Origin of the sequence: Shimia fortis, assembly GCF_040225985.1 — a bacterium.
Classification (GTDB): domain Bacteria; phylum Pseudomonadota; class Alphaproteobacteria; order Rhodobacterales; family Rhodobacteraceae; genus Shimia.
The window spans coordinates 230,687-287,538 of sequence record NZ_JBBPEU010000001.1; the positions used below are offsets into that span (position 1 = coordinate 230,687).

At 54.0% G+C, this 56,852-nt stretch carries 57 protein-coding genes (2 of these 57 running past the window's edge); 35 read left to right on the forward strand and 22 right to left on the reverse strand.

The genetic code is table 11. The features are described 5' to 3' along the window. The 4 genes in view from flhA to WNE31_RS01015 are tightly spaced (at most 17 nt apart) and all read left to right on the forward strand, a layout consistent with a single transcriptional unit that may run on beyond the window. Positions 1-331: the 3' end of a flagellar biosynthesis protein FlhA gene (gene flhA / locus WNE31_RS01000; RefSeq protein ID WP_349977718.1), read on the forward strand. 1,739 nt of this gene lie to the left of the window's left edge; the window shows 331 of its 2,070 coding nt (coding positions 1,740-2,070); its start codon lies beyond the left edge, outside the window; the stop codon is at positions 329-331. Next, positions 328-1,095 (forward strand): flagellar biosynthetic protein FliR, encoded by a 768-nt coding sequence (locus WNE31_RS01005; protein ID WP_349977719.1) that lies wholly within the window; start codon positions 328-330, stop codon positions 1,093-1,095. Before flhA ends, WNE31_RS01005 begins: the two co-directional genes overlap by 4 nt. Then, positions 1,092-2,168 carry an EscU/YscU/HrcU family type III secretion system export apparatus switch protein gene (locus WNE31_RS01010; RefSeq protein ID WP_349977720.1) on the forward strand — a complete coding sequence of 359 codons (1,077 nt, stop codon included), beginning with the start codon at positions 1,092-1,094 and terminating at the stop codon, positions 2,166-2,168. The genes WNE31_RS01005 and WNE31_RS01010 overlap by 4 nt, the downstream gene beginning before the upstream one ends. Positions 2,169-2,185: 17 nt before the next feature. Beyond that, positions 2,186-2,590 carry a hypothetical protein gene (locus WNE31_RS01015; protein ID WP_349977721.1) on the forward strand — a complete coding sequence of 135 codons (405 nt, stop codon included), beginning with the start codon at positions 2,186-2,188 and terminating at the stop codon, positions 2,588-2,590. Between the two features lie 135 nt (positions 2,591-2,725). Here the strand turns inward: WNE31_RS01015 and WNE31_RS01020 are convergent, their stop codons facing one another. Genes WNE31_RS01020 through WNE31_RS01030 form a run of 3 tightly spaced genes read right to left on the reverse strand, consistent with a single transcriptional unit; the run spans position 2,726 to position 6,365 of the window. After that, complete coding sequence (locus tag WNE31_RS01020; protein WP_349977722.1) at positions 2,726-4,252, reverse strand: heme biosynthesis protein HemY; 1,527 nt, start codon at positions 4,250-4,252, stop codon at positions 2,726-2,728. A 10-nt stretch (positions 4,253-4,262) separates the two neighbouring features. Continuing rightward, positions 4,263-5,591, reverse strand: a complete 1,329-nt coding sequence (locus tag WNE31_RS01025; protein WP_349977723.1) for a COG4223 family protein — start codon at positions 5,589-5,591, stop codon at positions 4,263-4,265. 51 nt (positions 5,592-5,642) lie between these two features. After that, positions 5,643-6,365 (reverse strand): uroporphyrinogen-III synthase, encoded by a 723-nt coding sequence (locus WNE31_RS01030; RefSeq protein ID WP_349977724.1) that lies wholly within the window; start codon positions 6,363-6,365, stop codon positions 5,643-5,645. Positions 6,366-6,437: 72 nt separating this feature from the next. Here WNE31_RS01030 and tsaD point away from each other — a divergent pair, with 72 nt between their 5' ends. Genes tsaD through WNE31_RS01050 form a run of 4 tightly spaced genes read left to right on the forward strand, consistent with a single transcriptional unit; the run spans position 6,438 to position 9,178 of the window. Beyond that, entirely contained in the window at positions 6,438-7,535 is a 1,098-nt protein-coding gene (tsaD, locus tag WNE31_RS01035; protein ID WP_349977725.1) for a tRNA (adenosine(37)-N6)-threonylcarbamoyltransferase complex transferase subunit TsaD, read from the forward strand. Then, positions 7,532-8,494, forward strand: coding sequence for an NAD(P)H-dependent glycerol-3-phosphate dehydrogenase (locus WNE31_RS01040; RefSeq protein ID WP_349977726.1), 963 nt, complete (start codon positions 7,532-7,534; stop codon positions 8,492-8,494). Before tsaD ends, WNE31_RS01040 begins: the two co-directional genes overlap by 4 nt. Position 8,495: 1 nt before the next feature. Next, positions 8,496-8,765 (forward strand): YciI family protein, encoded by a 270-nt coding sequence (locus WNE31_RS01045; RefSeq protein ID WP_349977727.1) that lies wholly within the window; start codon positions 8,496-8,498, stop codon positions 8,763-8,765. After that, entirely contained in the window at positions 8,765-9,178 is a 414-nt protein-coding gene (locus WNE31_RS01050) for an EVE domain-containing protein (protein ID WP_349977728.1), read from the forward strand. Before WNE31_RS01045 ends, WNE31_RS01050 begins: the two co-directional genes overlap by 1 nt. 236 nt (positions 9,179-9,414) lie before the next feature. Here the strand turns inward: WNE31_RS01050 and WNE31_RS01055 are convergent, their stop codons facing one another. The 3 genes from WNE31_RS01055 to ahcY all read right to left on the reverse strand — a co-directional run bounded on the left by WNE31_RS01055 (position 9,415) and on the right by ahcY (position 12,194). Then, positions 9,415-9,756, reverse strand: coding sequence for a DUF2853 family protein (locus tag WNE31_RS01055; RefSeq protein WP_349977729.1), 342 nt, complete (start codon positions 9,754-9,756; stop codon positions 9,415-9,417). 119 nt (positions 9,757-9,875) lie between these two features. Then, on the reverse strand, positions 9,876-10,655 hold the full coding sequence (locus WNE31_RS01060) for a transporter (protein ID WP_349977730.1): 780 nt from the start codon (positions 10,653-10,655) through the stop codon (positions 9,876-9,878). Positions 10,656-10,799: 144 nt separating this feature from the next. Continuing rightward, positions 10,800-12,194, reverse strand: coding sequence for an adenosylhomocysteinase (gene ahcY, locus WNE31_RS01065; RefSeq protein ID WP_349977731.1), 1,395 nt, complete (start codon positions 12,192-12,194; stop codon positions 10,800-10,802). A gap of 251 nt (positions 12,195-12,445) precedes the next feature. On the opposite strand from ahcY, the gene WNE31_RS01070 reads away from it, so the two are divergent. Then, a complete protein-coding gene (locus WNE31_RS01070; protein WP_349977732.1) occupies positions 12,446-13,009 on the forward strand; it encodes an HD family hydrolase in 564 nt (187 codons plus the stop codon). Continuing rightward, the gene (locus tag WNE31_RS01075; protein ID WP_349977733.1) at positions 13,010-13,507 is read left to right on the forward strand and encodes a GNAT family N-acetyltransferase; all 498 of its coding nucleotides are present in this window, start codon (positions 13,010-13,012) and stop codon (positions 13,505-13,507) included. Between the two features lie 4 nt (positions 13,508-13,511). Here WNE31_RS01075 and WNE31_RS01080 read toward each other — a convergent pair whose 3' ends face one another. Beyond that, a complete protein-coding gene (locus tag WNE31_RS01080) occupies positions 13,512-14,066 on the reverse strand; it encodes an ActR/PrrA/RegA family redox response regulator transcription factor (RefSeq protein ID WP_349977734.1) in 555 nt (184 codons plus the stop codon). A 73-nt stretch (positions 14,067-14,139) separates the two neighbouring features. Beyond that, positions 14,140-14,763, reverse strand: a complete 624-nt coding sequence (locus tag WNE31_RS01085; RefSeq protein ID WP_349977735.1) for an SCO family protein — start codon at positions 14,761-14,763, stop codon at positions 14,140-14,142. 88 nt (positions 14,764-14,851) lie between these two features. Here WNE31_RS01085 and regB point away from each other — a divergent pair, with 88 nt between their 5' ends. From regB to trxA, 8 genes are all read left to right on the forward strand, one after another. Then, positions 14,852-16,249 carry a sensor histidine kinase RegB gene (regB, locus tag WNE31_RS01090; protein WP_349977736.1) on the forward strand — a complete coding sequence of 466 codons (1,398 nt, stop codon included), beginning with the start codon at positions 14,852-14,854 and terminating at the stop codon, positions 16,247-16,249. A gap of 67 nt (positions 16,250-16,316) precedes the next feature. Beyond that, positions 16,317-17,837: a PAS-domain containing protein gene (locus WNE31_RS01095; RefSeq protein WP_349977737.1), complete on the forward strand. Its 1,521-nt coding sequence runs from the start codon at positions 16,317-16,319 to the stop codon at positions 17,835-17,837. Between the two features lie 45 nt (positions 17,838-17,882). Then, positions 17,883-18,365 carry a tRNA (adenosine(37)-N6)-threonylcarbamoyltransferase complex ATPase subunit type 1 TsaE gene (tsaE, locus tag WNE31_RS01100; RefSeq protein WP_349977738.1) on the forward strand — a complete coding sequence of 161 codons (483 nt, stop codon included), beginning with the start codon at positions 17,883-17,885 and terminating at the stop codon, positions 18,363-18,365. Beyond that, a complete protein-coding gene (locus WNE31_RS01105) occupies positions 18,352-19,371 on the forward strand; it encodes an aminoglycoside phosphotransferase family protein (protein WP_349977739.1) in 1,020 nt (339 codons plus the stop codon). Before tsaE ends, WNE31_RS01105 begins: the two co-directional genes overlap by 14 nt. Then, complete coding sequence (locus WNE31_RS01110) at positions 19,347-20,027, forward strand: nucleotidyltransferase family protein (protein ID WP_349977740.1); 681 nt, start codon at positions 19,347-19,349, stop codon at positions 20,025-20,027. The genes WNE31_RS01105 and WNE31_RS01110 overlap by 25 nt, the downstream gene beginning before the upstream one ends. Before the next feature lie 4 nt (positions 20,028-20,031). Next, positions 20,032-22,965 carry a double-strand break repair protein AddB gene (gene addB / locus WNE31_RS01115; protein ID WP_349977741.1) on the forward strand — a complete coding sequence of 978 codons (2,934 nt, stop codon included), beginning with the start codon at positions 20,032-20,034 and terminating at the stop codon, positions 22,963-22,965. Then, the gene (addA, locus tag WNE31_RS01120; RefSeq protein ID WP_349977742.1) at positions 22,962-26,333 is read left to right on the forward strand and encodes a double-strand break repair helicase AddA; all 3,372 of its coding nucleotides are present in this window, start codon (positions 22,962-22,964) and stop codon (positions 26,331-26,333) included. Before addB ends, addA begins: the two co-directional genes overlap by 4 nt. Positions 26,334-26,395: 62 nt before the next feature. Next, positions 26,396-26,716, forward strand: a complete 321-nt coding sequence (gene trxA, locus WNE31_RS01125) for a thioredoxin (protein WP_349977743.1) — start codon at positions 26,396-26,398, stop codon at positions 26,714-26,716. A 60-nt stretch (positions 26,717-26,776) separates the two neighbouring features. Here trxA and WNE31_RS01130 read toward each other — a convergent pair whose 3' ends face one another. Next, on the reverse strand, positions 26,777-27,682 hold the full coding sequence (locus tag WNE31_RS01130) for a hypothetical protein (protein WP_349977744.1): 906 nt from the start codon (positions 27,680-27,682) through the stop codon (positions 26,777-26,779). Positions 27,683-27,779: 97 nt separating this feature from the next. On the opposite strand from WNE31_RS01130, the gene hslV reads away from it, so the two are divergent. The 3 genes from hslV (at position 27,780) to WNE31_RS01145 (ending at position 30,912) form a co-directional block, all read left to right on the forward strand. Continuing rightward, complete coding sequence (gene hslV, locus WNE31_RS01135; protein WP_349977745.1) at positions 27,780-28,337, forward strand: ATP-dependent protease subunit HslV; 558 nt, start codon at positions 27,780-27,782, stop codon at positions 28,335-28,337. An 81-nt stretch (positions 28,338-28,418) separates the two neighbouring features. Next, positions 28,419-29,729, forward strand: coding sequence for an ATP-dependent protease ATPase subunit HslU (gene hslU / locus WNE31_RS01140; protein WP_349977746.1), 1,311 nt, complete (start codon positions 28,419-28,421; stop codon positions 29,727-29,729). 85 nt (positions 29,730-29,814) lie between these two features. Then, positions 29,815-30,912, forward strand: a complete 1,098-nt coding sequence (locus WNE31_RS01145) for an alpha/beta hydrolase (RefSeq protein ID WP_349978241.1) — start codon at positions 29,815-29,817, stop codon at positions 30,910-30,912. A 9-nt stretch (positions 30,913-30,921) separates the two neighbouring features. Here WNE31_RS01145 and WNE31_RS01150 read toward each other — a convergent pair whose 3' ends face one another. The 3 genes from WNE31_RS01150 to WNE31_RS01160 are packed head-to-tail and all read right to left on the reverse strand — an operon-like array spanning position 30,922 to position 33,184. Continuing rightward, positions 30,922-31,497, reverse strand: a complete 576-nt coding sequence (locus tag WNE31_RS01150) for a Smr/MutS family protein (protein ID WP_349977747.1) — start codon at positions 31,495-31,497, stop codon at positions 30,922-30,924. Then, complete coding sequence (mltA, locus tag WNE31_RS01155) at positions 31,494-32,531, reverse strand: murein transglycosylase A (protein ID WP_349977748.1); 1,038 nt, start codon at positions 32,529-32,531, stop codon at positions 31,494-31,496. Before mltA ends, WNE31_RS01150 begins: the two co-directional genes overlap by 4 nt. After that, the gene (locus WNE31_RS01160; protein WP_349977749.1) at positions 32,528-33,184 is read right to left on the reverse strand and encodes a Tim44/TimA family putative adaptor protein; all 657 of its coding nucleotides are present in this window, start codon (positions 33,182-33,184) and stop codon (positions 32,528-32,530) included. Before WNE31_RS01160 ends, mltA begins: the two co-directional genes overlap by 4 nt. A 104-nt stretch (positions 33,185-33,288) precedes the next feature. On the opposite strand from WNE31_RS01160, the gene WNE31_RS01165 reads away from it, so the two are divergent. Together WNE31_RS01165 and secB are read left to right on the forward strand one after the other, a co-directional pair. Next, on the forward strand, positions 33,289-33,774 hold the full coding sequence (locus WNE31_RS01165) for an FxsA family protein (RefSeq protein WP_349977750.1): 486 nt from the start codon (positions 33,289-33,291) through the stop codon (positions 33,772-33,774). Positions 33,775-33,830: 56 nt separating this feature from the next. Next, positions 33,831-34,331: a protein-export chaperone SecB gene (secB, locus tag WNE31_RS01170; RefSeq protein WP_349977751.1), complete on the forward strand. Its 501-nt coding sequence runs from the start codon at positions 33,831-33,833 to the stop codon at positions 34,329-34,331. Between the two features lie 54 nt (positions 34,332-34,385). Here secB and dnaQ read toward each other — a convergent pair whose 3' ends face one another. Genes dnaQ through WNE31_RS01190 form a run of 4 tightly spaced genes read right to left on the reverse strand, consistent with a single transcriptional unit; the run spans position 34,386 to position 37,129 of the window. Further along, positions 34,386-35,117 carry a DNA polymerase III subunit epsilon gene (gene dnaQ / locus WNE31_RS01175; RefSeq protein ID WP_349977752.1) on the reverse strand — a complete coding sequence of 244 codons (732 nt, stop codon included), beginning with the start codon at positions 35,115-35,117 and terminating at the stop codon, positions 34,386-34,388. Further along, positions 35,110-35,703, reverse strand: coding sequence for a dephospho-CoA kinase (gene coaE / locus WNE31_RS01180; protein ID WP_349977753.1), 594 nt, complete (start codon positions 35,701-35,703; stop codon positions 35,110-35,112). The genes dnaQ and coaE overlap by 8 nt, the downstream gene beginning before the upstream one ends. Further along, on the reverse strand, positions 35,700-36,533 hold the full coding sequence (locus WNE31_RS01185; RefSeq protein ID WP_349977754.1) for a shikimate dehydrogenase: 834 nt from the start codon (positions 36,531-36,533) through the stop codon (positions 35,700-35,702). Before WNE31_RS01185 ends, coaE begins: the two co-directional genes overlap by 4 nt. After that, entirely contained in the window at positions 36,530-37,129 is a 600-nt protein-coding gene (locus WNE31_RS01190) for a Maf family protein (RefSeq protein WP_349977755.1), read from the reverse strand. The genes WNE31_RS01185 and WNE31_RS01190 overlap by 4 nt, the downstream gene beginning before the upstream one ends. Positions 37,130-37,537: 408 nt before the next feature. Between WNE31_RS01190 and WNE31_RS01195 the strand changes: the two genes are divergently transcribed. The 7 genes from WNE31_RS01195 to WNE31_RS01225 all read left to right on the forward strand — a co-directional run bounded on the left by WNE31_RS01195 (position 37,538) and on the right by WNE31_RS01225 (position 44,934). Continuing rightward, the gene (locus WNE31_RS01195) at positions 37,538-37,987 is read left to right on the forward strand and encodes a CopD family protein (RefSeq protein ID WP_349977756.1); all 450 of its coding nucleotides are present in this window, start codon (positions 37,538-37,540) and stop codon (positions 37,985-37,987) included. A 155-nt stretch (positions 37,988-38,142) separates the two neighbouring features. Further along, entirely contained in the window at positions 38,143-39,414 is a 1,272-nt protein-coding gene (gene rho, locus WNE31_RS01200; RefSeq protein WP_349977757.1) for a transcription termination factor Rho, read from the forward strand. Positions 39,415-39,424: 10 nt separating this feature from the next. After that, on the forward strand, positions 39,425-40,723 hold the full coding sequence (gene mnmE, locus WNE31_RS01205) for a tRNA uridine-5-carboxymethylaminomethyl(34) synthesis GTPase MnmE (protein WP_349977758.1): 1,299 nt from the start codon (positions 39,425-39,427) through the stop codon (positions 40,721-40,723). A gap of 12 nt (positions 40,724-40,735) precedes the next feature. Continuing rightward, positions 40,736-42,598 (forward strand): tRNA uridine-5-carboxymethylaminomethyl(34) synthesis enzyme MnmG, encoded by a 1,863-nt coding sequence (gene mnmG / locus WNE31_RS01210; RefSeq protein ID WP_349977759.1) that lies wholly within the window; start codon positions 40,736-40,738, stop codon positions 42,596-42,598. Continuing rightward, complete coding sequence (gene rsmG / locus WNE31_RS01215; RefSeq protein WP_349977760.1) at positions 42,595-43,218, forward strand: 16S rRNA (guanine(527)-N(7))-methyltransferase RsmG; 624 nt, start codon at positions 42,595-42,597, stop codon at positions 43,216-43,218. Before mnmG ends, rsmG begins: the two co-directional genes overlap by 4 nt. Further along, positions 43,205-44,023, forward strand: a complete 819-nt coding sequence (locus WNE31_RS01220) for a ParA family protein (protein WP_349977761.1) — start codon at positions 43,205-43,207, stop codon at positions 44,021-44,023. The genes rsmG and WNE31_RS01220 overlap by 14 nt, the downstream gene beginning before the upstream one ends. Before the next feature lie 11 nt (positions 44,024-44,034). Then, positions 44,035-44,934 (forward strand): ParB/RepB/Spo0J family partition protein, encoded by a 900-nt coding sequence (locus WNE31_RS01225; RefSeq protein ID WP_349977762.1) that lies wholly within the window; start codon positions 44,035-44,037, stop codon positions 44,932-44,934. Here the strand turns inward: WNE31_RS01225 and WNE31_RS01230 are convergent. The 4 genes from WNE31_RS01230 to rph are packed head-to-tail and all read right to left on the reverse strand — an operon-like array spanning position 44,924 to position 47,752. Further along, entirely contained in the window at positions 44,924-45,277 is a 354-nt protein-coding gene (locus tag WNE31_RS01230; protein ID WP_349977763.1) for a YbaN family protein, read from the reverse strand. The genes WNE31_RS01225 and WNE31_RS01230 overlap by 11 nt on opposite strands. A 3-nt stretch (positions 45,278-45,280) precedes the next feature. After that, positions 45,281-46,438, reverse strand: coding sequence for a radical SAM family heme chaperone HemW (gene hemW / locus WNE31_RS01235; RefSeq protein WP_349977764.1), 1,158 nt, complete (start codon positions 46,436-46,438; stop codon positions 45,281-45,283). After that, on the reverse strand, positions 46,431-47,042 hold the full coding sequence (rdgB, locus tag WNE31_RS01240) for an RdgB/HAM1 family non-canonical purine NTP pyrophosphatase (protein WP_349977765.1): 612 nt from the start codon (positions 47,040-47,042) through the stop codon (positions 46,431-46,433). Before rdgB ends, hemW begins: the two co-directional genes overlap by 8 nt. Further along, positions 47,039-47,752 carry a ribonuclease PH gene (gene rph, locus WNE31_RS01245; protein WP_349977766.1) on the reverse strand — a complete coding sequence of 238 codons (714 nt, stop codon included), beginning with the start codon at positions 47,750-47,752 and terminating at the stop codon, positions 47,039-47,041. The genes rdgB and rph overlap by 4 nt, the downstream gene beginning before the upstream one ends. Before the next feature lie 115 nt (positions 47,753-47,867). On the opposite strand from rph, the gene hrcA reads away from it, so the two are divergent. Both hrcA and WNE31_RS01255 read left to right on the forward strand, forming a co-directional pair. Beyond that, on the forward strand, positions 47,868-48,932 hold the full coding sequence (hrcA, locus tag WNE31_RS01250; RefSeq protein ID WP_349977767.1) for a heat-inducible transcriptional repressor HrcA: 1,065 nt from the start codon (positions 47,868-47,870) through the stop codon (positions 48,930-48,932). Between the two features lie 10 nt (positions 48,933-48,942). Further along, on the forward strand, positions 48,943-49,503 hold the full coding sequence (locus tag WNE31_RS01255; RefSeq protein ID WP_349977768.1) for a nucleotide exchange factor GrpE: 561 nt from the start codon (positions 48,943-48,945) through the stop codon (positions 49,501-49,503). Positions 49,504-49,558: 55 nt separating this feature from the next. Here WNE31_RS01255 and mutS read toward each other — a convergent pair whose 3' ends face one another. After that, entirely contained in the window at positions 49,559-52,177 is a 2,619-nt protein-coding gene (mutS, locus tag WNE31_RS01260; RefSeq protein WP_349978242.1) for a DNA mismatch repair protein MutS, read from the reverse strand. Positions 52,178-52,342: 165 nt separating this feature from the next. On the opposite strand from mutS, the gene WNE31_RS01265 reads away from it, so the two are divergent. Then, complete coding sequence (locus WNE31_RS01265) at positions 52,343-54,598, forward strand: NADP-dependent malic enzyme (RefSeq protein ID WP_349977769.1); 2,256 nt, start codon at positions 52,343-52,345, stop codon at positions 54,596-54,598. A 72-nt stretch (positions 54,599-54,670) separates the two neighbouring features. Continuing rightward, a complete protein-coding gene (locus tag WNE31_RS01270; RefSeq protein ID WP_349977770.1) occupies positions 54,671-55,543 on the forward strand; it encodes a ribokinase in 873 nt (290 codons plus the stop codon). Between the two features lie 32 nt (positions 55,544-55,575). Here WNE31_RS01270 and msrA read toward each other — a convergent pair whose 3' ends face one another. Continuing rightward, entirely contained in the window at positions 55,576-56,232 is a 657-nt protein-coding gene (gene msrA / locus WNE31_RS01275; protein ID WP_349977771.1) for a peptide-methionine (S)-S-oxide reductase MsrA, read from the reverse strand. Positions 56,233-56,385: 153 nt separating this feature from the next. On the opposite strand from msrA, the gene WNE31_RS01280 reads away from it, so the two are divergent. Further along, positions 56,386-56,852: the 5' portion of a D-amino acid aminotransferase gene (locus WNE31_RS01280; protein WP_349977772.1), read on the forward strand. 445 nt of this gene lie beyond the right edge of the window; the window shows 467 of its 912 coding nt (coding positions 1-467); the start codon lies at positions 56,386-56,388; its stop codon lies off the right edge, out of view.

The following is a 56,852-nucleotide window of genomic DNA, read 5'->3' on the forward strand; positions in this document are numbered from 1 at the left end:
ATCAGAATTGCGGCGCGAGGACGGGACCATACCGTTACTTCAACTGGATCCTGGCTGGGAAGATACATTTCAATCTTACCAGCTGGGACCGGATCCCGGTTCAAACATCGGCCTGCCTCCGGAAATATTTGGCAACTTAGCAGATGCGATCGCACAGAAACTTGCCTCGGCCGGAGAAAACGGAGTCTTTGCCGCTCTTGCAACTACATCGCGACGGCGGCGATTCCTGCGTGCCGTCATGAATGCAAAAGGCCTTTCAAATCCAGTTTTGTCATTCGAGGAAATCGGGACAGGCGCGAAACCTTCTGTGATCGGTGTTGTCCCAGTATGACCAATGACCTGCTCCAATGGGCCGAAAACAGTATGTTGCTAGCGTATTTTGTTTTCGTACGTGTCGGTGCAATCGTCGCACTTAGCCCGGGTTTTGGAGAGCAGGCCATTCCGGTCCGCGTCAAATTGACCATATCGGTGTTGCTGACACTTGTCGTGACTCCGATGGTTGAGCCACTACAGTCCGCGAATTTGGATCCTGTGCGCTTTACGATTTTCACCCTCTCTGAGGCTACAGTCGGACTGATCCTTGGGGTCTTCTTACGTGTCCTTGTTTTTGCATTGCAAATCGCAGGTTCCATAGCCGCACAAGCAACCTCACTATCGCAGTTATTGGGCGGAGGAGGGGTGGAACCCAACTCGGCAATGGGGCAAATTTTGATGCTTGGCGGGATCACGCTCGCGATGATCATGGGATTGCCCGAGTATTTGGTGATCTATATTTCAAACTCCTACTCTGCTTTTCCAATCGGAGCGTTTCCTGACCCAAGCGGCGTTGCTGAACTGGGCGTTGAAAGGATGGCCGCAGGGTTTTCATTGGCTTTTCAACTCGCGGCGCCCTTCTTGGCGATATCCATCCTCTATAACTTGACCTTGGGCGCCATTAACCGCGCCATGCCACAATTGATGGTCGTCTTTGTAGGAGCGCCCGCGATCTTGCTTGGCACATTGGTCGTGCTGTCCTTAATAGCATCACTGATACTTTGGGTCTGGTGGCAAAATTTTGAACGCTTCCTTTCCTTTCCTCCATGGGGGTATCTATGAGTTCTGAAGAGGCCTCGGAAAAACCGTTTGAGCCAACCCCTAAAAAACTGGAGGACGCCCGTAAGAAGGGGGAAATTGCCAAATCAATGGATGTTCAAGTTGCGTGCGGGTATGCAGGCTTCTGGGGGTGTCTAATCACTGTCGGCCTTGCCCTCATTTCAGACTCCGCCGAAGTTTTGCGGCATCCATTCGACGATGCAGAGCGATTTGCACAACAGATTTTTCAGAACGACACTCCCGCTGCGCTCGGTGCATGGGTGCTAGAAGCCCTGCTCGCCTTTACGCCGTTGTTTGTTTTTCCCGCCGCTTTGGTCCTTCTGGGCTTACTGGCCCAAAGGGCAATCGTGTTTACGCCGACAAAACTGCAACCCAAGTTGAGTCGTGTCGACCCGTTTAAAAATGCTAAGTCCAAGTTTGGTCGTTCTGGTTTTTTCGAGTTTGGAAAGAGCTTTTTCAAACTTCTGATCTATACGCTCTGCCTTGGCGTCTTTCTTCAGAAAAACTTCAATCAAACTGTCGGGCTTCTTTATACTAAGCCAAATCAGGCCTTGGTCGGTCTCGGGCATCTTGTGCTTTCGTTCATGTTCATTGCCGTGATTATTGCAACCGCCATTGCCGCAGTTGATTTCTCCTGGCAGCGGCACGAACACCTAAGGAAGCACCGGATGACCCAAAAAGAGGTCAAGGATGAAACAAAAGAATCCGAAGGGGATGCTCATTTCAAACAAGAAAGACGACAGCGCGCCCAGCATATCGCCCTAAACCAGATGCTAGGGGCCGTGCCAAATGCTGACGTGATTATCGTAAATCCAACACATTTTGCAGTTGCACTTGAATGGAGCCGAAAGAAACATGAAGCACCAAAATGCGTTGCTAAAGGCGTTGATGAAATTGCGCTAAAATTGCGGGAAGTCGCACAGGAAGCAGGTGTACCAATTCACAGCGATCCCCCAGCCGCACGCCTGCTATATGCCTCTGTCGAAATCGGCAACGAAATACAGCCTGAACACTACCTCGCCGTCGCAGCAGCGATCCGGTTCTCGGACGATATGAGAAAGAGAGCGCGGCTATGAGAATGAGCCGGAAACAAATGAACGATCTGGCGAAGATCCTACACAGTCAAGCGCAGGCTTTAGGCGCCAAACTGGCCAAACTCAATCATCAAGAACAAGAGATACGGTGCTTTCAGGAGCAACTCGAAGCCAATACTCACTGTCATCGCATCGCCGGACCACATGGGGTGACTGTCGAGTTCAGAGACAACGAAGAAAAGTGGCTGCGTTGGGTGTCGGCAAAGCGCAAAGACTGCAATATGCAGCTAGCGAGGTTGAACGCCCAGAAAGAAGTTGTCCTGCACGACTTCCGAAAAGCTTTTGCGAAAGCTAAGGCATTTGAAAACCTCAAGACACAAGCCCATAACGATCATCGGAAGCAGATGGCGGTAAAAGAGCACTCAGATCAATTGCAATGCAGCTTGATGTTGAGAACGAAGTGAATGGCGGTCGCGCCAAGCGCGCGCCACGCAAAGCCAAGACGATTCAAGCACTTGTGCAATAAAGAACGACCCCTAGCGCAGCATACACTCACGATTTTTGAGTGCGCGCTGCGCCTTTTGCTGGTTTCACCCGTTCTACTTGTTGATGAAACCAGGCTGCACCTCGGGGGATTCGTCAGGGGATGGAGCGACGTCATCGCCTGTCGGTTCATCTGATGTTTCCACTGGCTGATCAATAACCTCGGCGTCTTCGGTCATTTCGATATCCTCAGCCGTGTTGTCTTCGATCGTCCCCACGATCAAAGGCAACATCGACACGCCCGTCGGGCTGTCTACTCTAGTCGAGGGGGGTGATGTCCAAGACAAAGTGTCGAAACTATCGCAGTTTCCGCAGGTCGGCGCCCATTCCGTTTGCACGTTGTGGCAGTTTTGGCAAACCCATTGCGGTCCGCGCGGAGCGGTCAGTGCTTTGGCCAGCCATCCTTTAACTACAGCGTCCGAAGCCCCTTCCCCACGTTCGATCGCGGCCATGATCGTCAGTGACCTTGTCGTCGGATCGGTTTCGAAAAGATCTCCAAGTGCGCGACGCGCCTCGGGAAAGTCTTCGGCCGCAATATACAGTTCAGCCATCAACATACGGGCCTCGGCATTGCTGGGATTGTTCTTCACAAGCGTTTTGAAACGGGAAATCCGGGCCTGTGGTGTTTCATTCGGCTCAATAGCGGCATAGGCAGCGGCGATATCCGGATGCGGCTGCGCATCCCACGCCTTTTTAAGCACACGTGTGGCATAGCGCGGCTTGCCTTTTTCAAGGTAACCTTCTGACGCCATGATGGCTGCCGGGATGAGATCCGGCGACTTGCGGTTCGCCTCAATGGCCTCTTCCCGCGCCTCAACGGAGTTACCTTCTGCCAACACTTCCTTTGCCTCGGACAGGGCAAGAACGGCATCACGGCGGCGATGCACATCACGAGGCACGGTGCCATATTTGAGTTTGGCCGACAGGGTAGAACGGGCCCCCTTCCAATCTCCTGTATCCGCCTGAAGCTTGAGAAGCATGTCTTGCGTTTCGACGTGGCGCGGCTTGAGCGCGAACGCCGTTTCGGCAAGTTTCAACGCGGTATCCGTCTGGCCCTCGTTAAGTTTTTGCTTCATCAACCCGCGCACGCCGACAAACCGTGTCGTACTATCTGCAAGAAGCTTTTTGTAGGTTTCCGAGGCTTTCTTGGAATCGCCCTGAAGCTCTGCAGCCTGGGCCACCAGAAGATTGGTCAACTCGGGCTTGGCGAGGTACTTTTGTGCCTTGCGAGCTTTTTCCATGGCATCGTAGCCATCCCCAGATGCCAACGCCACCATGCCATCAGACAAGGCCTGATACCCTTTCCGCTCGCGGTTGCGGTCAAAGTAGCGGCTGATTGCGGTTTCGTCACCATTGAGGAATTTGAACGTCGCGATCAGCAATCCAACAAGCTTGAATGCCAACCATGTCAGAAAGACAAGAGTCACAAGCGCGATCACAGATTGAAGAGGGCCGAGAGAGTATTCCACGCCCGCGACGGTGATCATGACACCACCTTCGCTTTCCATCAGGTATGCCGCGCCATAGGTCACACCTGCAATGGCAGCAACGAAAAGGATAATCTTGATAAGAGACCAGAGCATGAAATGACCTTTAGTTTTGCATGAGGCTGTTGGACAGTTCTTCAACAGCGTCCTGAGCAGCGATACGGGTTTCTGCCATCTGGCGCCATTCTGACATCAGGGCTTGTGAAGAGGCCGGCAAAGATTCCAGCTCTGTGAGAGCCGCCGATAGACGCCCCTCACGAACGGCCGCCTCTGCGCGCGAAAGGATGGCATCTGCATCATCCCCTTCTTTCGGTGTCACGGACCGCGCCCCGAGCTGTTTCTTGAGAAAACCTGTCAAAGACCCGCCACCATCTTGGGTTTCTTGGGAGCGAGCATCGGCCAGCGCCTCACGCGCATAGTCAGGGTACGCTTCGGCCAAAATCAAAAGTGTCGGCACACCTGTATCTGCATTGGCTTCAAGCGCCGGTGGTACGGCAACGCCAGACACATTGCCCAGATCAACCAACGCCGAACGATAGGGAACACCGCTATCCAGCCCTGACACGATCCGCGCCAACGCTGCACGTGCCAGCGTTTGCTGTGCGTTGACTTCTGACCGTTCTTTGAGTTGTTCGGCCTCGGCAAGTTGGTCGGCCACCATTTCGCGCAGTTGGGCAACCTCAGCCTCGTATGCCGCAATAGCTGCGGCTGATGCACCCTCAGTCATGGGGCGTTTTTCCGCAGTGACCACACGGTCTTCGAGCTGAACAATCAAAAGGTTCAACGACTCGACCTGCGCGGTGATTTCCGCGAGCTTTGCACTAGCCTCTGCACCCATGGCCGCCTGCTCAAGCGCAGTATCCACAGTGCCAGAGATTGCACCCTGAGACTCTGACAAATCGGCCAGACGGGCCTCTTGTTTCGCCAATTCCGCCTGCAATGCCTCTATGGCGGCGCTAGACCCACCACCGGGCAGCATACCTTGCGAGTTCATGTAGGTTGCGACACCAAATCCAAGCGCGGCTGCCACAACACCTCCCAATGCCACACGGAAAAAGCCGACTTTCTGCACCTCTTGCGGCGCGTCGGATGACACAGAGACATGCGCTGTCTCGGTCTCCACGGTCACCGTTGGCGGCTCTTCCGCCTCAGGAACCTGATCCGTTGCCTTCACCTCCTCGGGTTCAGATTCAGATGCGCCTTGATCTTTGACGTCATCCAATTCAGCTGTAGTCGGTTCTTTCAGGTCAACGGCGTCCGGGGCCTCATCAGGCGCAACATCGTCTTTTTGTTCATCTGCAGTTGCTTCATCTGTTGGCATCGGGTCGCTCTCGTTTGCGACTTCCTCAACAATTTCAGCATCCACGATGTCTTCGACGCGCTTGGCGTCTTTCTCTGCCTTTTCCGGCTTACCGGTCTTGTCTGACTTGGCCACCCGTTGTCACCCTTTCGAATCCGGTTACGTTCTGCAAATCGCTTTACCAACTTATGCAGTGTTTTGATCATCCTCAACAAAGCTGATGCCGTTCACCACATGATTTATCGCCGCAACCATCGCATTTGCGTTGGGTGCCCGCGAAATCAACACCCCTCGACTTGCCAGCCCACGCGCTGAGTCTGCTGTTGCCGCGCTTATTGCGACAACATGCATTGGCGCGCGGAACGGCCCCTGCTCACACAGCGTTGCGGCAGACCGAGGCGAAAACAATGGCAAAATGATCGGGTCATTCCCCATCAGAAGAGTTTTTACTTGGTCGGTTAAAGGCACTGCATCTTGTCGATAAACCACGATATCGGTTGATTTGATGCCACGCGCAACAAGCCTTCTGGCAAGGTCGCCTTTCGCGTGAAGGCCCCGAAAATGCACAACAGAACCTTTCGGAGCACTTTGCATCACCAAAGCGAACAGATCATCAACATCTCCGTCCGCAGACACCGCGCGCCAGCCTTTAGCGCGTGCGACCTCGGCGGTTCTTTCACCGACACACCATGCAGGAAGGTCTCGACCGGGCACGGCGCCGACCCCGTTCACGGACGTGAAGATCGCGCCAGAAAACTGTTCGGGAACTGAATGGGGCACTTTGATGATCTCGACAACTGGTGAAATCACCACGGGATTCGAAAGACCAGCTTCCTTCAGAAGTTTGGCAAACCTCTCTGACGCGTCGTGCGGTCGCGTCAGAACAATCGTGGGCAGTTGCGCGGTCATGGCATCGCCAGCATTGTTCCCTATACACAACGGTGTTACCTGCCTAGTAGATTTGGTGCAACGGCGATGAGTATGGAAAAGACCCTGACAATTCTTGGACTGGAGAGCAGTTGCGACGATACCGCCGCCGCGATTTTGCGCTTCAATAGCCGCGAAGCGCCGGAAATCCTTGCTTCGGTTGTTCATGGGCAAACCGACCTCCACGCGGCCTTTGGTGGCGTTGTGCCGGAAATTGCCGCGCGGGCTCATGCCGAAAAGCTTGATATCTGTGTGGAAGAGGCGCTTCAGACCTCGGGATGTGATTTGCGGGATCTGGATGCTGTCGCGGTGACCGCTGGGCCGGGTTTGATCGGCGGCGTTCTGTCTGGTGTCATGTGCGCAAAAGGTCTGTCTGCCGGTCTGGGTATTCCATTGATCGGGGTCAATCACCTTGCGGGCCATGCTCTAACACCCCGCTTGACCGACAGCACCCCATTTCCGTACTTGATGCTGTTGGTATCTGGTGGGCACTGCCAATTCTTGATTGCGCGGGGCGGTCAAGAGTTTTCGCGGCTGGGAGGTACAATCGACGACGCCCCCGGCGAAGCGTTCGACAAAACCGCCCGATTGCTGGGCCTACCACAACCCGGTGGACCATCGGTGCAAGCGACTGCTCGGGACGGCGACTCAAAGCGTTTCCGTTTTCCAAGACCGCTTCTGGATAGACCGGGTTGTGACATGTCGTTTTCAGGTTTGAAAACGGCACTTCTAAGGACGCGCGATGCCGTCATTTCCGAAAGTGGAGGGCTACGTGAGCAGGATCGGGCCGACCTTTGCGCAGGGTTTCAAGAAGCCGTGGTCGAAGTTCTTGCAGAAAAAACACGCCGCGCGCTTGAAATTTACCTGCAAGAATCGCCGTCCGAACCGGTTCTCGCGGTCGCCGGGGGAGTTGCCGCAAATTCGGCAATTCGTGCCGAGTTAGAGTCGATTTGTGCCATCCAAGGCATCACGTTTCTGGCACCCCCTCTGGCATTGTGCACCGACAATGCCGCAATGATTGCCTATGCTGGATACGAGCGATTAAAGATGGGGCAAAAAGACGATATGACCCTCGTGGCGCGGCCCCGTTGGCCATTAGATAGGACTGCGCCGGCCCTCTTGGGAAGTGGCAAAAAGGGAGCGAAAGCATGAGCATTTTTGTTCTTGGTGCCGGAGCATTTGGGACAGCCCTCGCCATTTCTTTGGCCCGCTCCAACGCGCAATTAAAGCTTTGGGCGCGCGATGCCGAGCATGTCGATTCCATGCAGGCAGAAAGAATGAATTCGGCACGCCTTCCAAATGTGTCTTTGCCAGAGAATATTCAGATCACCTCTGACCTGGCTCCCACGTCGCATGACACAATCCTGCTAGCTGTTCCAATGCAAAAATTGCGTGGCCTTCTCGAAAACAAGCGTGACGTACTGGAGGGAAAGACACTTGTGGCATGTTGCAAAGGTGTCGAGCTGGGGTCTCAACTCGGCCCGATCGCCCTGATCCGTGAATGTGTATCCCAATCAATGCCCGCCATATTGACCGGACCAAGTTTTGCAAAAGACATCGCCAAAGGGCTGCCCACGGCTTTGACGCTGGCCGTTGAAAACGACAAAGTTGGGGTTGAGCTGCAAAAGTCTCTAACAACCCCCAATTTACGAATTTATCGCACAACAGACACTGTTGGTGCCGAACTTGGTGGAGCCTTAAAAAACGTGATGGCCATTGCCTGTGGCGCTGCGATCGGAGCGGGTCTTGGAGAAAGTGCGCGTGCCGCGCTAATGACCAGAGGCTATGCCGAGATACAACGCATGGCGCAGGCATTAGGGGCACGCCCCGAAACCCTTGCGGGACTTTCCGGGTTTGGGGATCTCACACTGACCTGCACTTCGGAACAATCCCGAAACTACAGGTTTGGGCTTGCGTTGGGGCAAGGGGCAGCCTTTGACCCGTCCATCACCGTCGAAGGCGCTGCAACGGCGCGGGCCGTACAAGAACGAGCTGACCAGATGAATATCGAAATGCCGATAACAGACGCTGTTGTCGCGCTTCTAGACCGGAAAATGGAAATTGCCGACGTGATTGAAATGCTTCTGTCACGTCCCCCCAAGGAGGAATGAGATGAAAATCGCTTTGATCGCAAAAGACAAACCCGGCGCCCTTGAAATCCGCAAAGCAAACCGCGAGGCACATGTCGCCTATCTCAAATCGACGGACGCGGTAGAGATGGCCGGGCCGTTTCTTGACGACGACGGTAACATGTGTGGCTCTTTGATCATCCTCAATATGGATTTGGCCGAGGCCACCGCGTGGGCCGCAAATGATCCTTACAAGAAAGCAAACCTGTTCGAGAGCGTGGAACTGATCGCTTGGAACAAGGTGCTGGGGTGATGGCTTACTGGCTGTTCAAATCCGAGCCAAACACTTGGAGTTGGCAAAATCAGGTCGACAAAGGTGATGCCGGCGAAGAATGGGATGGCGTGCGAAACTACCAGGCCCGGAACTTCATGCGTGACATGAAGGTCGGTGATCGCGGGTTCTTCTATCATTCCCTAAAGGAAAAATCCGTCGTGGGTATTGTGGAGGTAATCGCAGAAGCGCACCCTGACAGCACAACCGACGACGAACGTTGGGAGTGCGTGGATATCAAGGCGATTGAAAGCGTTCCGAACCCGGTATCCCTCGACATGATCAAATCGGATCCCCGTCTTGCCGATATGGTGCTGGTCAAGAACGCAAGGTTATCGGTGCAGCCCGTGACCGAGTCCGAATGGAAAATCGTTTGCGAGATGGGCGGCCTCTAGCCCTTCCTGCCCGATAGTGTGATGGAGGCCTGTCCGACCATGGCCAGAACCTCCATCTCCCCACGTGCTCCCTACTCACCACACGTGTGTTCATTTTGGGTTCCGGCCATACTGGCCTGTCACTATGTTTCTACCGCAGAATCCAGATGTCAGGCAAACAGCAAGTGTTTCGAATACATCTAAAAAGAAAAACGCCCGTTTGAACAAACGGGCGTTTCCGAATTTGCGTGGGTTGCTCAGATATAGACCGACTCTTTGCCGAAATGCTTGGTCAGCATATAGTATACAACCGCGCGATACTTGTTACGTTCGGATTTGCCATAGGTTTCCACAACCGCGTTGATTGCTTCCATAAGCTCAGGGCCATCGGCCAAACCAAGTTTCTTGATCAGGAAGTTATTCTTGACAGTTTCCAGTTCGGCCTCTTGCGAGGAGGCAACCGTCGAGGCGTCGTCATTATATATGGCTGGACCGCACCCGATTGTGACCTTGGTCAGCAGATCCATATCCGGTTCCATCCCGCACTTGTTCTTAAGATCATCCGCATATTTCGCGATCAGATCATCCCGTTTGCCCATAAGTATTCTCCCTTTCAACCACAAAGCCCAATCGTTCCAAAAACGATGTCGATTACAAGCACGTTAGACAAACCGCAGCGTTATACAAAGGGGGAAACGCACAAGTATTTCCCCGAACATCACTTGGGAAAAAGATAGGTCACAACAAGTCGCCCCCCCCAGCCAGAAGGACCTCCGGGCGCCGTGTCAATGTACCTGCGGATCCCGGCACCGATACTGACAGGGCGATCGCCTATCCGTATCAATTTGCTTACGACAAAATTGATCGGCACCGATGCCTCATCGGTGCTCCAGTCATAGGTCGACTCGGAGTTGATCGTATATGTCCAGTTATTATTGCCTGCATATGCAAGGAACGGTTGGAGGAAAGTGGTATTGATTTGCGCAGGTCCACTGATATCCCAAATATGATTGGCCAGCGCACCATAGGTCCAGCGCCCAGTCTGTTTCAGAACCACACCCGTGACGCCAGCCCCAAATGTATCTGCGCCCAGCGCATTGTCGGTGGCCGTTGGCAGCAAAAAGACCGGCCCTGCCCCCCAGATCAAACCATTGGCCGAGGGACGCGCCGGCGAAAAGAAAAAACTCTGCACGATATCGCCGATGCCTGACTGATTTGTGCCTGCAATCACCTCATCCTGCGAAATAACGGGCACAATAGTCCGAGAGATCATGTTCCAATCAGAGGAAAGTGAAATCGGTATAACGGGCTGTATGTTGAACGTCAGGCGGTTACCATTTCCAGCACCGATATTGTCATCAAAGTTCAGTTGAAAAGGCAAGCTGACCAAATCAGCTACGGGATTTGACAGTTGCTGCCCTAGATCAACTGCATCGTCAGCCAGGGTTGCACTGCTGGCTGCACAAATGACCAATGCGAATGTTAGGGCCCATTTCATATGCACTCTCCTCGCTCCTTGCCGGTGGATCGGCAGACTATAAAGCAGAGTTCCAATTTTTCCGATCACATCTTGTGGAGACAAGAAAAAACCCGACCAGAAACTCTGGCCGGGTTTTCGTGCTGCCAGGGCTTTGCACAAAAATCAGTAGCGGTAATGCTCGGGTTTGAACGGCCCATCGACCGAAACGCCGATGTAATCCGCCTGACCTTGCTGCAGCTTGGTCAGCTTGGCACCGATCTTGTCCAGATGCAGGCGCGCAACTTTCTCATCCAGATGCTTGGGCAGGATATAAACCTCGTTCTTGTACTGATCGCCCTTGGTGAACAGCTCGATCTGCGCCAGCACCTGATTGGTGAAGGACGCCGACATCACAAAGGATGGGTGGCCGGTGGCGTTCCCAAGGTTCAAAAGACGACCCTCGGACAAGAGGATCATGCGGTTGCCCGAAGGCATCTCGATCATGTCCACCTGATCCTTGATGTTGGTCCACTTGTGGTTCTTGAGGTTCGCGACCTGAATCTCGTTGTCGAAATGGCCGATATTGCCGACGATCGCCATGTCCTTCATCTCGCGCATATGCTCAATGCGGATCACGTCCTTGTTGCCGGTGGTGGTGATGAAGATGTCTGCGCTGGCGACTTCGTCTTCCAGCGTGGTCACTTCGAAACCGTCCATCGCCGCCTGTAGCGCACAGATCGGGTCAACCTCGGTCACTTTCACACGCGCACCCGCACCGCGCAAGGATGCTGCCGAGCCTTTGCCCACATCGCCATACCCACAGACAACGGCAACCTTGCCAGCCATCATGGTATCGGTGGCGCGGCGGATACCGTCCACAAGGCTCTCTTTACAGCCATACTTGTTGTCGAACTTCGACTTGGTCACGCTGTCATTCACGTTGATCGCCGGGAAAGGCAGATGGCCCTTTTCCATCATCTGATAAAGGCGATGCACGCCAGTGGTGGTTTCTTCGGTCACGCCCTGGATCATGTGGCGTTGTTTCACGAACCAGCCGGGGCTTTCCTTGAGGCGCTTCTTGATCTGCGCGAACAGCGCAACCTCTTCCTCGGATTGCGGGTTCTCGATGATATCGGCCTCACCCTCTTCGACGCGCGCGCCCAACAGGATATAGAGCGTCGCGTCGCCGCCATCGTCGAGGATCATGTTGCAGCCGCCTTCTTCGAACATGAAGATGCGATCCGCATAGTCCCAGTATTCTTCCAGCGTCTCGCCTTTGATTGCGAACACCGGCACACCCGAGGCCGCAATTGCCGCCGCCGCGTGATCTTGCGTCGAAAAGATGTTGCACGAGGCCCAGCGCACATCGGCCCCCAGCGCCACCAGCGTTTCAATCAGAACCGCGGTCTGGATGGTCATATGCAGCGACCCGGCAATGCGAGCGCCTTTCAAAGGCTTGCTTTCACCGTATTCCTCGCGCAGCGCCATCAGGCCTGGCATCTCGGTTTCGGCAATATCAAGTTCCTTACGACCGAACTCGGCCAGGTTGATGTCTTTTATGATATAGTCGGTCGCCATCGCGCCCTGCTCCTTGGAATAGAGAGATTTGAGGGTCAAATAGCATCGACACACGCTTTCGACAATGGCGCCTGTCCATGCAGCATACAGGCTGGTCTGTCCCGCAAGTAAAGGCGCTAGAAAATGACTGTTAAATAGATGTCCGAGCTTGGCGCCTTCTCAACGCAGGTTGCCAAAGACACGCACCATCGGCTACCCCGAGGCAACGCAGGCAAAAAGGGATCCAACAATTGGCACGCGCGTGGCAAAGAATGCTCTCCGGACGACGGCTTGATCTGCTGGACCCCACCCCGGTGGATATCGAGATAGAGGATATCGCACATGGGTTAGCCTTCGTGGCACGCTGGAACGGCCAGACTAAAGGAGAATTTGCCTATTCCGTCGCAGAACACTCGCTTCTGGTGGAAGAGATTTTCGGGCGGATGAACCCTAAGGCACCTGCCAAGTGGCGTCTGGCTGCATTGCTGCATGATGCACCGGAATATGTGATCGGCGATATGATTTCACCCGTGAAGGCAGCCGTCGGTCCCGACTATGAGGATTTGGACAAGCGTCTGACAGCGGCCATCCATATTCGGTTTGGGCTGCCCGCAGTAACGCCGGTCCAGATCAAACGCCAGATCAAGAAGGCCGACACGCTCAGTGCCTGGATGGAAGCCACCGAAATTGCCGGATTTAACGAGGCCGAAGCCAACAAGATTTTCGGCAAACCTGATCTGAGCCTTATGAAGGGTCTAGAAATCCGACTGCGCCCCCCTGTCGAGGCAAGGAACGATTATACAATCCGTCACAATGCGTTGTTGAGCCAAATCTAGATGACACAAGTCTCCATACAACGCGGATCGAAGGGCGACCTTCGGCAAACCGCCGTCCTTTTAAATGAAATCATCAAGATCGGAGGCACAACCGCGCTCACATCCCCTCTGACAGCCAGAGCATTGGGGGAATGGCTGTTCAACCATCCCGACCGTGCAACCTGGCATGTTGCCATTGATCAGGATGGCGAACTTCTTGGGTTTCAGTGGATTGGTGTGTGGCCCGAACTGCCGGACACGGCGTGTGACATCGGCAACTTTGTGAAATCCGGCCAAACCGGACTTGGTATTGGATCAGCCCTTTTCGAAGCCACCAAGGCAGCTGCCATCGAAATGGGATATGAATGGATCAATGCCAATATCCGCGCGGACAACGCGGGGGGCCTTGCCTATTACCAAAGCCGCGGGTTTCGCGATTGGGGGCGCCTTGAGAGTGTAAATCTGAACGATGGCACACAGGTCGACAAGATACTCAAGCGGTACGACCTGAAAGACTAGGGCCTTATCTTGGCGATCGTTTTGCGAGGATGCGCTGCAACGTGCGGCGATGCATGTTAAGACGGCGCGCAGTTTCCGAAACATTACGGTCGCACTGCTCATAGACCCGCTGAATGTGCTCCCAGCGCACGCGATCCGCCGACATCGGGTTTTCAGGCGGCGGAGGCAGTTCGCCTTCCGGGGCAAGAAGCGCATTCATGACGTCTTGTGCGTCTGCAGGCTTGGCCAGATAATCGGTGGCTCCGCTCTTGACGGCGGCAACCGCAGTCGCAATCGCGCCATATCCGGTCAGGATGACAACCCGCGCCTCTTCGCGTTTTTCGCGCAAGACCTCTACAACCTCGAGACCGTTTCCATCCTCAAGACGCAGGTCGACAACCGCATAGGCCGGGGGGCGTGCAGTAGCGATGGCTTTTCCGGCAGCTACGGATCCGGCCGTTTCCACCTCGAACCCGCGCTTTTCCATAGCTTTGGCAAGTCTCCGCAGAAACGGTTCATCGTCATCCACCAGCAACAGGGACTTGTCCGGACCGATTTCCCGCAGGTTGCTCTCCGCCATGCGCTGTTCTCCTCATTGACGTTTCGACAAGTATTAGCTTGTGAATAGAGGCGGGTCAAACAGTGCGACAAAATTACATATTCTGGACAAAACATCCAATGGTGTCGGCCATTTGCTCGGGGGTCACGTCGCGCTTGAAGTATTCGACAAAACCATGTTCGGGTAGCACCAAGTAACTGAAGGTCGAATGGTCAACGAGATAGTATTCGGGATCACCGTCTTCTTGTTTCTTGTAATAGGTGCGATAGGCTTGGCTGGCGGCTTTGACCTGCCGCTCCGTGCCAGTCAGACCCAACATACGCGGGTGCATCACATCCGTGAATTCCGCCATGACCTCGGGGGTGTCCCGTGCTGGGTCAATCGAAATGAACACGGGTTGTACCATAACGCCACGATCCTCAAGCATGGTGACCGCCTGGGCGTTTCGATCATTGTCGAGCGGGCAGACATCCGGGCAGAATGTGTAGCCAAAATACAACAGAGAGGGCTCTGTGATCACATCCTGATCGGTAACGGTTTCGCCGGTTTCGCTGACAAGGGTGAAAGGGCCGCCGATTGAAGAGGGACCACCGGCAATAGCACCGGTGCGGCACTGGGCAAACTGATCATTGGCACCTGAGTCACGCGATACGAACCAGAGCCCCCCGAGAAGGGCAATCATGACAACAGTAGCGAGTATGGCAACGGTACGGATCATGGCGAAACTCCATAGGTGAGTGAGTTGATCAGAGCACAGAAGAGACCTATCAATTGAAAGGCGACAGGCAAGAGGCAAGCAATCAATTATGTCCGATTTTTCCGCCGAACTACTCTCGGGCGAGCGCCGCAGCAACTGGATTCGGCTGCGTACTATCATAAAAGTCCGCTGGTTCGCGATTGCCGGACAGATCGTCGCATTGCTCGTGGCTCAGTGGTTTTTCGGACTCGAGCAGGAATACGGGCTTTGCTATCTCGCGGTTGGGATCTCGGCGATTGGTAACCTGATCGCAATGTTCGTCTTTCCGGAAAACAAACTGCTTTCCGAGACAGAAAACACCTTCATGATCCTTTTTGATCTTTTGCAACTGTGCTTTCTGTTGTTCCTGACCGGCGGGCTGCACAACCCGTTTTCCATGCTCGTCGTCGGGCCAATCACGATCTCAGCCTCTGTTCTGTCCGTGCGGTCGACAGTGGCGCTTGCAACATTGGCTATTGTGCTTGTGACGGTCCTTCTCGAGTTCCATTTGCCTTTGCGCACGGAACAATGGTTCATTCTCAGAATGCCGGATGTTTTTCTCTACGGAAGCTGGGCCGCCATCGTGATCGCGATATTGTTCTCGGCGGTATATTCCCGCAAGGTCGTGTCCGAAATGTCGTCCATGTCTGAAGCGCTGGCCGCGACGCAAATGGCGCTGGCCCGCGAGCAGAAACTGACCGATCTGGGTGGCGTGGTTGCGGCCGCTGCGCACGAACTGGGGACGCCTCTGGCAACCATCAAGCTCACCAGTTCGGAACTGATGGATGAGCTGGAAGACAACGAAACCCTCTATGAGGACGCGGCCCTTATCCGCGAGCAGGCAGACCGGTGCAGAGACATCCTACGCGATATGGGGCGGGCCGGAAAAGACGATTTGCACCTGCGCAAAGCACCCCTAATGACAGTCGTTGAGGAAGCGGCAGAACCCCATACCGATCGGGGCAAGCAGGTACATTTCGAGGTCGCGGCATCGCAGGACATGGACGAAGCCGCACCTCTCATCTTCCGGCGGTCTGAAATCATCCACGGCCTTCGCAACCTTGTCCAAAACGCTGTCGATTTCTCGCGCGAAAATGTCTGGGTCGAGGCCGGTTGGGATTCGCAGAATATCACGTTGCGCATAATGGATGACGGCCGGGGATACCCCTCGCAATTGATCGGTCGGATCGGTGATCCATTTGTACGCCGCAGAAGAAGCGAACGCGACCGAAAGCAACGACCGGGATATGAAGGAATGGGCTTGGGTCTGTTCATCGCGAAAACCTTGCTGGAACGCAGTGGCGCGGAACTGAGTTTTGCCAACGGATCAGATTCACAGCTCTCCACCAATTCGGGCATCAAGGCGACGGGCGCCATTGTCGAGGTAGTTTGGCCACGCTCTGAGATTGATGCGGACTTCGGAAAAAGTTCTGAACCGCTTGGCCAAAATCCTCATATCTTCAGTTAACAATCTAGCGTTAAGCCGATCTTAACCATCCTGCATAATGGTTTTGCGAGGGGTCAATGAGGTCAGTATGTCGAACTTTGATACAGGCTTTTTGGTGGCTCCCAACGCTTTTCTGGTGATTGGTTTGTTCGTATCCTTTTCGGCGGGTGTAGCTTTGTCTAAACTGTTCAGCCGCAGAGCACCCTCGGCAGTAGCACGCGAACAAGCTGTTTTCATTTTTGAGGATGGCCTTCTAGCTACCACCAACAAACTGGGTTCCGAAATCCTTGCCTCACTAGAGGCCACCCGACCCGACTGGCAGGGGTTGGCCCCCATACTTTCACGGAAGTTTTCTGAAGTGCCGCCAACCCTCGGCATCGCGGACTCTCACAGCCTCAAGAAATGCCCTCCCCTTTCAGACAAATTTGCATCCCTCACCATCGAGCAGTGGGGAAATCGCGCACGGATCATTCTCGAGGCACCCAACCGGATTCAAAGCCAGCTTTCAGAAAGAATGAACCAAGAGGGGAATCAGGCCGTTTATTTCGCACCATACCCGATCTGGAACACAGGTTCTGATGGCGCATTATGTTGGGCAAATGCGGCCTATGACAACCTTGTACACACCATGGATAAGGATGATGCGCCCGCATCTCTCTTCAATAGTATAAAAACCGCTGCCCAGAGTGAAACACAGCGCGTGGCGCTCACAACCCCGGATCAAACACAGACCCTCTGGTACGATATTTCCTCACTCGAGACGGATAACGGGGTGACCTATTTTGCGATTGATGCAAACGCGGTTGTGAATGCCGAAATTGCCCAACGCAACTTTGTGCAGACCCTAACCAAAACGTTCGCTCAGCTTCCGATTGGTTTGGCGCTCTTTGACCGCAAAAGGCAATTGGCACTTTTCAATCCAGCGCTGATTGATTTGACGTCTTTACCGGCAGATTTCCTGTCGTCGCGCCCAAACTTGTTGACCTTCTTTGATCGCTTGCGCGAAAATCGCATTATGCCCGAACCAAAAAGCTATGCCTCTTGGCGGGAACATATTGCAGAGTTGGTGATTGCGGCATCCGATGACAGGTATTCCGACACCTGGACCCTGCCTTCCGGCGTGACGTACCGCGTCATAGGGCGCCCACACCCAGATGGTGCGATTGCCCTTTTATTCGAGGACATTACCTCCGAAGTTTCCCTATCACGCAGGTTCCGCGCCGAGCTTGAGCTTGGGCAATCGATTCTAGACGCGCTTGAATCGCCCGTCGCTGTTTTTTCCCAATCGGGTGAAATGACTTTTTGCAATGCGAGCTATCAGGCGCTCTGGCGCTTCAAGTCGAAACCCGGCATTAACAATGAAACACTCAATCAGGCGCTAACGCTTTGGGAGTCACAATGTAAGTCTTCGACAGTATTCACTGAAATCCACAACCGACTACGAACCCGATCAGAGCAAGGGACACTTCATTTCAGTTTACGCCTGATTTCCGGCGAAGCCCTGAAGTTGACCGTTTCAACAGTGCATGGTGGCTCTGCGCTCGTGCAATTCACGAAAGTCGAGACACATTCACCAGAGCCAGAAAAACTGCAAAAGGTTTTCGTTTGACGCGAACTGTCTTGCGGGCACACTCTGGCCGTGTAATCTCTGGCCATGTCCCAATATTCTCGCACGCTCGCCCTCAAATCACCCGAGGACACAACCCGTTTTGCCCAAGAGCTTGCCAAGCTTCTGCGGCCAGCAGATATCGTGTTACTCGAGGGTGGTATCGGCGCCGGTAAAACCCATTTCGCAAGAAGTTTGATCCAGTCGCTTCTGGATCAGCAGGAGGATGTGCCTTCGCCGACCTTCACGCTTGTCCAAACCTATGAAACGCAGGGTTTCGAGATCTGGCATGCCGATTTATACCGGTTGACCTCTCCGGACGAAGTTATCGAACTTGGGTTGATCGATGCGTTTGAATATTCAGTCTGCCTTGTAGAGTGGCCGGATCGGCTAGCTGATTTGAGGCCAACAGACGCGCTCACTCTATCGTTTGAGCTTTCACCTACCGAGGGCGAACGGGTGCTGACCCTGCGATGTGCGACTCCTCGATGGAAATCCATGATCGGAGATCTGCTCAATGACCAGTCGTGATATGAAAATCCAAGCTTTCTTGAAATGCGCAGGCTGGGCAAAGGCCCAGCGCGGAGATCTTGCAGGAGATGCCTCAAACCGCAGGTATGAGCGCCTTGTTGGTCCGATGGGGCGCGCCGTCCTCATGGATGCGCCGCGTGAAAAAGGTGAAGATGTCCAACCCTTCATCGCTGTGACAGATTTGCTGCGCGCGCAGGGCCTTTCCGCACCCAAGATACTTGCCAAAGACGCTGAGAACGGTTTGCTCTTGCTCGAAGACTTGGGGGACGATCTTTTTGCAAGAGTCGTCGCACGTGATCCTGGGCTGGAGTTGCCTCTTTACCAAGAAGCAACCGACGTGCTCGTGGCACTTCACAAAACCCCGGCACCCCGGAGTCTGACAAGATACGATGCTCCCCTCATGGCCGAAATGTCAGCTTTGGCATGGCGTTGGTATCTGCGCGGGTGTAATCTGCCTTACGAAGAAGCCGCAGATTCCTTTGAGGCCCGCTTCAGAGAAGTTTTGTCAGAAAATGTGACATCTTGCGATGTGCTGATACAGCGGGATTTCCACGCTGAGAACTTGTTGTGGTTGCCCGAACGCGAGGGTGTTCAGCGTGTCGGCTTGTTGGATTATCAGGATGCGATGGCCGGCCATCGTGCTTATGATCTCGTATCGCTCCTGCAGGATGCGCGGCGTGATGTGCCAAGTGATATCGAACAGAAGATGATCAACCGTTACCTAGATCAGTGTGAGCTGGATCGCGAGACATTCCTTGCAGCCTATGCTCTGTTGGGGGCGCAGCGAAACCTCAGAATTCTCGGGGTGTTTGCGCGCCTTTGCATGTTCTCGGGCAAACCTCATTATGTAGATTTCATACCGCGCGTCTGGGGCTATCTGGTCCGTGATCTACAGCATCCCCTTTTGCATGAAACCGGCGTTTATGTATTGCGCGACCTTCCTGAACCCACGCCCGAAATTCTTCAAAGACTAAGAGACAAATGCGCAACTATCCCGACGCTGTAATGCTGTTTGCTGCCGGCTTCGGGACGCGGATGCGTGACCTGACGGCCAACCAGCCGAAACCTTTGATCAAGATAGGCAACAAGGCGTTGATTGACCATACGATTGATCTGATTGGCGACGCTCAGATTCCAAATATCGTGGCAAACACACACTATCTGCCAGATCAAATTGTTTCACATCTGAGTGGCAGCCCCGTTAGAACCATTCTGGAAGATCCGGAAATCCTCGAAACTGGTGGCGGGTTGCGCAATGCGTTGACATTGTTGGGAAACGGGCCCGTGTTCACAGCCAATACCGATGCAATCTGGAAGGGACCAAACCCTTTCAAGACCCTGAAGTCGCGATGGGATCCAGAACGTATGGATGCCTTGTTGTTGTGTGTCCCGGCAGAAAAAGCGCTCGGGCACAGCGGCGCCGGAGACTTCATACTGGACCAAAACGGACAACTCTCGCGTGGACCGGGTGTAATCTACGGAGGGATCCAGATTATCAAAACGGAAAGGCTTGCGGAGATTTCAGAGCGTGTCTTCTCGCTCAATAAACTGTGGAACCTTTTTCACGACGCAAATACCCTTTTCGGTCTCTCATACGATGGGCAATGGTGTGATGTCGGTACGCCAGAGGGTATCCCCCTTGCAGAAACCTTATTGGACTGAGGCGATGTTTGAACCTGCTGAAAAGGCAAGGATTTTTGCCGTTCCACCCGGCGCAGACTTCCCAGCTACGCTGATTGAAGGCTTGCGAACCAGGTTCTCAAACCAGCCGCCTGAGGCGATGGCAAAGGTCGACCTGATTGTAAACACGCACCGCATGGAGCGTCGTTTACGAACCCTTTTTGATAGTGGTCCGCCATGTCTCCTCCCGCGCCTTCATACCTTGGCGGACTATGGAAACAGGATGGCCGCGACCGGGGTGCCCTCGGCAACACCTTCGTTGCGTAAACGGTTCGAACTTGTTCAGCTGATTGCGCAGTTGCTAGAGGCTCAGCCGGACTTGGCGGCCCGATCGTCGCTCTATGCCCTTGCCGACTCGCTTGCTGCGCTGATGGATGAGATGAGCGGTGAAGGAGTCAGCCCAGACACTATCGAAGATTTGGATGTATCCGATCAGTCGGGGCATTGGGAGCGAGCCAAATCTTTCTTTTCCATCGCAAGACATTTTCTGGACTCCGTAGATTCACACCCTGACGTCGAAGGTCGCAGGCGGCTGGTCATACAGGCCCTCACCGAAAAGTGGAAAGAAACGCCACCCCAGCACCCTGTCATTATTGCCGGCTCAACCGGATCGCGTGGGACAACCATGCTGTTGATGAAGGCGGTCGCGCAATTGCCCCAAGGGGCGTTGGTACTGCCCGGCTTTGATTTCGAGATGCCGCAGAACGTTTGGGATACTCTCTCGGATGGTCTGCTACACGAAGATCACCCGCAGTTTCGCTTTCAGAACCTGTTTGCATTGCTCGGGCTAAGTGCTTCGAATGTTCAACCTTGGACAACTCACGATGCCCCAAGCCGCTCCCGAAACCGGCTTGTTTCTCTCGCCTTGCGCCCGGCGCCGGTAACGGATCAATGGCTTGAAGAGGGGCCTTCGCTTACCGATCTGGATGCCGCGACAGACAAGGTCACTCTGATTGAGGCCGCTTCTGTCAGGGAAGAGGCGCTCGCCATCGCAATGCGGCTGCGTCAGTCCGCCGAGGATGGCCAAACGGCTGCACTAATTACACCTGACCGCATGTTGACCCGTCAAGTGACCGCCGCGCTGGACCGCTGGAGTATCGTACCTGATGACAGTGCGGGTATGCCTTTGCAGCTCAGCCCTCCTGGGCGATTTCTCCGACATACCGCATCTCTTCTCGAGCAAGAGTTGACTGCGGAAGCCTTGCTCACACTGCTCAAGCACCCGCTTTGCCACAGTGATGAAAACCGCAACCAGCACCTGTTAAACACGCGTGATCTCGAACTGTACATCCGCAAAAACGGCATCACATTCCCCGAGGCTGACACCCTGCGAGCCTGGGCGCAGTCGCGCAAAGTTCCACCTATGGAATGGATCGAGTGGTTGATCGCATGTTTCTGCGAAAAGGTTCTGTCCGGCTCGCTCGCGTTTGGTGAACTCCTTGAGGTACATCTGTCTCTTTCAGAGCATCTTGCCGGCGGAATCAATGGCGGCACAGGCAAGCTTTGGGAAGAAGCCGCAGGCCGACAGACACAAAGCGTCATCTGCGAGTTACGCGCAAATGCGTTCTATGCCGGCAGCATCGCAATTCGAGATTACATTGATGTGTTTGGCTCGGTGCTTTCGACGTCAGAAGTTCGTAATCAGGAAAACGGGCACCCCAACGTTTTGATCTGGGGCACTTTGGAAGCCCGCGTTCAGGGTGCGGATCTGGTCATTCTTGGCGGAATGAACGAAGGCAGTTGGCCCGAAACGCCGGCACCCGACCCTTGGTTGAACCGCAAAATGCGTCATGATGCGGGTCTGTTATTGCCGGAACGCCGAATTGGCCTTTCTGCCCACGACTTTCAACAGGCTGTAGCTGCGCCAGAAGTCTGGGTCACACGGTCAATCCGGTCCGACGAAGCCGAAACCGTGCCTTCCCGCTGGATTAACAGGCTTACCAACCTTCTGAACGGACTTCCTGAGCAAGGTGGACAGCGGGCTTTGGCCGCAATGCGCGCGCGCGGTCAGGATTGGCTCGCCTTGGTCAAATCTCTTGAAACCGCCACTCCCGTGAACCCGGAACCGCGGCCCTCTCCGCGCCCGCCGGTTTCGGCCAGACCCGACCACCTCTCCGTGACAGAGATTAAAAGACTCATTCGAGATCCCTATGCGATCTACGCGAAACACGTCCTGAAATTGCAGCCGCTGGACAGCCTTATGAAAACACCCGACGCGTTGCTCAGGGGGATCATTGTGCACGATGTACTTGAGCAATTCGTTCGGGACGTTGATCGAGACCCAGGTCTCTTGACCACAACGCACTTGGTAGATGTCTCTGAGCGTGTACTTGCGAATGGAGTGCCATGGGCCACTGCGCGCGCACTTTGGAAGGCGCGCCTTGAACGCGTTTCGGAGCATTTTGTTATGGGCGAACAGTCGCGCAGGGACAAGGCGACTCCGATTGCTTACGAAAGAAAGGCCCGTTTACCAATAAACGACCTTGGTTTCACTCTCAGCGCCAAGGCGGACAGGATCGACAGGCAAGAAGACGGCAGTCTGGTGATCTATGACTACAAGACCGGTAAACCGCCTTCTCGTGACGAGCAGACCTATTTCGACAAACAATTGCTTCTGGAAGCCGCGATGGCAGAGTTGGGTGGATTTGAAGACATTGATCCGGCGACGGTCGCAAAGGCGATCTACATTGGTCTTGGCAATCCCCCGAAAGACGAATACGCGCCGCTTGACGATATTACACCATCGCAGGTGTGGGATGAGTTCACTCAACTGATCGCGCATTATGCGATGCCACAAAACGGCTATACCGCGCGGCGCGCCATGCACAGCGACCGCGATCACAGCGACTATGATCAGCTAGCGCGTTTCGGCGAATGGGATGTCACCGATCCACCCAAAGCAGAGGATCTGGCAGAATGAAACGAAACGACGCGACAGAAAGACAGGTTCAGGCCGCGAGGCCGCTACAATCAACTTGGCTTTCGGCAAACGCCGGGTCGGGGAAAACCCGCGTTCTGACCGATCGGGTGGCACGCCTGTTGCTAAGCGGTGTATTTCCTCAACACATTTTGTGCCTGACATATACCAAGGCCGCCGCAAGTGAGATGCAGAACCGGTTGTTCAAACGTCTCGGTGCCTGGGCAATGCTGGATGATGAACGGCTGAAGAAAGAGCTGGTCGAGTTGGGGGTTGATGGCCCTTTGGACAAAGACGTGCTCAAAAACGCGAGGACACTGTTTGCCCGCGCAATTGAAACGCCGGGCGGCTTGAAAATTCAAACCATCCATTCGTTTTGTTCCTCACTCCTGCGCCGGTTTCCACTTGAGGCAGGCGTGTCGCCCATGTTCACAGAGATGGAAGACCGAGCAGCGGCACTTTTGCGGGAAGACATCGTCTCCAGAATGGCATCCGGGGAGAATCCCAATGAAATCGAAAGGCTCGCGCGGTATTTTACGGGTGAAAGTCTCGAGGATCTGACGGACGAGATTGTGCGTCAAAGACACCTGTTTCAATCAGCCCCAAGCAAAAACGAGATCTTCTTGGCACTTGGCTGGGACGAACCCGTTGAAGTCAAGGAGATTGCCGCTCAAACATTCCTTGGCGGAGAGGAAGATTTGGTGCGCGACCTCATCGCAGCTCTTAGAACTGGCGGTGTTACGGACAATCGCAATGCTGAAAAGCTATCTCAGTTATCCGAAATCGGATGGTCCACGCTTCCTGCTTTGGAAGGTATCTTCCTAACTGGGTCTGGTGCAAAATCACCATTTTCCGCTAAGGTAGGGTCTTTTCCGACCAAAGCTGTTCGAGACAACCACCCAAATCTGATGTCGCAGCTCGAACCTTTCATGCTACGCGTAGAGGCCTCTCGTGCAGCGCGGCTGGCTTCGGAAACAGTTGATCGAAGCATGGCTCTTTCAGACTTCGGTGTGTCATTCTTGAAGAAATATGAAGCACGAAAACAGATATTGGGTTGGCTCGATTTCGATGATTTGATCCTGCGTGCGCGCAATCTGTTGAATGACCCCAATGTGGCAGAGTGGGTTCTTTACCGACTGGACGGCGGGATCGACCACATTCTGGTGGACGAGGCTCAGGACACCAGCCCGGTACAATGGCAGGTAATCGAACGTCTTTCACAGGAATTCACCAGCGGATCTGGTGCCCGCAGCGATGTTGAACGAACGATCTTTGTCGTAGGGGACAAGAAGCAGTCAATTTACAGTTTTCAGGGCGCTGACCCGGCCGAGTTTGACCGGATGCGCGCGGAATTTCATGAGCGACTGGCACCAACCGGCCGACCTCTTCATTCACTAGATTTAGAGTACTCGTTCCGATCCTCGGCTGCGGTTCTAAACCTTGTGGACCATGTGTTTGCGCGACAGCAGGAATCCGGATTTCCGCAAGAAATGAAACACCGCGCCTTTCATGATGACATGCCGGGGCGGGTAGACTTGTGGCCCGTGGTCGAAGAGAGTCCGAAACCCGACAAAGGAGAATGGTACAAGCCCGTAGATCGTTTGGGTGAAACGCATCACACCGTCATTCTGGCTGAACGAGTCGCCTCTGAGATCAAGCGAATGATCGAAGAAAAAGAAACTATTCCTGCAGAAAAACTTGATTATGGGGGGTATTCGCAAAGGCCGGTACAGGCAGGAGACTTTCTTATTCTGGTCCAACGCAGAAGCAATCTGTTTCACGAGATTATCCGCGCCTGCAAAGTTCATGGCCTACCGATCGCGGGTGCGGACAGGCTGAAGGTTGGGGCGGAACTGGCCGTGCGGGACCTTGGCGCGCTGCTCTCGTTTCTTGCCACGCCGGAAGATGATCTTTCGCTGGCTGTTGCTTTGCGAAGTCCCCTGTTCGGATGGAGCGAAAAAGACCTTTTCAATCTCGCGCAAGGACGCGGCAAGAAACAGTTGTGGGCGGCGCTCCGCGAGGTGTCCGAAACCTATCCTCAAACCATGGCAATCATTCATGACCTTCAGGCACAATCAGATTTCTTGCGGCCATATGATCTGATCGAGCGTATTCTGACCCGCCACGAGGGCCGCAACCGACTGCTCGCGCGCCTCGGGACTGAGGCCGAGGATGGTATCAACGCACTGCTTTCGCAGGCTCTGGCCTATGAACGCAGCGCAGTGCCCAGTTTGACCGGCTTTCTTGTCTGGATGGAGACTGACGATCTTGAGATCAAGCGCCAGATGGACAGCGCCGGAAACAGAGTTCGTGTGATGACAGTGCATGGATCCAAAGGACTTGAAGCCCCAATCGTGATTTTGCCGGATACAGGGAAACGCAATATCCGCAATGATGCGCAAATCATTGAACGAAATGGCGTCGCACTCTGGTCGACCTCTGCCGACAAGGCGCCTCAGGAAATGCAGGCTGCCAAAGAGGCGAAAGCCGACCTTATGAAAGCCGAGCGCCAAAGGTTGCTGTATGTTGCGATGACCCGGGCCGAAAAATGGCTGATTACCGTAGCGGGGGGTGATTTAGGCAAAGATGGCCTAACATGGTATGACGCGATCGAAGGTGGTTTGCGACAAGCTGGCGCCGAGGTTTGCGAGCTTCCCGGCGGAAATGGGCTGCGCCTGAACTACGGGGACTGGAGCGGCCCGGCTGTTGAAAGCAAGACCTTGGACGAAGCCCCCCTGCCAGAGCTGCCTGCGGTGTTTTCGAACACAGTTTTGGCAGAGAAAACAGCTGAAATAACCATTTCCCCTTCGGACCTTGGAGGGGCCAAGGCCCTGCCGGGGGATGCAGGATTGGACGAAGATGCGGCAATGCAATGGGGGAGTCTCGTTCATTTGCTGCTCGAGCATTTGCCAGATCATCCCAAAGAAAACTGGCCGATTGCTGCACGAGAGATTTTGACCAACACGGAAAACATCTCGGACGGTCTATTGATAGACGGGGTGGTGTCAGAGGCGCTTGGCGTGCTGAACACACCCGAGCTGGCTTTCCTTTTTGGGACGGAAACGCTTGCAGAAATTTCTGTGTCTGCTGATCTCGGGGACAAGCGCTTGCATGGCATCATCGACCGTCTGCATGTTACGGGTGAAACTGTCACCGTGGTGGATTTCAAGACCAACCGCACTGTTCCGAAGAGCCCCGAGCAAACACCTGAGGGCATCCTGCGGCAGATGGGGGCTTATCAGCATGCGCTTGGGCAGGTGTATCCAGATCACGAAGTCAAAACAGCAATCCTTTGGACGCGATCCGCAGCGCTCATGCCGCTGCCGGCGCAGCTTGTGACAAAAGCGTTAACCGCTGCTGCGCTCTCTTGACGGCAGGTGAGGGGCTACATAGGTTCTCGGTCAACTCAAATTTCCCAGTCAGGAGAAAAACCATGGCAACCGTCGCTGTCACCGATGCCACCTTTGATGCCGAAGTCACTCAATCCGACGTTCCCGTCGTTGTGGATTTCTGGGCCGAATGGTGTGGTCCCTGCAAACAGATTGGCCCCGCATTGGAAGAGCTGTCCGATGAACTTGGCGGCAAGGTGAAGATCGCCAAGGTTGACGTCGACAGCAACCCGAACTCCGCTGCCGCACTTGGCGTGCGCGGGATTCCGGCGCTGTTTATCTTCAAAGATGGTCAGGTTATTTCGAACCGCGCGGGCGCAGCCCCGAAAGCCGCCCTGCAAAGCTGGATCGAAGACTCGATCTGATCCGAGCTTTCTTGCAATTGAAAGGCGCTTCTGGAAAGGGGCGCCTTTTTCATTTGGGACCTAGACAGGCCAGCCTAGGTCGCGGAGCCGTTGCTTGATCTTGTCTTTCGCCTCGGGCCGTCCTGCGTTGATGGATCGGTGTTGCAAAAACCACCAGACATAAGCCGCGTAATCAGGCTCCATTGTTGTAACGCTTTCAAAAGCAGCTTTTACGCCAAGATCACTGACATTCGCGCATATATGGTGAAAGTCGATACCGGCGAACAGAATGCTGGGTTTACGAAAGAAACATGCGGCAAAAGCCACGCTGGAATTCTGTGTCACGACAAATGCGCAGCGTTGAAGGAGGGGCTCCATCCCACCCATCTGCAAGGTTAGGTTCGGCGTTGCATCTGCAAGCGTCTCGAGGGCAAAAAGCTCTCTTTCGCTGTAAGTCTCGCCCGGATGCAACGTCGCAATGACTTTACGACCAGAAGAATGCGCAAGAACGTGATCTAACATTTTCATCGGGCTACAGTGTTGAAAGGACCGGTGCTGAAGCAGTTTTCCTTGTAGGGGGACGTATATGAATCCGTCATTCGCAGCGGATTGTGGGCCGTCTTTGAATAGGCGCTTCTGCCAAAAACCAAAGAACTGTGCGGCGGTGTTCGGATCAACATGTTTTCGGTCGAAAGGTGCGCGGGCGACATCCCAGTTCCAACGCTCACTTGTGCGTTCAATCTGCCAAAACGGATAATAATAGGATCGCCGTACGGTTACGCCCTTGGGTCGGTCAGGTTGTTGCATGTGAAAAAGGGCAAACTGCCCGTCGCGCGCATCTGCGATTTGGGGGTCAGCATAGGCAACTTGGAATCCCGCTTCTGTCAGAACATCCGAAACAAGCCCGAGAAAGTTGTGATTGCCCGCCTCGGCGCTCTGGCGCAGGTTTTCCTCGAGAAAGAAGATAACTTTGTTTTCACTGGTCATTGCCAGACGCTATGCCGAAGGTCATTCAGGGGCAAGGCTGCCCTTGTGTGTCGTGGTTGCGCGGCTCATATAGAGGGAGCAACGACAGGAGGCTCAAATGGCAGACGACACCTTTCCGGGTTGGCACGGCACAACCATCATCGGGGTGAAAAAGGATGGCCAAGTGGTCATTGCTGGCGACGGCCAGGTGTCTTTGGGACAGACCGTTATCAAGGGCACTGCAAGAAAAGTGCGGCGCCTGTCGCCAGGAGGTTTTGATGTCGTGGCGGGGTTTGCCGGATCAACCGCCGACGCGTTCACGCTGTTGGAGCGGCTGGAAACCAAGCTTGAGGCAACTCCGGGCCAATTGGCACGCGCTTCGGTCGAGTTAGCCAAGGATTGGCGCACAGACAAATACCTTCAGAAACTTGAGGCGATGCTCATCGTGTCTGACGGCAATGATATCTTTGTAATTACTGGGGCAGGGGACGTTCTGGAGCCAGAGCATGATGTCGCTGCCATCGGTTCGGGCGGAAACTTCGCGCTTGCGGCCGCCCGAGGCATGATGGACAGCGAAAAAAATGCCGAAGAGGTCGCCCGTACCGCCATGGCCATTGCGGCTGATATCTGCGTTTACACGAATGGCAATCTGACCGTGGAAACCATCACGGGCTAATACCCCTTACATCCAACGAAGTGGCCGAAAAATGCCTGAGTTCAGGATTGGCTAAAACAAACTCACCTTGGAGCTTTCCAGATGACCGACTTGACCCCCCGCGAAATCGTTTCCGAACTGGACCGGTTCATTATCGGCCAGAATGACGCCAAACGGGCGGTGGCGGTGGCGCTGCGCAATCGCTGGAGACGCAAACAGCTTCCCGATGACCTTCGCGAAGAGGTGTATCCGAAAAACATCCTGATGATCGGGCCAACCGGTGTAGGTAAAACCGAGATCAGCCGTCGACTGGCCAAGCTGGCACGCGCTCCATTCATCAAGGTAGAGGCGACAAAGTTTACCGAGGTTGGGTACGTTGGGCGCGATGTCGAACAGATCATCCGAGACCTTGTAGACAGCGCAATTGCGATGACACGCGAACACATGCGTGAAGACGTGAAGGCAAATGCCCATGCCGCTGCAGAAGAACGTGTGATCGAAGCAATTGCCGGCACAGACGCCCGCGACGCCACTCGCGAGATGTTTCGCAAAAAGCTGAAAGCGGGTGAACTTGACGACACCATGATCGAACTTGACGTGGCCGACACGTCAAACCCAATGGGCGGTATGTTCGATATCCCGGGCCAACCCGGTGGTCAGATGGGGATGATGAACATTGGCGATCTGTTTGGCAAAGCTTTCAGCGGTCGTACCGTGAAACGCCGAATGACCGTGGCAGAGAGCTATGATATCCTGATTTCAGAAGAAGCCGACAAGCTGCTCGATGACGAAACAGTCACGAACGCCGCCCTGGAAGCCGTGGAACAGAATGGAATCGTGTTTCTAGACGAAATCGACAAGGTTTGCGCCCGCCAAGAGGCAAGGGGTGGAGATGTTAGCCGCGAGGGTGTTCAACGGGATCTTCTTCCCCTTATCGAGGGCACGACGGTCAGCACAAAACATGGGTCGGTCAAAACCGACCACATCCTGTTCATCGCATCAGGCGCCTTCCATATTGCCAAACCATCGGATTTGCTGCCTGAATTGCAGGGGCGCCTGCCTATCCGAGTGGAGTTGCGCGCACTCACCGAAGGTGATTTCGTCCGGATCCTGACTGAAACCGACAATGCGCTGACCCGTCAATATACTGCCTTGATGGGAACCGAAGAGGTTACGGTGACATTCACCGAGGAAGGAATCGCGGCGCTTGCCAAGATCGCGGCGGATGTGAACCAGAGCGTTGAGAATATCGGGGCGCGACGGCTCTATACCGTGATGGAGCGGGTTTTTGAAGAACTCAGCTTTACCGCACCGGACCGCTCGGGCGATAGTATCACGGTTGATGCCGCATTCGTAGAGCAAAACCTTGGCGAACTCAGCCGGTCCATCGACGTCAGCCGCTATGTGCTGTGATTTGGTGCTGGGCAGATCATCCTGACAAATGCATAGTGGACACCACTAGCAATTTGCCCAGCGCGGAGTTGGCGTATTGAAGGCCGTGTTTTCCTTATTGGCCATTGTTTTTCTGGCTGCCTGCACCGACAGAACACCTGCGCCGCTTGTCCCAGAAGCTGCGCAAACCGGCACGATCGTGCCGGTATATGTCGCAACGAACCGCGCACGAAATGAGGTCGGCTATTTCAGCGACAAACGATCAAGCGTCACCCGATTTCTTATTTCGGACGTCTCCATGCCCCCCAACAGGGTATTGGGTGACGCCCCGCTCTACAGCGCAAAACCTAACCCAAACCGACATTTTGCTCTGGTCGATCAAACTGAGTTTTCAAATGAGGCCGCATTTTCCAATAGTATCCGCCGCAAACTAGGCGCTCTTCCTAGAGAAAACCGAGAAGTCGTTCTGTACGTGCATGGGTACTACAATGGCTATGCAGATTCTGTTTTTCGTAGCGCGCAGATGAAATCTGATTTCACTATGCCCGGAATCCCGATGGTTTTTTCCTGGCCAAGCGCAGGTCATCCTGCCGGATATACCTACGATCGGGAAAGCGCGCTGTTTGCGCGGGATGCTTTGGAAGAAACGCTTTACCTTTTGCACCGTACAGGGGCAAAAATCCAGATCGTCGGCCACTCAATGGGCGGGCTTCTGGTCATGGAAACCCTGCGCCAAATAGAGATTCGGTTTCCGGGATGGGCCGCCGCCAATATCGACGGCATCGCCATGATTTCACCCGATATCGCGGTCGACGTCTTCTTGGAACAGGCAAACCGTATCCGCCGCCTGCCGGATCCATTTCTTGTGGTCACCTCGGAGTATGATCGCGCCCTGAAACTTTCGTCGCGCGTTAACAATGAAGGGCGCCTCGGTCAGGGGCTGAGCGTTGACGACAGGCTTGCCGAGCTTCCTATCATCTTTCTGGATGTATCTGAGTTCAACGAGGACGCGGGAAACTCTCACTTCGTCTTACTCGAGTCGCCCGCCCTTATCGCAATGCTCGAGGGGGCTGCGCTCAACTCTGAATTCACAAGAGACCGATCCAGAAGTATGATGGACATGATTTCCAGTACAAGGCTGCGGGCCAATCGGGCAGTTGTCTACGAGTTATCACCAAGCCCTCAGGTTGCAGCACGTCGGTAAAAGGGCGGCTTAGTGTCTGCGAAGATAGACGTAGTAGGCGCCCGTCCCACCATGTTTGAGATGCGCTTCGGAGATTTGCAGAACAACCCCTGCCAGTGGCGGCATAGACAGCCATTGGGGAACGTTGTGTTTCAGAATACCGCGGCGAGTAGGAATAGGACCAATATCCTGTTTTGATTTCCCCTTTCCGGTGATGACCAGAACTAATCGTTTCCCCTCGGCATGGGAGCGCAGAATGAAGTTCGTCAAGGCTGGGTGGGCCTGATCCAGAGTCATGCCATGAAGGTCGATTTTCCCTTCTGGCAGCATCTTTCCGCGCTTCAGTTTGCTAAAAGCCTTTTTGTCCATTTTGACAGGCTGGCGCGCAATACGATCCGAAATTCCGGGCAACAGGTCGTGTGGCTGCGTTTTCTGTTTCGCATTTGATCTCATTTCAAAAGCCGATAAGCGCGGGCGCGCCACTTTCGTGGGTTTGGGCTTGGGGCGATCTTCGTGGCTGTGTTTTTCGGGATGCAATCGATGCGCGGACTCGGCCACCTTGCGCCACAAATCAATCTCTTCAGCGGTCAACTTTCGACGTGTCATAGGATGGCCTCGGGCAACATGGCATAGGCACGCTGAATAGGCAGCAACACGATCATCCGACCCGGATCTTTCAGCTTTCCAGCAGCTTTGCCAGCGTCATCACCTGTTCCAAAAAACACATCTGCACGCTGGGCTCCTTTGATGGCGGCGCCTGTATCCTGTGCAATCATGAGACGACGCAAGGGGTTTTCGCCATCTTTCTCTAACCACACGGGGGCACCGAGCGGTGTGAATTTTGGATCAACCGCAACCGAACGCATGGTTGTGATGGAACGGTTCATGGCGCCCAAAGGCCCCTTGTGGGCAGGCACCTGACTAACCTCGCGAAAGAATACATAAGAATCGTTGTGTCTTAGTAGTTCGAGTCCATCAACCGGGTTTCTGCGCACCCAGTTTTTGATGACCTGAGCACTGACCTGATGAGAGTTGTAAATCCCACGCCTGACAAGCTCGACCCCGATCGACCGATAGGGTTGACCGTTAGCCCCGCCATATCCCACCCGAACATATTTTCCGTTGGGAAGCTTAATTCGACCAGACCCCTGAATTTGCAGAAAGAACAGTTCGACCGGATCATCGACCCAGGCAATTTCGAGACCCCTGCCTTTCATGACATCTGAGGTTTCAATCTCTCTGCGCGACAACCAGACCGATTGCTGCCGCGCTTCTCGGGGCATTCGGTAAACCGGAAAACGAAATCGCGCAGACGGTGAAAGCGATCCATCAAGTTCCGGTTCAAAATAACCCGTGAACAATCCGTCCTGACCATCTTCGATCAGAACGGGTTTAAACAGAAGCTCGAAGAACATTTTGGGATCTTCGAAATCGCCAGCGGCTGCACAAAGTGATCGCCAGTCCGGGGCATCAAACGCCATGCAGGTGTTCTGAAAAACCTTGAGCGCGGCCGCGTGGTCGTCTTCTGACCACCCTTCGAGATCATCATAGTCAAGGATCGTATAGGTGGTTTCAGACAACGCGCTGGACCCGGCCAGTACCAGCCCGGCGCAAATCGCTGCCCGAAACCAACCGATCATTCGCTTGTGGCGACAAGCTGCCAGTTGGGGTCGTTCGACCCCATGACGCGCGCAAAGGTCCAAACGTCCTTTTGACGCTTCACCTGACGTTCGTCGCCTTCGACAATTTCGCCCGCGCGATCGCGCACGACATGAGTCAATTCACCTACAAAACGGACCGAAACCTCGCCTTCATTCGTTGCGGGATCAAATGTCGCATCATGCAGCGACATTTCGCGTACGCCGACAAATTCACCTTCCACGGTCAGGCCTTGTTCTTCACGTGCATCCACGACACTTGCGAAAGCATCATAGACATCCTCGGACAGGAAGGGCTTGATCTCGGAGAGTTCCCCTTTTTCAAAGCCCATGAGTATCATCTCATAGGCGCCACGTGCACCTTGCAGGAATTCGTTGACCGAAAAGCTAGCATCGACCTTTTTCATGTCCATCAACGCGTTGGCAATGGCGCTACCGTCCTCGGCATGATCCAGAATATCATTGTCTGGACCACCCTCGATCACCTCGAGTGCCGGGCCCGGCCGGGCTGTTGGGGTATTGACCTCGCGCGGAGGTTCGTACCCGTCACGGGTGCCCAAAACATTCCGCAAGCGGATGATCAGGAAGAGTGCGATGCCAGCCAATACAAGAAGCTGGAAAACAGGCGAATTCATTTGGACCTCGTCGCAGGGGCATGGAAACAGGCGTGTACTGCACTTATGTAAGTCACGGGTTGGGTCAAGTCCACTAGGCCCGTGAAACGTTGGAGAATGAAAAAATGTGGCTGTTCTTGGCCTTTGTCGGTATTCCGCTGATCGAAATTGCACTTTTTATCCAGGTTGGCGGTGCAATTGGGCTGTGGCCAACCCTTGGCGTGGTGATCATCACCGCCATGCTCGGGACGTTTCTGGTGCGCAACCAGGGTGCCCTGGCATTAGGCAATTTGCAGCGGTCATTCTCGGAACTTGACGACCCGACAGAACCATTGGCCCATGGGGCTATGATCCTTGTGGCAGGGGCGCTTCTTTTGACGCCGGGCTTTTTTACCGATGCCGTCGGGTTTTCGCTGTTGATGCCACCGGTCCGCGTTGCGGTCTTTAATTATATCCGTAAGCGCATACACGTTCAGAGTTTCTCCATGGGTGCGACGCATACCGATACACGGCGCTATGCGCAGGACGAAACCGTGATCGACGGGGAATTCGTCGAGGTAGATCCCTCAAAACGTCCCACACATCAGCCGTCAGGATGGACTAAGCATTGAGACCCTAATGCCTAGCTGATAAAGCAATATCAAAGTTTGAATTTCAGGAGAGAAAAATGGCTGAAAATGGCGCAGATCAGGCGCAAGCCGCACCTCAGGTTCGCATGAACGTGATGGCCCAGTTCATTCGGGACATGTCGTTTGAAAACATTCTGGCACAGAAGCGTGCATCGGGCGAAGTTCAACCCGACGTGCAGGTTCAGGTAAATCTTGACGCACAAAAGCGCGAGCAAGAGCACCAGTACGAAGTTGTCACGAAACTGAATATCACTTCGCAAGCCAAAGAAACTGGCGACAAGATGTTCATCCTAGAGCTGGATTACGCAGGTATCTTCCACATTGAGGGCGTACCAGAGGACCAATTGCATCCGTTCCTGCTGATCGAATGCCCGCGTCTTCTGTTCCCTTTCATCCGTCGCATTGTGTCGGACGTGACCCGCGATGGTGGTTTCCCACCGCTGAACCTCGAAAACATCGACTTCATGCAGTTGTATCGCCAGGAACTGATGCGCCGTCAGGCCGAAGCACAGGCGCAACAGCCCAAAGCTGACGCGTAAGCCTTCACGGTTTTTGAGCTTTTAGGCGCCCGGTTATTGGCCGGGCGTTTTTTGTTAGCCAAGTTTTTTCCACAGGGCATCTTCACCCAACGCCTCGACAAAGGCTTTATGCGCCGCCTGCTCATCTTGCGTCAGCCTTGCGGGAAGAGGGGACAAGCGTGGCTGTGGACGCCAATTGTCGTCTGCCACAACTGTGTTTTTCTTGGTCTCCACCGCGGAAAGAGCAAAGTCAGGCTGCCGCCCACCGATTAGCTCAAGGTAGACTTCAGCCAGAATTTCCGAGTCAAGCAAGGCGCCATGAAGGGTCCGGTTGGCGTTATCAATACCAAACCGTCGGCACAAAGCGTCAAGAGAGGCGGGCGATCCAGGAAACTTCCTACGCGCAATACCAAGCGTATCAATTGCCTGCTCCCAAGGAAGTTGGGGCAGTCCCATCCACTTCAATTCGGCGTTCAGGAATTTCATATCGAAAGACGCGTTGTGAATGACAAGCTTGGCGTCGCCCACAAAATCAAGAAATGCCTGGCCAACTTCTTTGAAGACAGGCTTGTCCTTAAGGATCACGGCCCCCTTTGCCGGTTCCTGCGGCGGTTCCAGCAGATCCGGGCCAATACCGTGCACCTGAAATGCCTCAATCGGCATGGAACGTTCAGGATTGATGTACTGGTGATAGGTGCGCCCGGTTGGCATGTGGTTGAACAGTTCGACGCCACCGATCTCGACAATTCTGTCGCCGGTGTTTGGGTCAAGGCCAGTCGTTTCCGTGTCCAGTACGATCTCACGCATTCTCGATCTGCTCCGTTATCGTTTGAACAATCGCTTCCACCTGCGCGCGTGCGTGGTCAAGCGTATCGGTCACAATCACATAATCCGATTGCGCGCATTTTTCCTTGTTTGGCATCTGCTTGGCCCGGATTTGTTCAAATTGGGCCTCTGTCATTGTACCGCGTTGAAGAACGCGTTCTTTTTGCGTTTCTGGTGAAACAGAGACACATGCCACAGCATCCATCGTATTGTCTCCACCAGTTTCAAACAACAGCGGTACATCGAAAACAAGAATATCTGCCACGGCTGTTCTTGAAAACTCGGCCCGGTCTTCTGCCACCAAAGGGTGCACAATTTTTTCAAGGGTTTTCAGAACAGAAGGGTCTTTACCAATTAGGTCCTTCAACCGATCGCGAGAGACAGCACCATCCTTAATCGCATCCGGTAAAACCTTTGAGATCGGCGCAATCGCTTTGCCGCCCTTGCCGTACATGCGGTGTACCGCGGCGTCTGCATCCCAAACGGCACACCCTGCCTCTTCGAAGAGTTTGGCCGTGGTCGACTTTCCCATCCCGATTGAACCGGTAAGCCCCAAACGAAAACTCATGAAAGCGCCGCCTTGCGTGTGTCGTCGTCAACAACCGGGCGCTGACCAAACCATCGCTCGAAACCGGGCACTGCTTGGTGCAACAACATGCCTAATCCATCAACCGTGGTACAGCCAGCCTGTTCTGCGGCTTCGAGAAGAGTGGTTTTCAATGGATTGTAGACAATGTCCGTCACGACGGCGGTCTTCTGCAAACCGTCAAGCGGCACCCGAAGTTCGGGCTTTCCCGTCATTCCCAACGAAGTCGTGTTTACGACCGTGTTGCCTTCCTCAATAACATTCCCTGCCTGCACCCAGTCCACGACCCGAAGTTTCGTGCCAAAGTCTTCACGAAGGGTTTCGGCGCGTGTGCGTGTTCTGTTCGTGATCAGGATTTCAGGAACCCCAGCATCTAACAGAGACGCGACGATCGCCCGCGCCGCACCGCCAGCCCCAAGAACAACAGCCGGACCCGCGTCGGGGCGCCAATCAGGCGCACCTTGTCGCAGGTTTTCGATAAATCCGTATCCGTCGGTATTGTCGGCATGGATCTTGCCATCTTCCCGAAAAATAAGTGTGTTCGCAGCACCAATCAGGATCGCCCGATCCGTCACCATATCGGCCAACTCCATCACCCGTTCTTTGTGGGGAATGGTCACGTTTGCCCCGACAAATCCCATTTTTGGCAGCGTCTTGAGAACTTTCTTCAAGTTGTCTGGTGCTACCTCAAGCGGCACGTAATGACCCGCAAGACTGTATTTCTTAAGCCAGTAGCCATGCAATTGCGGAGATCTGGAATGGGCTATCGGTGATCCTATAACCCCGGCCAATGGGATGGAAGGAATACTCATGCGGGCAGGTCTCCACGAACCATAAGGTAATTCAATATCTCGAGTAGCGGCAATCCAAGCACATTGAAATAGTCTCCATCAATGCGATGAAAGAGCCGCACGCCTTCTTCTTCCAGTTTGTAACCGCCAACAGACCAGCGAATACTCTCCCAGTTTCGGGACAGGTAATCGTCAAGATAGGCATCGGAGAAATCGCGCATCTGCAAACGTACCACCCCGACATGACGCCAAACAGGTCGCCCCTCGTGAAAAATGACAGCCGCCGAAAGTAATGCATGTCGATTGTTGCGCAATTTACCGAGCTGTGTGCGTGCTTCTTCGGGAGACCCCGGTTTGGAAAGCAATTCGCCATTGAAGTCCAGAACCTGATCGCACCCGATCACGAGCTTGTCAGGGTTCTTTGCGGCGACTTTGCCAGCCTTGGCCTCGGCTAAGGCATCAGCAATGTCCCTTGGTGGGGCTCCTTCAGCCAACAAGGCCAGCCTAAGCATTTCTTCATCGATTTTTGCCGTAATGACATCAATTTCAACGCCTGCATTCCGCAACAGGGTTGCCCGAATGTCCGAACCGGACGCCAGGATAATTTGGGGGCTCATGTGGATAATTCCGTGGGTTTTGGCTGCAACATTGCTGGGATACCTTTTTGGAAAAGTTCAGTCGACAATGCAACCTTGGGAAAAAGGTGCCGTTTCACGGTGTTCCACGATTTTTCTCCACCGTGGATGGGGATAACTCTGAGTTTGTGGGTTTCTCATTCATACACTGGCTTCCACAGTGTTTTCCACAAGATAACCCTAAGTCATCATACTTTTATCTTTTTAATTTCATTAGAAAATCTTGGTGTTCCTACGAGATCTGAGAATGTATCTCAAATTTCATCCCCTTGTGGAAAAAGCTCTTAAAACCAAATAATCCCAAGAAATCCATGACACATCAAAAACATCATCCTTTCTCTTTCTTATATATATTATTAGAAACAACCGGGTTTTCAGATCAGGTGTGCAATGACATATTTTCTCTCTGACATTTACGAATATGTTCTCGCTTTTCACATCATGGCTGTGATGTCTTGGATGGCTGGTCTATTTTATCTGCCACGCTTGTTCGTGTATCACACAGAGCGAGCACAGAACGGGGATCAGCTGGACGAAACCCTATGTATCATGGAGTACAAGCTTCAGAGATATATCATGGCACCAGCAAGCATCGCAACGTGGCTTGCCGGCTTAACTCTGGTCTTCACGCCCGGGGTCGTCGACTGGTCATTGATTTGGCCTTATACCAAGGCTTTCGGCGTAATCGCGATGACGGCGTTTGATCATTGGTTGCTGATCAAACGCAAACAATTTGGCCGTGGTGAAAACACGCTGACAGGGCGCCAATATCGAATGATGAACGAGGTTCCGACCTTACTTATGATCATCATCGTGCTGTCCGTGGTCGTAAAATTCTAATCTCTCTTTGGTTTACCAAGGAAATTGACTCTTACGAGGCATGAACCTATACAGCCTCTAACGGGCTCGTCCGGGCTTAGTGTCTTCCGACAACCATTATCTGACTTAAATGATGATCGCAGCGGTGATGAAAGCGCGCGATTCAGGATGTTTCAATGACTACAGAAAAACTCGCTCTTGCCGAACTTAAGGCAAAAAGCCCGAAAGATCTTTTGGCGGTGGCTGAAGAGCTCGAGATCGAAAACGCATCCACGATGCGTAAGGGCGAAATGATGTTTCAGATTCTGCGTGAACGCGCGGATGATGGTTGGGAAATTTCGGGCGATGGTGTGCTCGAGGTTCTGCAAGACGGCTTCGGCTTTCTGAGATCGCCCGAGGCGAACTATTTGCCGGGTCCCGACGATATTTATGTCAGCCCGGACATGATCCGCAAATACAGCTTGCGCACGGGTGATACAGTGAACGGGGTTATCAAGGCCCCCGAGGAAAACGAGCGCTATTTCGCACTCACCGCAGTGACGCAGATCAACTTTGAAGAACCTGAGAAAGCCAAGCACAAGGTTGCGTTTGACAACTTGACGCCGCTCTATCCTGATGAACGCCTCAAGATGGAGATCGAAGATCCGACCATCAAGGATCGCTCAGCGCGTATCATTGACCTCGTTGCGCCAATCGGTAAAGGGCAGCGGTCTTTGATCGTCGCGCCCCCGCGGACAGGTAAAACCGTTCTGTTGCAGAACATTGCCCACAGCATCGAGGCCAACCACCCCGAGTGTTACCTGATCGTGCTTCTGATCGATGAACGCCCGGAAGAGGTGACTGATATGCAGCGGTCGGTAAAAGGGGAAGTGATCTCGTCTACTTTCGACGAACCCGCCACACGCCACGTTGCCGTTTCCGAGATGGTGATCGAAAAGGCCAAGCGCCTGGTAGAACACAAACGAGATGTTGTTATTCTTCTGGATTCAATCACAAGACTTGGTAGGGCTTTTAATACGGTCGTGCCTTCCTCGGGCAAGGTTCTGACTGGTGGTGTGGACGCAAATGCACTTCAGCGTCCGAAGCGTTTCTTCGGGGCAGCTCGGAATATCGAAGAGGGTGGCTCTCTTACCATCATCTCAACCGCGCTGATCGACACTGGCTCGCGTATGGACGAAGTGATTTTTGAAGAGTTCAAAGGAACGGGTAACTCTGAAATCGTGCTTGACCGTAAGGTCGCCGACAAACGCGTCTTCCCTGCGATCGACATTCTAAAATCCGGGACTCGAAAGGAAGATCTGCTTGTCAACAAGGTTGATCTTGCCAAGACCTTCGTGCTGCGCCGTATCCTGAACCCGATGGGTACGACTGATGCCATTGAATTCCTGATTTCCAAGCTGAAACAGACCAAGACAAATTCCGAGTTCTTCGACTCCATGAATACCTAAGAGGTCGTCCATGGGCTTTGTGCCTGACACGATTTTTGCATTGGCGACGGCCCCCGGTAAAGCGGGGGTCGCTGTCGTTCGCGTATCTGGTTCACGCGCGGCTGAGGCAGGGAAAGCGTTGTTTGGAAGGTTACCCGAACCCCGTCTGGCCTCTTTGAGGGTGTTGAAGGACCAATCCGGTCGACGTCTGGATCAGGCGCTTGTTCTGTTTTTTCCGGAGAAGAACAGCTTTACGGGCGAACAAGTCGTTGAATTGCATCTGCATGGGTCTGTTGCCGTCGTAAATGCCGTACTGCGTGCTCTTTCGGACACGGATGGGCTGCGCTTGGCCGAACCAGGAGAGTTCACCAGACGGGCGCTTGAGAATGGATGTCTTGATCTTGCCCAAGTGGAAGGCCTCGCGGATCTGATCGAGTCGGAAACAGAGGCCCAGAGACAACAGGCCCTGCGTGTCTTGTCAGGAGATTTGGGGAACACGGCGGCGGGTTGGCGCGACCGGCTGATCCGGGCGGCAGCCCTGATTGAAGTCACCATCGACTTTGTCGATGAGGAAGTACCAGTCGATGTGACGCCGGAGGTGCTTGACCTGTTGCTTTCGGTTCAATCTGAGCTTGAAAAGGAAATCGAGGGTGTCGATGTCGCTGAAAGGATCCGCTCTGGTTTTGAAGTGGCGATTCTCGGCGCCCCGAACGTGGGCAAATCCACTTTGCTCAACGCGCTGGCTGGCCGAGAAGCGGCGATTACATCCGAATATGCCGGCACAACGCGGGATGTCATAGAAGTTCGAATGGACTTGAATGGCTTGCCTGTCACGCTTCTGGATACGGCCGGTATTCGGGAAACAGACGATTTCGTCGAAAATATTGGCATAGAAAGAGCTCTCGAGCGTGCCAAGGCTGCGGATCTGCGTGTTTTTCTAGTTGAATTTGGAGATACCCCAGAGTTCGATCTCTTGCCGGAAGATATTGTAAGGTTTGCGAAGGCAGACACTCTGGCGAATGTGAAAGGGGCGATTTCAGGTAAATCCGGCGAAGGCGTCGGTGATCTTATTGCTGAAATAGCTGCTAAGCTATCTGAAAAGGCCGGAGGATCGGGTATTGCCACGCGCGAGCGGCACCGTGTTGCGATGATCAAGGCGGTGAAAGCACTGACGACCGCACAAGAGATCATATCACTTGGGGTAGATCACTACGAGATAGGTGCCGAAGAGATCCGTACAGCGATTAGGTCTCTTGATATGATCGTGGGTCGTGTTGATGTCGAGAATCTGCTAGATGAAATTTTCTCGAGTTTCTGCATCGGTAAGTGAGGAGTGTTTCACGTGAAACATTTTGACGTCATTGTTGTTGGCGGCGGGCACGCCGGAGCGGATGCGGCCACTGCAGCTGCCAGAATGGGTGTACAAACCGCGTTGGTCACGCTCAAAAAATCCGGGATTGGCGTGATGTCCTGTAACCCGGCGATCGGAGGCTTGGGTAAGGGGCATCTTGTCCGCGAAATTGATGCTCTTGATGGTGTAATGGGTCGCGTCGCAGACCGGGCGGGAATTCAATTCCGTCTTCTAAATCGTAGAAAAGGCCCTGCAGTACAGGGGCCTCGGGCCCAGGCTGACCGAAAAATCTATCGCGAAACCATGTTAGCGGAAATTCTTGGAACAGAGAATCTCGAGGTCATCGAAGGTGAAGTTACAGATTTCATCCTGCAGAGAGGGGCTGTGCGCGGCGTGGTTCTGGCCGATGGAGCTGAAATACACTCCCAAGCTGTGGTTCTCACAACTGGAACATTCTTGCGAGGTGTAATCCACATAGGGGATGTGTCCCGACCCGGTGGACGTATGGGAGATGACGCTTCCGTCAAACTTGCGCAAAGAATCGATAGTTTTGATCTGTCCTTGAGTCGCTTAAAGACAGGCACCCCCCCGCGTCTGAACGGAAGAACCATTAACTGGGATATTCTCGAGAGTCAGCCAGGCGATGATGATCCGGTTGTTTTTTCCTTTATGAACAAGTCGCCTTTTGCAAGGCAAGTATCATGCGGAATTACCCACACAAACGAAAACACGCACGAGATCATCAGGAAGAACCTTGATCGTTCGGCTATGTATGGCGGTCATATTGAAGGGGTCGGACCACGATACTGTCCGTCAATAGAAGATAAAATCGTGCGGTTTGCCGACAAAACCTCTCATCAGGTGTTTTTGGAACCTGAAGGTCTCGACGATCATACGGTTTATCCAAACGGCATCTCGACCTCGTTGCCGGTTGATGTTCAGGAAGAGTACGTTCATTCTATGCGCGGTCTGGAGGGTTGCGAAATCGTCCAGCCCGGTTATGCGATTGAATACGATTATGTTGATCCCCGTGCGCTTGATTCCACTCTTGCCGCTAAAAATGTGCCTGGGCTTTTCTTGGCAGGTCAGATCAATGGCACCACAGGGTATGAAGAAGCGGCGGCTCAGGGTCTGGTCGCTGGCCTGAATGCTGCATTGTTAGCCAAAGGTGCCGAGCCAAAAAGCTTCAGTCGCGCCGATAGCTATATCGGCGTGATGATAGATGACCTCATTACACGAGGTGTTACCGAACCTTATAGAATGTTTACATCAAGGGCAGAATTCCGTCTATCTCTCCGTGCGGATAATGCAGATCAACGTTTGACGCCCGTGGGCGTTGAGTTGGGTTTGGTTGGCGAAGAGCGGCGAAAGATCTTTGATGAAAAGGCCGATCGTCTTGTTCAAGGGAAATCATTACTCGATGACGCGACGTTCACGCCAAAGCAGATCAACGCGGCTGGCATCAGAGTGAATCAAGATGGAAATCGTAGAACTGCTTTCCAAATTCTGGCGTTTCCAGAAGTCAGTTTCTTGGACATTCAGAATCTTGACGAGCGTTTTTCTCAGATCGACGATGATACTCAAACCCAACTGGAAAGGGATGCCCTTTACGCCAACTATATCGTCAGGCAAAAACAAGATGTTGAGGCGATGCAGCGAGACGAAAATCAAATTATTCCTAATGATTTTGATTTCGAGAGCGTTGAAGGTCTTTCGAATGAACTGAAATCAAAGCTATCTCGCGTGCGTCCGGAAAACCTCGGGCAGGCGGGGCGTATAGATGGTATGACCCCGGCTGCAATGACATTGATCCTTGCGAAAATTCGCCAAAGCAAGAAGGGAAAAATTGCGTGAAAGGTCAGAATGAGGTCCTAGGCCGGCTGAGTGTTTCACGTGAAACATCCGATAGGCTCATTATTCTGTCGGAGCTTCTCCAGAAATGGAATCCACGCATAAACCTTGTTTCCAAAAAGACGCTGGATGATCATTGGACACGACACATCATGGACTCGGCTCAAATTTTTGATTTGGCGCCCAAAGGCCTGAAAGACTGGGTTGATATCGGTAGTGGTGGCGGATTTCCTGGACTGGTGATTGCCATTCTTGCAGCTGAACAAGAGAAACCGCTCAACTTGACGCTTATCGAAAGTGATCAGCGGAAATGCGCTTTCCTTAGGACGGTACTGCGAGAGACAGGAGTGCCTGCGGCAGTGATTTCTGAGCGTATTGAGAAAGCGCCGAAACAAAATGCCGATATTCTCTCTGCCAGGGCGCTTGCGGATTTATCGACATTGCTTGGGTTTTGCGAGCGACATCTGAGTAAAAATGGGATCGCGCTGCTGCCTAAGGGGGCAACCTGGCAGAAAGAAGTGCAGGATGCACAGGAATCATGGTCTTTCGATTACGTCGCATCTAAAAGTGTAACTGACGAGGAAGCAGTTGTTTTGAAGGTGACACAAATTGGACGCGTCTGATCCCACCCGCCCCAAGGGCCCGAAGATTATAGCAGTAGCCAATCAAAAAGGTGGCGTCGGAAAAACGACAACAGCGATTAACCTGGCCGCAGCTCTGCAGGAAGAGGGGAATAGAGTACTCGTCGTGGACTTGGATCCTCAGGGCAACGCGTCAACTGGATTGGGAATTGAGTCCCAAGACCGACAGTTCACTACCTATGACCTTCTTGTTGAAGATGCCCCGCTTGAAGATGTGATTATCCCGACTGAACTGGCGGGAATGTCGATTATTCCTGCGACAGTCGACCTAAGCTCTGCGGATATTGAACTTATCTCGAATGAAAAACGTAGCTTCCTTTTACATGATGCTTTGCGCCAGCCCGCAATGGATGTCTTTTCGTGGGACTACATACTGATTGATTGCCCACCATCTTTGAACCTGTTGACGGTGAATGCGATGATCGCTGCGCATTCGGTTCTGATTCCCTTGCAAAGTGAGTTTTTTGCGCTCGAGGGGTTGTCGCAACTTATGCTGACTGTGCGCGAAGTGCGCCAAACTGCAAACCCAAATCTGCGGATCGAAGGCATTGTACTGACAATGTTCGATTCAAGAAACAATCTCTCGCAGCAGGTTGAGCAAGATGCTCGAGATAACCTGGGGGACCTGGTGTTCGAAACAAAAATTCCGCGTAACGTCCGGGTTTCTGAGGCACCATCTTACGCCCAACCTGTTCTACAATATGACTCCCTTTCCAAGGGGGCAGAAGCATATCGTGCTTTGGCACGAGAGCTATCAAGCAAGAACGCCCAAATTACGGCGCAATGACGGAGGCAGACATGGCGGCAAAAAAGGGAAAACCTCGCGGATTGGGCCGCGGACTCTCGGCTCTTATGGCCGATGTGACAGAAGAGCAGACCAATCAAAACGCGGATGCCCCGCGCCAGGCGGATATGTATGTCCCGATTGAGAATGTAGTTCCGAATCCGGATCAACCGCGGCGTAGTTTTACCGAAGATCAACTTGAAGAACTGGCCGCTTCAATCAAAGAGAAAGGTGTTATTCAGCCTTTGATCGTCCGTGAATTGGAAGGTGGGAAGTTCGAAATCGTTGCAGGTGAGCGGCGTTGGCGAGCGTCACAAATGGCGCAGTTGCACAAACTTCCGGTGATTGTCCGTGACTATGATGATACCGAAGTCCTTGAGATCGCAATTATTGAGAACATCCAACGCGCAGACTTAAACCCGGTCGAAGAGGCCGCCGGGTATCGCGCGTTGATGGACCGGTTTGGCCACACACAAGAAAAGCTTTCTGCCGCACTGGGAAAAAGCCGTAGCCATATTGCCAACCTGATGCGGTTGCTTCAGTTGCCTGACGATGTTCAAACCCTTCTGAAAAATGGTGATCTTTCTACCGGGCATGCCCGCGCGTTAATCACGTCGGACGATCCCTCGGGATTGGCTAAAAAAGTGGTGAAGGGCGGCCTTTCGGTGCGTCAGACTGAGGCCTTGGCAAAGTCTTTTGGATCAAAGCTGTCGACTACAAATAACCTTAAGGCGACGGAGAAGCCCAAGAAAGATGCGGACACTATTGCTCTGGAAGGGGATCTTTCGGCAAATCTGGGAATGAAAGTTGCGATTGATCACAAATCTGGTGGAGAAAGCGGTCAGGTGACAATCAAATACGCCACTTTGGACCAACTTGACGAGATCTGCCGCATTTTGTCCGCTACGAATTAGGGCGCGTCCAGATAAACAGCATGACGCAGCTGAGAGTCACGGCCTGAATTGCCAAAAGGGCAGGGCGCAGCCCCATCGCAAGAGATATTGAAAAGACAATGGCAATTGACACGGTCGCCAGCCTTTTGGCGGCTAAACTGATGGCGCCTCGAGTTTGCCAATCTTCAATCGGCGGACCGAATGTTGGGTGTGACAGCAACCAATAGTGCAGTCGCTCGGATGACCGTGCGAAGAAGAACGCGGCCAGTAAAAGAAAGGGCACCGTAGGTAGAAGCGGCAAAACGATTCCGATCGCGCCCAAGGCTAAGGAAAGCAGTCCCAAAAGCGCCCAGAGATACCGCATGCCCTAGACCGTGAGCAGTTCTGACAAGACCGAATTTAAGAGAATTCGGCCTTGGGGAAGAACAGTAAGCCTATGGTTTTCAACAGAAATCATGTTCATTTCACGCAATGCATTAACTTTTTCTTGGTTCAGAGGGCGTCCGGAGAGATTTTCGTAGCGCAAGAGATCAACTCCCTCACTCAAACGTAGTCCCATCAACAAGAATTCAACAGACTGTTCCACTTGGTTTACTACCACACGCGCACTTTCGCCGGAACCTGATAGCACCTCTTGCAGCCATCTTTCAGGATTTCGCCAGCACTCTGTCGCAAGTTTTTCACCGTTAATGGTCAGACGACCATGTGCTCCGGGACCGATACCCGCATAGTCCCCATAGCGCCAATAAATTTGGTTATGACGGGACTCAAAGCCCTTTTTGGCATAGTTAGAGACTTCGTAATTTTCAAATCCGTGGTCCTGACAGATCGCTGCCGTGGCTTCATACATCTGCGCGGCCAAATCATCATCCGGCAAGCCTCGAAGTTTTCCGCGATCGTACCTGTCACCAAAGGCTGTGTTTTCTTCGATTGTGAGTTGATACAGCGACAAATGATCGATCGCCATAGAAAGCGCCTGACGAAGTTCGTTTTCCCAAGCTTCGAGAGTCTGGTTTTGGCGGGCATAGATGAGGTCAAAACTCACACGCTCGAATGTCTGACGCGCGATATCGAATGCAGCAATCGCTTCCTCAAACGTGTGAATACGCCCAAGTTTTTGAAGATCGTAGTTATTTAGTGACTGTATTCCCATCGAAATACGATTAACGCCACCGTCCCGATACCCTTCAAACCGTTTTGCCTCAACAGAGCCAGGATTTGCTTCAAGGGTGACCTCCAGATCGTTGGCTACCGACCAAAGAGAGCGGACTTTTTCAAGAATGGTCGACACGACCATAGGGTCCATAAGACTTGGTGTCCCGCCACCGAAAAACACCGTCTTCAACGTGCGGCCTGGCACCTCGGCGGCGACGCGATCCAGTTCGACAAGATAGGCCTTCAGCCATTTTATCTGGTCAATTTCCCGCGCAACGTGGCTGTTGAAATCGCAATAAGGGCACTTTGCCTGACAAAATGGCCAGTGAATGTAGAGGCCAAAGCCCCCATTCTGCCAGTCTTCAACCAAAACAACCCGCCACGAATTTGGCAACGGCATCGCCGCGGTGGCTGATCTTGTTCTTTTCCCAACGGTCCATTTCTGCAAATGTGACGTCATAGCCTTCCGGCACGAACATAGGATCATAACCAAAGCCGTCTTTGCCTCGGATCGGCCAAACCAGATGTCCGGGGGCGACGCCTTCGAACACCTCGTCATGTCCATCAGGCCAGGCCAACACCAGAGTGCACCGGAATTGCGCAAGACGCGGATGAGGGGCGTTTTTTGCTTCCAGTTCGTTATGCGCGCGGGTCATGGCCATCATGAAATCGCGTCCGTTCGGTGTTTCGGCCCAGTCTGCGGTGTAAACTCCCGGCGCGCCATCCAATGCATCAATCGTAATGCCCGAGTCATCAGAAAGCGCGGGAAGCCCTGTCTGCTGAGCGGCGGCATGTGCCTTAATCCGTGCATTCCCGACGAAACTGTCCTCGGTTTCTTCTGGCTCTGGCAGTTTCATTTCACCTGCGCCGACCACTTTCACCCCAAAGGGTTCGAGAAGGTGCGCGACCTCCTCGAGTTTGCCTTTGTTGTGCGTGGCAACAAGAAGCGTATCGCCTTGAAACTTGCGGGTCATGCAGTGGCCGCCAATTGGGCTGCAATCAGTTCGCCAACGCCTTTTTCGGCCAGATCTAGAAGCTGATTCATCTGGTCGCGCGAATAGGTGGACCCTTCCGCGCTCATCTGGGTTTCGATCATTTGCTTATTTCCAAGCATGATGAAGTTTCCATCGACGCCCGCTTCGGAATCTTCCGGATAGTCGAGGTCAAGCACGGGTTGACCGGCATAGATCCCGCAAGAAACCGCTGCGACCGGCGAAATAAGCGGGTCGGTAATGACATCGCCGGCCTTCATCAGTTTGTTGACGGCCAGCTTCAGGGCGACCCAGCCCCCTGTGATCGACGCACAGCGCGTGCCCCCATCGGCCTGAATCACGTCGCAATCGACGGTGATCTGGCGTTCACCCAACGCGACGCGATCCACACCAGCTCGCAAGGACCGCCCTATCAGACGCTGAATCTCGACCGTTCGGCCCCCCTGTTTGCCGGCGGTCGCTTCACGGCGCATCCGCGACGAGGTCGAGCGCGGCAGCATGCCATATTCTGCCGTAACCCATCCAAGCCCAGACCCTTTGATAAAGGGCGGCACGCGGTCTTCGATCGTTGCGGTGCACAAGACATGCGTGTCACCCATCTTGATCAGACAAGAGCCTTCGGCGTGTTTAGTGACGCCGGTTTCAATCGACACAGAGCGCATTTCATTGAGTTCTCTTCCCGAAGGACGCATGACGGTATTCCTCTTTTGCTTGAGCAGTGGGATACAGGGCGATCCCCTTTGAACGCAACCCCGATTGACCTTTCGCGCGTGCGCACTTTAATGACTTATATGCCAAGGAAGACTCATGAGTGACAGCGCCCGAATTCTGGAAGAAATGAACGATCGCTCGCGCGAAGTGTTCCGCCGCGTGGTCGAAGGGTATCTGGAAACCGGTGATCCCGTTGGATCGCGGACGTTGACTAGAACGATGTCCGAAAAAGTGTCCGCGGCAACGATCCGCAACGTCATGCAGGACCTCGAATATCTCGGTCTCTTGGACAGCCCCCATGTCAGCGCAGGACGAATCCCCACCCAAAGTGGCCTGCGTATGTTCGTGGATGGTCTGTTGGAAGTCAGCGATCTGGACGCCACCGACCGCCAGAAAATTGATGCCACGCTGGGGGATAATTCAGCAGATGTCAGTGGTATTCTGGATCGGGTCGGTTCGGCCCTTTCGGGCGTGACACATGGCGCCTCTCTGGTGCTGACCCCAAAACATGAAGCGCCGATCAAACATATCGAGTTTGTCAGCCTTGGACCGGATCGCGCGCTTGTCGTGCTGGTTTTTGCGGATGGACATGTGGAAAACCGCTTGTTCACGCCACCGGTGGGCCAAACCCCAAGTTCTATGCGGGAAGCTGCCAATTTTCTGAATGCTGTGATTGAAGGGCGCACGCTGTCAGAGTTTCAGGGTGTCATTGCCAAAGAAATAGCCTTGCGCCGGCAAGAGATTGATAGCCTTGCGCGGGATCTCGTCGAAAACGGTCTGGCGCATTGGGTGGGTGAAGACGACTCGAACAACCGGCTAATTGTCCGGGGGCGCGCAAATCTTCTTGGGACGGATGAGGAAGAGGCCGATCTCGAAAGGATTCGATCCCTCTTTGATGATCTGGAACGCAAGCGCGATATAGCCCAATTCCTTGAACTTGCCGAAGACGGCGATGGTGTGCGCATTTTTATCGGCTCAGAGAACAAACTTTTTTCACTTTCGGGTTCCTCTTTGGTGGTCTCTCCATATATGAACGCGGATCGAAAGATTGTGGGTGCCGTGGGTGTGATCGGCCCAAAGCGCCTGAACTATGGACGTATTGTGCCAATTGTGGATTACACGGCACAACTGGTCGGGAAACTGATTTCCGATCGCGGTTAGAGGTAGAGAAATGGCTGAGCCGAAAGATAACGAATTTCTGGACGACCTCGCAGAAGCAGAGGCAGAAGAGTTTGCCCAATCCCTTGACGAACTTGAGGACGAGGCGGTTGAGCTTGACGAACTGCGCGCGGAGCGGGACGACTATCGCGACAAGTTCATGCGCGCGCTGGCAGATGCTGAAAATGCACGAAAACGTGGGGAAAAGGCGCGCCGCGACGCCGAGCAATATGGAGGCTCCAAGCTCGCGCGGGACATGTTGCCGGTTTATGACAACATGAAGCGTGCCGTCGAGTCGATCACGGACGACCAGAAAGAAGCGTCCGCCGCCCTGATCGAAGGAATCGAACTGACAATGCGTGAACTTCTGAACGTGTTCAAAAAGCACGGGATCGAGGTTGTATCACCGGAAGTTGGCGACAAGTTTGACCCCAAGATTCATGAGGCAATGTTTGAGGCGCCGCTGCCGGGCACCCATGCTGGGGACATCATCCAAGTGTCGGCCGAAGGTTTCATGCTGCACGATCGCCTTCTCAGACCCGCACAAGTTGGTGTGTCTTCCAACCCGGGTTAACCGGATAGCGCGGTTTGGCGCGTGATGAATTGTGAATTTGGACTGGGCGCGGGAGCTACTTCTCCCGCGCCTCTTTCAGTTCATAAAGCTTTTGCAGGGCTTCCCGTGGGCTAAGCTCGTCAGGGTGAATTCCATCAAGCAAAGCGTCAACTTCTGACGGTCCTTTTTGTGCAGCGGGCTGCGGAAGTGGGCTGGCTGCAAAAAGGGGCAGATCGTCGATCAATGCTTTTTGTGCGGGCCCTTCACGTTCGTTTTTCTCGAGCTGATTCAGAACTTCGCGCGCACGATTGACCACGGCCGGGGGCAGGCCTGCAAGCTGCGCAACTTGCACCCCGTAAGACCGGTCTGCCGCCCCTTTGCGGACCTCATGAAGGAAGATGACCTCGCCTTCCCATTCCTTGACCGCAACCGTAGCGTTGTCCACGTGGTCCAGCTTTTCGGACAAAGCGGTCATCTCGTGGTAATGCGTCGCGAATAGGGCGCGAGACTTGTTGACCTCATGCAGGTGTTCAAGCGTGGCCCAGGCAATCGACAAACCGTCATAAGTGGCCGTGCCCCGCCCGATTTCATCGAGGATCACCAGCGCGCGGTCATCCGCTTGATTAAGAATGGCGGCTGTTTCCACCATTTCGACCATAAAGGTCGAACGCCCGCGCGCAAGATCATCCGAAGCACCAACCCGACTGAAGAGTTGTGACACAAGACCGATGCGCGCCGTCGTGGCCGGAACAAAACTACCTATTTGTGCAATTAGGGCAATCAGGGCGTTCTGGCGCAAAAAGGTCGATTTACCGGCCATATTCGGTCCTGTAAGTAACCAAATGCTGCTCTTCTCACCACCAGACAAGTCACAATCGTTGGCTACAAAAGGCTGACCGCCCTGTTGTCTCAGGGCTGCCTCTACCACAGGATGCCTCCCGCCCTCGATATGGAAATCACGGCTGTCATTAACCGTGGGTCGCACCCAGTTTTCTTCGACTGCAAGGTTGGCAAGCGCGGCACTCAGATCAAACTCTGCCAATGCCTTTGACGCTGCGCCAACAGGGCCGGTTTTGGCCAGCACCGCTTGACGTAACCGTTCAAAAAGGGCTTTCTCAATTTCCAATGCACGATTGCCGGCGTTCAGGATTTTGGTTTCCATTTCGCTCAGTTCGACCGTCGTAAACCGCACCTGGTTCGCCGTGGTCTGGCGATGGATAAAGGTTTCGGACAATGGGGCAGACATCATCGCGTCTGCGTGTTTCGCCGTTGTCTCTATGAAATAGCCCAAAACATTGTTGTGCTTGATCTTGAGCGATTGAATTCCGGTTTGCGCGCTGTATTTTGCCTGCATTTCGGCGATGACACCGCGCCCCTCATCTCGCAGTGTGCGGCTTTCATCCAGATCCCCATCAAACCCGGCAGCGATAAACCCACCATCCCGCGCTAAAAGCGGCGGTTCTGCTATAAGGGCCTGATCCAGAAGATCTACAAGGTCTTCATGTCCTTCAAGACATTGTAGCGATTCCCGCAATAGCGGGGGAAGACCCTCGCGCTGTGTCTGAGTTACAATCTGTTCCGCCTGGGCAAGTCCGTTCCGGATGGCGGCAAGGTCGCGCGGGCCGCCACGATCAAGCGAGAGGCGCGACAAGGCGCGATCAAGGTCAGGAACCCGCTTCAGGGCGTCGCACAAATTTTGTGTCAGTGCCCTGTCTTCGAAAAAGTACGAAACCGCATCCAGCCGGGCCTGAATGGTGTCGAGGTTCATCGAGGGCGACGACACACGCCTCTCCAATAAACGGGCGCCACCCGCCGTCACAGTTCTGTCAATTGTAGCCAGCAGCGACCCGGTTTTCCCCCCCGACAAGGCTTGCGTCAGTTCAAGGTTTCGCCGTGTTGCGGCATCAATCTGCATTGTGCCGCCAGCAGACTCGCGTACCGGAGGCCGCAACAGGGGCAGCTTTCCCTTCTGCGTGAGCTCCAGATAATCCACAATGGCGCCAAGGGCCCCGATTTCGGGACGTGTGAACGTGCCATATGCAGCGAGTGAGTTTGTTTTGAAGAGCGCGGAAACACGCCTTTCTGCCGACGTTGAATCAAAGGATCCACGGGAAAGCGGCGTCATAGGAACGCCCATATCAGAGACTATTTCAGCCAATTCAGGCTCTGATCCTTCCGGAATCAACAATTCAGATGGGGCAAGACGTGCCAGTTCCGCCCCAAGACGCAGGGGCGTCACTGGCATCACGTGAAACCCGCCCGTGGAAATATCCGCCCAGGCAAGCGCAGCTTCGTCCCTCACTTGCACGAAGGCGGCAAGAAAGTTGTGGCGCCGGGCATCAAGCAGGGAATCCTCGGTCAAGGTTCCCGGCGTGACAAGACGCACGACCTCTCGTTTCACAACGGCCTTGTAGCCGCGCTTCTTTGCCTCGGCAGGGGTTTCCATCTGCTCGCACACGGCGACCCGAAACCCCTTGCGGATAAGGGTCAGAAAATACCCTTCGGCCGCATGATGCGGCACACCGCACATCGGAATTTCCGTGCCTTCATGCTTGCCCCGTTTGGTCAGGGCAATGTCGAGGGCCTCGGCGGCAGCGACCGCATCGTCAAAAAACATCTCATAGAAATCACCCATGCGATAGAACAGCAGGGCGTCGGGATAATCGGCTTTGATCTCGAGATATTGCGCCATCATCGGTGTGACGGCGGACTTGGCTACGCTCACGTTCGGATTTCCCCCTGATTTGGCCTCAAGACTTAACAAATGCTGACCCTGCGGCGAAAGGCGAAAGTGCTTTTGGTTGTGACATTAAACGGCCTGCGCTATGAGGCGCGTACCTATCCGGAGGAAACTCAGAAAATGGCAAAGACCAAAGTCACCCCTGAAGAGGCGCTTGCCTTCCACCTCGAGCCAACGCCAGGCAAATTCGAGATCAAGGCATCCGTTCCCATGACCACCCAGCGCGACTTGTCGCTGGCATATTCTCCGGGTGTGGCCGTGCCATGCGAAGCGATCGCAGCCGATCCTTCGACCGCCTATGACTATACCAATAAGGGCAACTTAGTTGCGGTGATTTCCAACGGGACCGCAGTTCTGGGTCTTGGCAATCTGGGCGCGCTGGGCAGTAAGCCGGTAATGGAAGGCAAGGCTGTCCTGTTCAAACGTTTCGCCGACGTGAACTCGATCGATATCGAGTTGGATACCGAAGATCCTGACGAGTTTATCAAAGCGGTCAAATTGATGGGGCCGACGTTTGGCGGCATCAACCTCGAAGATATCAAGGCGCCTGAGTGTTTCATCATCGAGCAGCAGCTCAAAGAGATGATGGATATTCCGGTTTTCCACGATGACCAGCACGGCACCGCCGTGATCTGTGCCGCTGGTCTTCTGAACGCCCTGCATATCTCAGGTAAAAAAATTGAGGACTGCAAAATTGTCCTGAATGGTGCCGGGGCCGCAGGCATCGCCTGTATCGAGCTTCTGAAATCCATGGGTGCCCGCCACGACAATTGTATCGTCTGTGACACCAAAGGCGTCATCTATCAGGGCCGTACCGAAGGTATGAACCAGTGGAAGTCTGCCCACGCAGTCGCCACAGACTTGCGCACCCTCGAAGAAGCCATGAAAGACGCGGACGTATTCCTGGGCGTGTCTGTCAAAGGTGCCGTCACCCCGGATATGGTGGCGTCGATGGCGGATGATCCGGTGATTTTCGCGATGGCGAACCCCGATCCTGAAATCACGCCGGAAGAAGCCCACGCTGTGCGTGCCGACGCAATCGTCGCGACGGGGCGCTCGGACTATCCGAACCAGGTGAATAACGTTCTCGGGTTCCCGTATCTGTTCCGCGGTGCGCTTGATATTCATGCCCGCGCGATCAACGATGAGATGAAAATTGCCTGTGCCGAGGCTTTGGCCGAGCTCGCCCGCGAAGACGTGCCGGACGAAGTTGCCATGGCATATGGCCGCAAGTTGTCCTTCGGGCGCGACTATATCATCCCGACGCCGTTCGACCCGCGTCTGATCCACCGCATCCCGCCCGCCGTGGCAAGGGCTGGCATGGACACCGGCGTAGCGCGTCGTCCAATCATTGATATGGACGGCTATGAAGAAAACTTGAAGTCGCGCATGGACCCGACCGCGTCGATCTTGCGCGGCCTCAACGCGCGCGCGCGGAATGCACAGGCACGTATGATCTTTGCAGAGGGCGATGATCCTCGGGTACTTCGAGCCGCCGTGACCTATCAACGCTCTGGCCTTGGCAAGGCGCTTGTTGTCGGGCGCGAAGAAGATGTGAAAGCCAAGCTCGAAGCAGCCGGTCTCGGGGATGCGGTGCGCGAAATCGAAGTGGTGAATGCCAAGAACACCCGCCATCTCGAAACATATACCGATTTTCTTTATAGCCGCTTGCAGCGCAAAGGTTTTGACCGTCATGACGTGTTCAAGCTTGCCGCGCGTGACCGCCACGTATTTTCCTCGCTGATGCTGCAACATGGGCACGGCGATGCGCTCGTGACCGGCGCGACCCGGAAATCAGCCCACGTCCTCGAACTGGTCAACCATGTGTTTGATGCCGATGCCGAACACGGCGCTGTGGGTGTGACGGCCCTGCTGCATAACGGCCGGATCGTGTTGGTTGCAGATACGCTGGTGCATGAATGGCCTGATGAAAACGATCTGGCCAACATCGCCGAACGTGCTGCCGGCGTGGCCCGTCATATGGGCCTTGAACCGCGTGTGGCCTTTGTCAGCTTCTCGACCTTCGGTTATCCAGTATCCGAACGCGCCGAAAAGATGCATATCGCACCGCAAGTTCTGGACAAGCGTGGCGTCGATTTCGAATACGAAGGCGAGATGACTGTCGATGTGGCCCTGAACCGTAAAGCCCAGGACAACTATCCGTTCCAACGTCTGACCGGCCCAGCCAACGTTCTTGTTGTGCCTGCACGACACTCGGCCTCGATTTCGACGAAACTTCTTCAGGAAATGGCTGGCGCGACCGTGATTGGTCCGATCCTGTCGGGGGTGGATCATTCGATCCAGATCTGCTCGACCGGGTCTACCGCAAACGACATCCTGAACATGGCTGTTCTTGCCGCATGTAAGGTCGGTTAAACCCGGCTTGTGGCTTGATGTTTTGAATAGGTCGGGCATTCTTGTCCGGCCTGTTTTCTTTGGATTGTGCCTATGTCGATCTACAACCTTGGTTCCATCAATGCCGACTATGTTTATGCGGTTCCGCATCTGCCCGAGCCTGGTGAAACCCTTGCCGCGCGCGATCTGACCAAAGGTCTGGGTGGAAAAGGGGCCAATATGTCCGTGGCGGCGGCCCGTGCCGGTGCCCATGTTTGCCATATCGGCGCTGTTGGGCCTGACGGGGGCTGGATGGTGGAACGCCTCATGGAATACGGGGTCGACACGCGCGCGATTGCCCGCCTCGAAATGCCCTCGGGGCATGCGATCATCAACGTGGACCGACATGGCGAGAACGCGATTGTTATCTATCCCGGTGCCAATCGCCATATCTCGACCCCGCAGATCGGCCTTGTCCTGTCCGAGGCCGCCGCGGGCGGCACGCTTCTTTTTCAAAACGAAACCAATGCACAGGATTATGCTGCCGAAACCGCCCGCAGTCTTGGGATGCGGGTGATTTGTTGTCCCGCCCCTTACGACACCGCTGCGCTAGAGCGGGTGTTGCCCTTTGTGGATCTGGTGATCCTCAACCAGATTGAGGCCGCTCAGCACAAGGAGGTCACAGGTCAGCCTATCGGGCATGGGTCTGCAATCAAGGTAATCACGACCTTCGGTTCAAAGGGATGTACACTGACGGATCACGCGACAGGGCATGTCAAGGAGTTCGCGGCTCCATCCGTAGTGCCGGTTGATACGACCGGGGCAGGGGACACCTTTGCCGGCTATGTCGCAGCTGGTCTGGACCGTGGCCTGCCGCTGGAACAATCCATTTCACTGGCAACGCGCGCAGCGGCCCTCATGGTGACACGCCATGGCACTGCTGATGTCATCCCTGATCTGAAAGACGTGCAGGACTCCCTGTTCTGACGGGCTCTGTTGGCCCGACAAACACTGCTTCTCTATTTAATGAAGGGTGCGTCACCGCCCCAAAGCTGTTTGACACGCGCATCCCGCCCACATGCCTTGCGATACCGCTTGTAGGCTTCGGACTGCTTTCTGGGGCCAAAGCGCGTGATCACGATCTTGGTGCCTTTGTAGTAGTCCTGGTGATAATCCTCGGCATCATAGAAACGCGCTTCGTTCAGGATTGGCGTCACGATCTGTCGGCCAAGGGCTTTCTGTGCATTGGCCTTGGCTTCTTCGGCGAGCGACCTTTCCCCTTTGTTAGAGACGAATATCGCGGTGCGATAGCTTTCACCCCGATCACAGAACTGTCCCCCGGCATCGGTGGGGTCCACAGATCGGAAATAAAGATGAAGTAATCGATCGAAGCTCACAAGATTTGAATCATATGTGATTTTCACCGCCTCATAATGTCCGGTGCCGCCACGGGTCACGTCCTTGTATGTGGGATTCTTGGTTTTCCCGCCGGTGTAGCCGGACACAACGGATTTCACGCCGGGCACACTCTCAAAATCACTTTCGACACACCAGAAGCATCCGCCCGCCACGATCAAGGTTTCAGTGGCCGCCTGCGCACGTGATCCATGCGCAACAACGCCAAGGGCGATCAGAATCGCCAGGAAAATCGGGTTCACTTTCAGAATTCGGTGCATGATGCGCCCTCCAATCCCCTGCATCTTTTCTCTACCCGGCGCGGTAGCACAACGGGATGAAAGGAAATGTCACGGCTTGGTGAGCACAATTTACCCTTGGAAAGGGAATCCTGCCTCACTAGCGTGCCCGACAAACAGCGAGAGGACCACAGGATGACTGACCACGTCACAACCCACCAAGCGCAGGAAGATGCCCGAAACGAAGATATTCTGATCTATCTTAATGGCCGCATTGTCCCAAAGGCTGAGGCGGTGGTGAGTGTTTACGATTCGGGTTTCATGCTGGGAGATGGCGTTTGGGAAGGGTTGCGGCTTTATGACGGGCATTGGGCCTTTCTTGGCGAACACATGGATCGCCTTTTCGAGGCGGCCAAGGCCATTGACCTGGACATAGGAATGGCCCCTGATCAGATGGTCGAAGCACTAGAGGCCACACGCGCGGCAAACCAGATGAACACCGATGCCCATGCCCGCCTGATGGTGACGCGTGGCGTGAAAACGCGCCCCTTTCAGCATCCGGGCCTGTCGCAACGGGGGCCGACTGTCGCGATCATCATGGAACATTCCAAACCGTCGATCCCGCGCCCGATCAACCTTGCCACGGTGCCGCATATTCGTGG

Coding starts and splice junctions, on each gene's coding strand:
- WNE31_RS01230 (WP_349977763.1), bottom strand. CDS start 45,277: ATGCGGTATCTCTGGGCGCTTTTGGGACTGCTTTCCTTAGCCTTGGGC.
- WNE31_RS01080 (WP_349977734.1), bottom strand. CDS start 14,066: ATGGCGGAGAGCAACCTGCGGGAAATCGGTCCGGACAAGTCCCTGTTG.
- WNE31_RS01075 (WP_349977733.1), top strand. CDS start 13,010: ATGACACAAGTCTCCATACAACGCGGATCGAAGGGCGACCTTCGGCAA.
- WNE31_RS01060 (WP_349977730.1), bottom strand. CDS start 10,655: ATGAAATGGGCCCTAACATTCGCATTGGTCATTTGTGCAGCCAGCAGT.
- regB (WP_349977736.1), top strand. CDS start 14,852: ATGTCCGATTTTTCCGCCGAACTACTCTCGGGCGAGCGCCGCAGCAAC.
- WNE31_RS01030 (WP_349977724.1), bottom strand. CDS start 6,365: ATGACCGCGCAACTGCCCACGATTGTTCTGACGCGACCGCACGACGCG.
- WNE31_RS01045 (WP_349977727.1), top strand. CDS start 8,496: ATGAAAATCGCTTTGATCGCAAAAGACAAACCCGGCGCCCTTGAAATC.
- trxA (WP_349977743.1), top strand. CDS start 26,396: ATGGCAACCGTCGCTGTCACCGATGCCACCTTTGATGCCGAAGTCACT.
- WNE31_RS01265 (WP_349977769.1), top strand. CDS start 52,343: ATGGCAAAGACCAAAGTCACCCCTGAAGAGGCGCTTGCCTTCCACCTC.
- msrA (WP_349977771.1), bottom strand. CDS start 56,232: ATGCACCGAATTCTGAAAGTGAACCCGATTTTCCTGGCGATTCTGATC.
- hslV (WP_349977745.1), top strand. CDS start 27,780: ATGGCAGACGACACCTTTCCGGGTTGGCACGGCACAACCATCATCGGG.
- tsaD (WP_349977725.1), top strand. CDS start 6,438: ATGGAAAAGACCCTGACAATTCTTGGACTGGAGAGCAGTTGCGACGAT.
- WNE31_RS01270 (WP_349977770.1), top strand. CDS start 54,671: ATGTCGATCTACAACCTTGGTTCCATCAATGCCGACTATGTTTATGCG.
- WNE31_RS01150 (WP_349977747.1), bottom strand. CDS start 31,497: ATGACACGTCGAAAGTTGACCGCTGAAGAGATTGATTTGTGGCGCAAG.
- WNE31_RS01005 (WP_349977719.1), top strand. CDS start 328: ATGACCAATGACCTGCTCCAATGGGCCGAAAACAGTATGTTGCTAGCG.
- WNE31_RS01110 (WP_349977740.1), top strand. CDS start 19,347: ATGCGCAACTATCCCGACGCTGTAATGCTGTTTGCTGCCGGCTTCGGG.
- ahcY (WP_349977731.1), bottom strand. CDS start 12,194: ATGGCGACCGACTATATCATAAAAGACATCAACCTGGCCGAGTTCGGT.
- WNE31_RS01130 (WP_349977744.1), bottom strand. CDS start 27,682: ATGACCAGTGAAAACAAAGTTATCTTCTTTCTCGAGGAAAACCTGCGC.
- WNE31_RS01225 (WP_349977762.1), top strand. CDS start 44,035: ATGGCGGCAAAAAAGGGAAAACCTCGCGGATTGGGCCGCGGACTCTCG.
- WNE31_RS01085 (WP_349977735.1), bottom strand. CDS start 14,763: ATGATCCGTACCGTTGCCATACTCGCTACTGTTGTCATGATTGCCCTT.
- WNE31_RS01255 (WP_349977768.1), top strand. CDS start 48,943: ATGGCTGAGCCGAAAGATAACGAATTTCTGGACGACCTCGCAGAAGCA.
- mltA (WP_349977748.1), bottom strand. CDS start 32,531: ATGATCGGTTGGTTTCGGGCAGCGATTTGCGCCGGGCTGGTACTGGCC.
- WNE31_RS01015 (WP_349977721.1), top strand. CDS start 2,186: ATGAACGATCTGGCGAAGATCCTACACAGTCAAGCGCAGGCTTTAGGC.
- hrcA (WP_349977767.1), top strand. CDS start 47,868: ATGAGTGACAGCGCCCGAATTCTGGAAGAAATGAACGATCGCTCGCGC.
- WNE31_RS01160 (WP_349977749.1), bottom strand. CDS start 33,184: ATGAATTCGCCTGTTTTCCAGCTTCTTGTATTGGCTGGCATCGCACTC.
- WNE31_RS01070 (WP_349977732.1), top strand. CDS start 12,446: ATGCTCTCCGGACGACGGCTTGATCTGCTGGACCCCACCCCGGTGGAT.
- hslU (WP_349977746.1), top strand. CDS start 28,419: ATGACCGACTTGACCCCCCGCGAAATCGTTTCCGAACTGGACCGGTTC.
- WNE31_RS01040 (WP_349977726.1), top strand. CDS start 7,532: ATGAGCATTTTTGTTCTTGGTGCCGGAGCATTTGGGACAGCCCTCGCC.
- WNE31_RS01185 (WP_349977754.1), bottom strand. CDS start 36,533: ATGAGTATTCCTTCCATCCCATTGGCCGGGGTTATAGGATCACCGATA.
- coaE (WP_349977753.1), bottom strand. CDS start 35,703: ATGAGTTTTCGTTTGGGGCTTACCGGTTCAATCGGGATGGGAAAGTCG.
- WNE31_RS01195 (WP_349977756.1), top strand. CDS start 37,538: ATGACATATTTTCTCTCTGACATTTACGAATATGTTCTCGCTTTTCAC.
- WNE31_RS01105 (WP_349977739.1), top strand. CDS start 18,352: ATGACCAGTCGTGATATGAAAATCCAAGCTTTCTTGAAATGCGCAGGC.
- WNE31_RS01050 (WP_349977728.1), top strand. CDS start 8,765: ATGGCTTACTGGCTGTTCAAATCCGAGCCAAACACTTGGAGTTGGCAA.
- rdgB (WP_349977765.1), bottom strand. CDS start 47,042: ATGACCCGCAAGTTTCAAGGCGATACGCTTCTTGTTGCCACGCACAAC.
- mutS (WP_349978242.1), bottom strand. CDS start 52,177: ATGATGGCGCAATATCTCGAGATCAAAGCCGATTATCCCGACGCCCTG.
- WNE31_RS01010 (WP_349977720.1), top strand. CDS start 1,092: ATGAGTTCTGAAGAGGCCTCGGAAAAACCGTTTGAGCCAACCCCTAAA.
- dnaQ (WP_349977752.1), bottom strand. CDS start 35,117: ATGCGTGAGATCGTACTGGACACGGAAACGACTGGCCTTGACCCAAAC.
- WNE31_RS01190 (WP_349977755.1), bottom strand. CDS start 37,129: ATGAGCCCCCAAATTATCCTGGCGTCCGGTTCGGACATTCGGGCAACC.
- rho (WP_349977757.1), top strand. CDS start 38,143: ATGACTACAGAAAAACTCGCTCTTGCCGAACTTAAGGCAAAAAGCCCG.
- tsaE (WP_349977738.1), top strand. CDS start 17,883: ATGTCCCAATATTCTCGCACGCTCGCCCTCAAATCACCCGAGGACACA.
- addB (WP_349977741.1), top strand. CDS start 20,032: ATGTTTGAACCTGCTGAAAAGGCAAGGATTTTTGCCGTTCCACCCGGC.
- secB (WP_349977751.1), top strand. CDS start 33,831: ATGGCTGAAAATGGCGCAGATCAGGCGCAAGCCGCACCTCAGGTTCGC.
- addA (WP_349977742.1), top strand. CDS start 22,962: ATGAAACGAAACGACGCGACAGAAAGACAGGTTCAGGCCGCGAGGCCG.
- WNE31_RS01165 (WP_349977750.1), top strand. CDS start 33,289: ATGTGGCTGTTCTTGGCCTTTGTCGGTATTCCGCTGATCGAAATTGCA.
- WNE31_RS01095 (WP_349977737.1), top strand. CDS start 16,317: ATGTCGAACTTTGATACAGGCTTTTTGGTGGCTCCCAACGCTTTTCTG.
- rph (WP_349977766.1), bottom strand. CDS start 47,752: ATGCGTCCTTCGGGAAGAGAACTCAATGAAATGCGCTCTGTGTCGATT.
- WNE31_RS01055 (WP_349977729.1), bottom strand. CDS start 9,756: ATGGGCAAACGGGATGATCTGATCGCGAAATATGCGGATGATCTTAAG.
- WNE31_RS01020 (WP_349977722.1), bottom strand. CDS start 4,252: ATGCTCTGGTCTCTTATCAAGATTATCCTTTTCGTTGCTGCCATTGCA.
- mnmE (WP_349977758.1), top strand. CDS start 39,425: ATGGGCTTTGTGCCTGACACGATTTTTGCATTGGCGACGGCCCCCGGT.